The sequence below is a fragment of the Kitasatospora sp. NPDC101183 genome, from assembly GCF_044767945.1.
Taxonomy (GTDB): Bacteria; Actinomycetota; Actinomycetes; order Streptomycetales; family Streptomycetaceae; genus Kitasatospora.
In genome coordinates, this window is the sequence record NZ_JBIWOW010000034.1 from 1 (window position 1) to 55,441 (window position 55,441).

Annotated in this window: 55 protein-coding genes (1 of these 55 cut by a window edge); 20 read left to right on the top strand and 35 right to left on the bottom strand. The window is 73.3% G+C overall.

The window, feature by feature from the left end:
• Positions 1-79: 79 nt before the first annotated feature.
• Positions 80-307 (bottom strand): DUF3263 domain-containing protein, encoded by a 228-nt coding sequence (locus ACIRRS_RS33635; RefSeq protein ID WP_402979157.1) that lies wholly within the window; start codon positions 305-307, stop codon positions 80-82.
• A 100-nt stretch (positions 308-407) separates the two neighbouring features.
• Between ACIRRS_RS33635 and ACIRRS_RS33640 the strand changes: the two genes are divergently transcribed.
• Positions 408-797, top strand: a complete 390-nt coding sequence (locus ACIRRS_RS33640) for a cupin domain-containing protein (protein WP_402979160.1) — start codon at positions 408-410, stop codon at positions 795-797.
• Positions 798-861: 64 nt separating this feature from the next.
• Here the strand turns inward: ACIRRS_RS33640 and ACIRRS_RS33645 are convergent, their stop codons facing one another.
• Entirely contained in the window at positions 862-2,112 is a 1,251-nt protein-coding gene (locus ACIRRS_RS33645) for an extracellular solute-binding protein (protein ID WP_402979163.1), read from the bottom strand.
• A 354-nt stretch (positions 2,113-2,466) separates the two neighbouring features.
• Between ACIRRS_RS33645 and ACIRRS_RS33650 the strand changes: the two genes are divergently transcribed.
• Positions 2,467-3,414, top strand: a complete 948-nt coding sequence (locus ACIRRS_RS33650) for an ROK family protein (RefSeq protein WP_402979166.1) — start codon at positions 2,467-2,469, stop codon at positions 3,412-3,414.
• Entirely contained in the window at positions 3,411-4,592 is a 1,182-nt protein-coding gene (nagA, locus tag ACIRRS_RS33655) for an N-acetylglucosamine-6-phosphate deacetylase (RefSeq protein ID WP_402979168.1), read from the top strand. The genes ACIRRS_RS33650 and nagA overlap by 4 nt, the downstream gene beginning before the upstream one ends.
• A gap of 64 nt (positions 4,593-4,656) precedes the next feature.
• Here the strand turns inward: nagA and ACIRRS_RS33660 are convergent, their stop codons facing one another.
• Entirely contained in the window at positions 4,657-5,688 is a 1,032-nt protein-coding gene (locus ACIRRS_RS33660; protein WP_402979171.1) for a hypothetical protein, read from the bottom strand.
• A gap of 171 nt (positions 5,689-5,859) precedes the next feature.
• Positions 5,860-7,644 (bottom strand): diguanylate cyclase domain-containing protein, encoded by a 1,785-nt coding sequence (locus ACIRRS_RS33665; protein WP_402979173.1) that lies wholly within the window; start codon positions 7,642-7,644, stop codon positions 5,860-5,862.
• A gap of 382 nt (positions 7,645-8,026) precedes the next feature.
• On the opposite strand from ACIRRS_RS33665, the gene ACIRRS_RS33670 reads away from it, so the two are divergent.
• On the top strand, positions 8,027-8,554 hold the full coding sequence (locus ACIRRS_RS33670; protein ID WP_402979176.1) for a flavin reductase family protein: 528 nt from the start codon (positions 8,027-8,029) through the stop codon (positions 8,552-8,554).
• A 46-nt stretch (positions 8,555-8,600) separates the two neighbouring features.
• Here ACIRRS_RS33670 and arfB read toward each other — a convergent pair whose 3' ends face one another.
• Positions 8,601-9,032 (bottom strand): alternative ribosome rescue aminoacyl-tRNA hydrolase ArfB, encoded by a 432-nt coding sequence (gene arfB / locus ACIRRS_RS33675; protein WP_402979178.1) that lies wholly within the window; start codon positions 9,030-9,032, stop codon positions 8,601-8,603.
• 67 nt (positions 9,033-9,099) lie between these two features.
• Here arfB and ACIRRS_RS33680 point away from each other — a divergent pair, with 67 nt between their 5' ends.
• Together ACIRRS_RS33680 and ACIRRS_RS33685 are read left to right on the top strand one after the other, a co-directional pair.
• Positions 9,100-9,597 (top strand): hypothetical protein, encoded by a 498-nt coding sequence (locus tag ACIRRS_RS33680; RefSeq protein WP_402979179.1) that lies wholly within the window; start codon positions 9,100-9,102, stop codon positions 9,595-9,597.
• Between the two features lie 146 nt (positions 9,598-9,743).
• On the top strand, positions 9,744-10,319 hold the full coding sequence (locus ACIRRS_RS33685) for a TerD family protein (RefSeq protein WP_402979182.1): 576 nt from the start codon (positions 9,744-9,746) through the stop codon (positions 10,317-10,319).
• A gap of 68 nt (positions 10,320-10,387) precedes the next feature.
• On the opposite strand, the gene ACIRRS_RS33690 is transcribed toward ACIRRS_RS33685, so the two are convergent.
• From ACIRRS_RS33690 to ACIRRS_RS33720, 7 genes are all read right to left on the bottom strand, one after another.
• Positions 10,388-11,536 carry a hypothetical protein gene (locus ACIRRS_RS33690; protein ID WP_402979185.1) on the bottom strand — a complete coding sequence of 383 codons (1,149 nt, stop codon included), beginning with the start codon at positions 11,534-11,536 and terminating at the stop codon, positions 10,388-10,390.
• A 136-nt stretch (positions 11,537-11,672) separates the two neighbouring features.
• On the bottom strand, positions 11,673-12,161 hold the full coding sequence (locus tag ACIRRS_RS33695; protein ID WP_402979187.1) for a DUF3180 domain-containing protein: 489 nt from the start codon (positions 12,159-12,161) through the stop codon (positions 11,673-11,675).
• A gap of 154 nt (positions 12,162-12,315) precedes the next feature.
• Positions 12,316-12,912: a 2-amino-4-hydroxy-6-hydroxymethyldihydropteridine diphosphokinase gene (gene folK / locus ACIRRS_RS33700; protein ID WP_402979190.1), complete on the bottom strand. Its 597-nt coding sequence runs from the start codon at positions 12,910-12,912 to the stop codon at positions 12,316-12,318.
• 42 nt (positions 12,913-12,954) lie between these two features.
• Positions 12,955-13,314 carry a dihydroneopterin aldolase gene (gene folB, locus ACIRRS_RS33705; RefSeq protein WP_030059580.1) on the bottom strand — a complete coding sequence of 120 codons (360 nt, stop codon included), beginning with the start codon at positions 13,312-13,314 and terminating at the stop codon, positions 12,955-12,957.
• A gap of 258 nt (positions 13,315-13,572) precedes the next feature.
• Positions 13,573-14,052: a nuclear transport factor 2 family protein gene (locus ACIRRS_RS33710; RefSeq protein WP_402979192.1), complete on the bottom strand. Its 480-nt coding sequence runs from the start codon at positions 14,050-14,052 to the stop codon at positions 13,573-13,575.
• 28 nt (positions 14,053-14,080) lie between these two features.
• Positions 14,081-14,953, bottom strand: a complete 873-nt coding sequence (folP, locus tag ACIRRS_RS33715; protein ID WP_402979195.1) for a dihydropteroate synthase — start codon at positions 14,951-14,953, stop codon at positions 14,081-14,083.
• A 67-nt stretch (positions 14,954-15,020) separates the two neighbouring features.
• Entirely contained in the window at positions 15,021-16,865 is a 1,845-nt protein-coding gene (locus ACIRRS_RS33720) for a phosphatidylglycerol lysyltransferase domain-containing protein (protein ID WP_402979197.1), read from the bottom strand.
• A 375-nt stretch (positions 16,866-17,240) separates the two neighbouring features.
• On the opposite strand from ACIRRS_RS33720, the gene ACIRRS_RS33725 reads away from it, so the two are divergent.
• Positions 17,241-18,395: an alpha/beta hydrolase gene (locus ACIRRS_RS33725; protein WP_402979200.1), complete on the top strand. Its 1,155-nt coding sequence runs from the start codon at positions 17,241-17,243 to the stop codon at positions 18,393-18,395.
• 112 nt (positions 18,396-18,507) lie between these two features.
• Positions 18,508-19,296 carry a ferritin-like domain-containing protein gene (locus tag ACIRRS_RS33730; RefSeq protein ID WP_402979202.1) on the top strand — a complete coding sequence of 263 codons (789 nt, stop codon included), beginning with the start codon at positions 18,508-18,510 and terminating at the stop codon, positions 19,294-19,296.
• 6 nt (positions 19,297-19,302) lie between these two features.
• On the opposite strand, the gene folE is transcribed toward ACIRRS_RS33730, so the two are convergent.
• The 6 genes from folE to dacB form a co-directional block, all read right to left on the bottom strand.
• A complete protein-coding gene (gene folE, locus ACIRRS_RS33735; RefSeq protein WP_402979205.1) occupies positions 19,303-19,908 on the bottom strand; it encodes a GTP cyclohydrolase I FolE in 606 nt (201 codons plus the stop codon).
• 112 nt (positions 19,909-20,020) lie between these two features.
• A complete protein-coding gene (gene ftsH, locus ACIRRS_RS33740; RefSeq protein WP_402979208.1) occupies positions 20,021-22,075 on the bottom strand; it encodes an ATP-dependent zinc metalloprotease FtsH in 2,055 nt (684 codons plus the stop codon).
• Positions 22,076-22,299: 224 nt separating this feature from the next.
• Positions 22,300-22,854: a hypoxanthine phosphoribosyltransferase gene (gene hpt / locus ACIRRS_RS33745; protein WP_049654051.1), complete on the bottom strand. Its 555-nt coding sequence runs from the start codon at positions 22,852-22,854 to the stop codon at positions 22,300-22,302.
• Between the two features lie 71 nt (positions 22,855-22,925).
• Positions 22,926-24,053 carry a tRNA lysidine(34) synthetase TilS gene (gene tilS / locus ACIRRS_RS33750; RefSeq protein ID WP_402979211.1) on the bottom strand — a complete coding sequence of 376 codons (1,128 nt, stop codon included), beginning with the start codon at positions 24,051-24,053 and terminating at the stop codon, positions 22,926-22,928.
• A 271-nt stretch (positions 24,054-24,324) separates the two neighbouring features.
• Positions 24,325-25,512, bottom strand: a complete 1,188-nt coding sequence (locus ACIRRS_RS33755; protein WP_402979214.1) for a zinc-dependent metalloprotease — start codon at positions 25,510-25,512, stop codon at positions 24,325-24,327.
• 780 nt (positions 25,513-26,292) lie between these two features.
• On the bottom strand, positions 26,293-27,816 hold the full coding sequence (dacB, locus tag ACIRRS_RS33760) for a D-alanyl-D-alanine carboxypeptidase/D-alanyl-D-alanine-endopeptidase (protein WP_402979217.1): 1,524 nt from the start codon (positions 27,814-27,816) through the stop codon (positions 26,293-26,295).
• A 142-nt stretch (positions 27,817-27,958) separates the two neighbouring features.
• Here dacB and ACIRRS_RS33765 point away from each other — a divergent pair, with 142 nt between their 5' ends.
• Together ACIRRS_RS33765 and ACIRRS_RS33770 are read left to right on the top strand one after the other, a co-directional pair.
• Entirely contained in the window at positions 27,959-28,450 is a 492-nt protein-coding gene (locus ACIRRS_RS33765) for an inorganic diphosphatase (RefSeq protein WP_402979220.1), read from the top strand.
• A gap of 180 nt (positions 28,451-28,630) precedes the next feature.
• Positions 28,631-29,299 (top strand): heme oxygenase (biliverdin-producing), encoded by a 669-nt coding sequence (locus ACIRRS_RS33770; protein ID WP_402979223.1) that lies wholly within the window; start codon positions 28,631-28,633, stop codon positions 29,297-29,299.
• Positions 29,300-29,358: 59 nt separating this feature from the next.
• Here the strand turns inward: ACIRRS_RS33770 and ACIRRS_RS33775 are convergent, their stop codons facing one another.
• Together ACIRRS_RS33775 and ACIRRS_RS33780 are read right to left on the bottom strand one after the other, a co-directional pair.
• Positions 29,359-30,924: an HtaA domain-containing protein gene (locus ACIRRS_RS33775; RefSeq protein ID WP_402979225.1), complete on the bottom strand. Its 1,566-nt coding sequence runs from the start codon at positions 30,922-30,924 to the stop codon at positions 29,359-29,361.
• Between the two features lie 41 nt (positions 30,925-30,965).
• The gene (locus ACIRRS_RS33780; protein ID WP_402979228.1) at positions 30,966-32,456 is read right to left on the bottom strand and encodes an HtaA domain-containing protein; all 1,491 of its coding nucleotides are present in this window, start codon (positions 32,454-32,456) and stop codon (positions 30,966-30,968) included.
• 168 nt (positions 32,457-32,624) lie between these two features.
• On the opposite strand from ACIRRS_RS33780, the gene ACIRRS_RS33785 reads away from it, so the two are divergent.
• From ACIRRS_RS33785 to ACIRRS_RS33795, 3 genes are read left to right on the top strand one after another with little or no spacing between them, the layout of a single operon-like run.
• Complete coding sequence (locus tag ACIRRS_RS33785) at positions 32,625-33,644, top strand: hemin ABC transporter substrate-binding protein (protein WP_402979231.1); 1,020 nt, start codon at positions 32,625-32,627, stop codon at positions 33,642-33,644.
• Entirely contained in the window at positions 33,641-34,705 is a 1,065-nt protein-coding gene (locus ACIRRS_RS33790) for a FecCD family ABC transporter permease (protein ID WP_402979234.1), read from the top strand. Before ACIRRS_RS33785 ends, ACIRRS_RS33790 begins: the two co-directional genes overlap by 4 nt.
• Positions 34,702-35,517 (top strand): heme ABC transporter ATP-binding protein, encoded by an 816-nt coding sequence (locus ACIRRS_RS33795; protein WP_402979237.1) that lies wholly within the window; start codon positions 34,702-34,704, stop codon positions 35,515-35,517. The genes ACIRRS_RS33790 and ACIRRS_RS33795 overlap by 4 nt, the downstream gene beginning before the upstream one ends.
• A gap of 4 nt (positions 35,518-35,521) precedes the next feature.
• Here ACIRRS_RS33795 and ACIRRS_RS33800 read toward each other — a convergent pair whose 3' ends face one another.
• From ACIRRS_RS33800 to ACIRRS_RS33810, 3 genes are all read right to left on the bottom strand, one after another.
• Positions 35,522-35,731, bottom strand: a complete 210-nt coding sequence (locus tag ACIRRS_RS33800; RefSeq protein ID WP_402979240.1) for a dodecin — start codon at positions 35,729-35,731, stop codon at positions 35,522-35,524.
• 93 nt (positions 35,732-35,824) lie between these two features.
• Positions 35,825-36,784, bottom strand: coding sequence for an asparaginase (locus ACIRRS_RS33805; protein ID WP_402979243.1), 960 nt, complete (start codon positions 36,782-36,784; stop codon positions 35,825-35,827).
• A 73-nt stretch (positions 36,785-36,857) separates the two neighbouring features.
• Complete coding sequence (locus tag ACIRRS_RS33810) at positions 36,858-37,478, bottom strand: ABC transporter substrate-binding protein (protein ID WP_402979246.1); 621 nt, start codon at positions 37,476-37,478, stop codon at positions 36,858-36,860.
• Positions 37,479-37,955: 477 nt separating this feature from the next.
• Here ACIRRS_RS33810 and dtd point away from each other — a divergent pair, with 477 nt between their 5' ends.
• On the top strand, positions 37,956-38,396 hold the full coding sequence (gene dtd / locus ACIRRS_RS33815; protein ID WP_402979249.1) for a D-aminoacyl-tRNA deacylase: 441 nt from the start codon (positions 37,956-37,958) through the stop codon (positions 38,394-38,396).
• A 46-nt stretch (positions 38,397-38,442) separates the two neighbouring features.
• Here the strand turns inward: dtd and ACIRRS_RS33820 are convergent, their stop codons facing one another.
• From ACIRRS_RS33820 to ACIRRS_RS33830, 3 genes are all read right to left on the bottom strand, one after another.
• Positions 38,443-39,414, bottom strand: coding sequence for a YgfZ/GcvT domain-containing protein (locus tag ACIRRS_RS33820; protein ID WP_402979252.1), 972 nt, complete (start codon positions 39,412-39,414; stop codon positions 38,443-38,445).
• 10 nt (positions 39,415-39,424) lie between these two features.
• Entirely contained in the window at positions 39,425-39,889 is a 465-nt protein-coding gene (locus tag ACIRRS_RS33825) for a Fur family transcriptional regulator (protein ID WP_402979255.1), read from the bottom strand.
• Positions 39,890-40,045: 156 nt separating this feature from the next.
• Positions 40,046-40,648: an FABP family protein gene (locus ACIRRS_RS33830; protein ID WP_402979258.1), complete on the bottom strand. Its 603-nt coding sequence runs from the start codon at positions 40,646-40,648 to the stop codon at positions 40,046-40,048.
• Positions 40,649-40,994: 346 nt separating this feature from the next.
• Here ACIRRS_RS33830 and ACIRRS_RS33835 point away from each other — a divergent pair, with 346 nt between their 5' ends.
• The gene (locus tag ACIRRS_RS33835) at positions 40,995-41,357 is read left to right on the top strand and encodes a DsrE family protein (protein ID WP_402979261.1); all 363 of its coding nucleotides are present in this window, start codon (positions 40,995-40,997) and stop codon (positions 41,355-41,357) included.
• Here ACIRRS_RS33835 and ACIRRS_RS33840 read toward each other — a convergent pair.
• The 7 genes from ACIRRS_RS33840 to ACIRRS_RS33870 form a co-directional block, all read right to left on the bottom strand.
• Positions 41,351-41,623 carry a DUF3099 domain-containing protein gene (locus ACIRRS_RS33840; RefSeq protein ID WP_402979263.1) on the bottom strand — a complete coding sequence of 91 codons (273 nt, stop codon included), beginning with the start codon at positions 41,621-41,623 and terminating at the stop codon, positions 41,351-41,353. The genes ACIRRS_RS33835 and ACIRRS_RS33840 overlap by 7 nt on opposite strands.
• Positions 41,624-41,725: 102 nt before the next feature.
• Positions 41,726-42,016 (bottom strand): DUF1416 domain-containing protein, encoded by a 291-nt coding sequence (locus tag ACIRRS_RS33845; RefSeq protein WP_030288989.1) that lies wholly within the window; start codon positions 42,014-42,016, stop codon positions 41,726-41,728.
• Between the two features lie 37 nt (positions 42,017-42,053).
• Entirely contained in the window at positions 42,054-42,890 is an 837-nt protein-coding gene (locus tag ACIRRS_RS33850; RefSeq protein ID WP_402979266.1) for a sulfurtransferase, read from the bottom strand.
• Between the two features lie 233 nt (positions 42,891-43,123).
• The gene (locus tag ACIRRS_RS33855) at positions 43,124-43,204 is read right to left on the bottom strand and encodes an Ms5788A family Cys-rich leader peptide (protein WP_353652343.1); all 81 of its coding nucleotides are present in this window, start codon (positions 43,202-43,204) and stop codon (positions 43,124-43,126) included.
• Positions 43,205-43,451: 247 nt separating this feature from the next.
• Positions 43,452-44,171 (bottom strand): DUF2993 domain-containing protein, encoded by a 720-nt coding sequence (locus tag ACIRRS_RS33860; RefSeq protein WP_402979269.1) that lies wholly within the window; start codon positions 44,169-44,171, stop codon positions 43,452-43,454.
• Between the two features lie 143 nt (positions 44,172-44,314).
• Positions 44,315-45,559 (bottom strand): hypothetical protein, encoded by a 1,245-nt coding sequence (locus ACIRRS_RS33865; RefSeq protein WP_402979272.1) that lies wholly within the window; start codon positions 45,557-45,559, stop codon positions 44,315-44,317.
• A gap of 14 nt (positions 45,560-45,573) precedes the next feature.
• Positions 45,574-45,870, bottom strand: a complete 297-nt coding sequence (locus ACIRRS_RS33870; protein ID WP_402979275.1) for a MoaD/ThiS family protein — start codon at positions 45,868-45,870, stop codon at positions 45,574-45,576.
• A 683-nt stretch (positions 45,871-46,553) separates the two neighbouring features.
• Here ACIRRS_RS33870 and ACIRRS_RS33875 point away from each other — a divergent pair.
• From ACIRRS_RS33875 to ACIRRS_RS33895, 5 genes are all read left to right on the top strand, one after another.
• The gene (locus tag ACIRRS_RS33875; RefSeq protein WP_402979278.1) at positions 46,554-47,285 is read left to right on the top strand and encodes a response regulator transcription factor; all 732 of its coding nucleotides are present in this window, start codon (positions 46,554-46,556) and stop codon (positions 47,283-47,285) included.
• Between the two features lie 134 nt (positions 47,286-47,419).
• On the top strand, positions 47,420-48,466 hold the full coding sequence (locus ACIRRS_RS33880; protein ID WP_402979281.1) for a LacI family DNA-binding transcriptional regulator: 1,047 nt from the start codon (positions 47,420-47,422) through the stop codon (positions 48,464-48,466).
• A 115-nt stretch (positions 48,467-48,581) separates the two neighbouring features.
• A complete protein-coding gene (locus ACIRRS_RS33885; RefSeq protein WP_402979284.1) occupies positions 48,582-49,778 on the top strand; it encodes a S1C family serine protease in 1,197 nt (398 codons plus the stop codon).
• Positions 49,779-49,854: 76 nt separating this feature from the next.
• A complete protein-coding gene (locus ACIRRS_RS33890) occupies positions 49,855-50,631 on the top strand; it encodes a response regulator transcription factor (protein ID WP_402979287.1) in 777 nt (258 codons plus the stop codon).
• The gene (locus ACIRRS_RS33895; protein ID WP_402979290.1) at positions 50,628-52,121 is read left to right on the top strand and encodes a sensor histidine kinase; all 1,494 of its coding nucleotides are present in this window, start codon (positions 50,628-50,630) and stop codon (positions 52,119-52,121) included. Before ACIRRS_RS33890 ends, ACIRRS_RS33895 begins: the two co-directional genes overlap by 4 nt.
• A 67-nt stretch (positions 52,122-52,188) precedes the next feature.
• On the opposite strand, the gene ACIRRS_RS33900 is transcribed toward ACIRRS_RS33895, so the two are convergent.
• Positions 52,189-53,991 (bottom strand): bifunctional metallophosphatase/5'-nucleotidase, encoded by a 1,803-nt coding sequence (locus ACIRRS_RS33900; protein WP_402979293.1) that lies wholly within the window; start codon positions 53,989-53,991, stop codon positions 52,189-52,191.
• 200 nt (positions 53,992-54,191) lie between these two features.
• A protein-coding gene (locus ACIRRS_RS33905) for an ATP-binding protein (protein WP_402979296.1) crosses the window boundary here: on the bottom strand, positions 54,192-55,441 show its 3' portion. The gene runs 100 nt beyond the window's last position; 1,250 of the gene's 1,350 nt are visible here — the last part of the coding sequence; the start codon falls outside the window, past its right edge; it ends in the stop codon at positions 54,192-54,194.

Genomic DNA, 55,441 nt, shown 5'->3' on the forward strand with positions numbered 1-55,441 from the left:
ATAAAAAAACACCCCCCCCCCCGCGCCCCCCCCACCCCCGGAGCCGCCCCCGGCCCCCACCCTCCCGAGAGCCCACCCCTCAACGAGCCCCCCGCCGAGCCTCCCGCACCCGCCTCAACCGATTCACCAACACCGGAGCCACCACCAAAGCATCCTCCCGGTCCAACAACCCGTTCAGCACCTGGTAGTACCGCGTCGCCGAGAGCCCCAACTCCTCCCGGATCGCCCGCTCCTTCGCCCCCGCCGTCCGCCACTGCCGCCCCTCCAGCGCCAGCACCGCCCGCTCCCGCTCACTCAACCCGCTCACCGGCAACACCTCCTACGACCTACGGAGTGTCATTCTCCGGCCCGCCCCCGACACACGTTGCCGCCCACCCCGCCCACCTCACCCGGCTAGCGTCATCCCCATGACCACCCCGAGCACCCCGAGCACCCCGAGCACCCCGAGCTTCACCCTCCACGCGGCAACCGCCACCCTCACCCCCGACCCCCTCGACCCCGCCCAGATCCTCTCCGGCTCCCCCGAGGTCACCGGCAAGGTCCTCCACGAGTCCCCCGACGGCCGCCACCTCCACGGCATCTGGCAGATCACCCCGGGCGTGGTCACCGACGTCGAGGCCGACGAGGTGTTCACCGTCCTCACCGGCCGCGCCACCATCGAGATCGAGGGCGGCCCCACCCTCCACGTCGGCCCCGGCGACTGCGCGGTCCTGCGCGAGGGCGACCGCACCACCTGGACGGTCCACGAGACCCTCCGCAAGACCTACGCGATCACCCTCGCCGCCCCCACCACCTGACCGAACCACCCACCACCCGACCGAGCCGCCCACCACCCGACCGAGCCCCCACCCCCTGGGAGCCCTACTGCCGAACCCGCGCCGCCTCCTTCAGGGCGGCGTCCTGGATCCCCAGGAGCACCTGCTTCGGGTCCCCCGTGACCGCCTGCCCGATCCCCGCCTTGATCCGGTTGCTGACCTCACCCCAGGCCGGGTCCCCGAACGGGTAGAAGCTCGCGTTGGTCAGACCCGTCGCGAACTGCTTGAGGTCCTCGTGCTTCGGGTCCCCGGTCATCTGCGTGAACGCGTCCTGGGTGACGGGCAGCAGGTTGTACTGCTCGTCGAACCGCAGCTGGTTGTCCTTGCCGTACACGTAGCTGACGAACTTCTTGATCTCGTTCTTGTGCCCGTTGGCCTTGAACGCCATCAGCCAGTCGGCGACCCCGAGGCTCCCGGTCCTGCCGATCCCGTCCTTCTTGGGGATCGGCGCCGTCCCGAACTCGATCTTCCCGGCGGTGGCCATCCGCAGCAGTGTCGGGTGCCCGTTCAGCATCGCGACCTTCCCGGCCGCGAAGTCCTGGAACACCGGTGTGCGGTTCATCTTCCCGGGGTCGGAGTACGTCAGCCCCGGCCCGACGAGGTTGTTCTTGAGCCAGCTGAAGGTCGCCTGGTTCTGCGGGCTGTCGATCGTGTAGTTGCCGACGTCGTCCGAGAGGCTCCCGCCCCCGCTCAGCGTCCACAGCATCGATTCGGCCGGCGCCTCCTCGGGCCCCAGCGGCAGCCCGTACGGCGTCACGCCCGGCACCTTGGACTTGATCTTCTCCGCGTCCTGCCGCAGCTCGTTCCAGGTGGCCGGCGGCTGGGTGATCCCGGCCTGCCGGAAGACCGCCTTGTTGTAGAAGAGCACCCGCGAGGACGAGACGAACGGGATCCCGTACTGGGTGCCGAGCACCTGCCCGGCGTGCGCGAAGTTCTCCATGAACTTGGCCTGGGTGTCCATCGAGAGCACGTCCGCCGCCGGGTACAGCCGGTCGGCGGCGACCTGGTCGGCGAATCCGCCGGTCTGGAGCAGGTCGGGCGACTTCCCGGCCGCGACCATGTCCTCGACCTTCTTGCCGATGTCCGTCCAGCTGTCGACCTCGACGTCGATCTTGATCCCGGGGTTGGCCGCCTCGAAGCCCTTGGCGATCTCGTCCCAGTAGTGCTTGGAGCTGGTCTCGGGGCTCTCCCCGTAGTCCGCGGCGACCAGCTTGAGGGTCACCGGCCCGTCCCCCTGCCCGCCGCAGGCGCTGACCGTGGTGAGCGCCAGGGCTCCGGCCAGCGCGGTACCGAGCACACGGAGAGGCACACGGGAGGGGACGTGGGCGCGCCTGTTCAACGCGGGTACCGCCTTCGGAGGAAAAGAACGGCCGGAGGAGGGACTCCGGCGTGGGGAGGCGCCACACTGCCAAACGCGGCGCCCACTGGTCCACACCACTCGACCGAGCCCACCCAGTAGTTATCGAAGTGCGGAGGTCGTTGCACGATGCGCAACACCGGATGAACAAATCCCCTCGCGGGCGCCCCTTCCCGCCCCCTGCCCAAAGCCGCCCACATCCCCGGATCTGCGACAAAGCTCACCCAACCTGGACCAGACCAATCCGACAACTGGACTAGACCTCTTCGACCCGACCAAGGGAAACTGTCCTCCGTGAAGCACGTCATCGCACTCGATGTAGGCGGCACCGGCATGAAGGCCGCGCTGCTCGCCCAGGACGGCTCCGTGCTGTTCGAAGCACGCCGACCGACCGGGCGGGAGCACGGTACGGACGCCGTGGTCACCGCCATCCTCGACTTCGCCGCCGACCTCGCGGACGAGGGACGGGCCCGCTACGGCGTCGCCCCCCTCGCCGCCGGCGTCGCCGTCCCGGGGACGATCGACGAGAAGAACGGGATCGCGGTCTACTCGGCCAACCTCGGCTGGCGCGACCTCCCGCTGCGCAAGCTCCTCGGCGAGCGCCTCGCGGCTCCCGGCAGTCGACCGATCCCCGTGGCCCTCGGCCACGACGTGCGCTCCGGCGGCCTCGCCGAGGGCCGCCTCGGCGCCGGCCGCGGCGTCGACCGCTTCCTGTTCATCGCCCTCGGCACCGGCATCGCCGGCGCCATCGGCATCGACGGCCGGATCGAGGCCGGATCGCACGGCTACGGCGGCGAGATCGGCCACGTCGTGGTCCGCCCCGGCGGCCCCCTGTGCGGCTGCGGCGCCCGCGGCTGCCTGGAGACGCTGGCCTCCGCCTCCGCCGTGTCCCGCGCCTGGGCCGAGGCCAGCGGCGACCCCGACGCCGACGCGGCATCCTGCGCCGCCGCGGTGGATGCCGGGGACGACCGCGCCCTCGCCGTCTGGCAGGGCGCCGTCGACGCCCTGGCGGACGGCGTCGTCCTCGCCCAGAGCCTGCTCGACCCGTCCACGGTGATCGTCGGCGGGGGGCTGGCCGAGGCCGGCGACACGCTCTTCGCCCCCCTTCGCGCGGCGGTCACCGAGCGCCTGACCTTCCAGATGCCCCCGAAGGTCGTACCCGCCATGCTCAAAGACACCGCCGCATCCCTCGGCGCGGGCCTGCTCGCCTGGGATCTGCTCTCCTTGGAGGTGACCGCGTGACCACCGCGGACCGTGACCGTACCGCCCTCGCCGGCGCCCGCCTCGTCCTTCCCGGCGGCGTCGTCGACGGCGATCGCCTCGCCGTCGAGGGCGAGCGCATCGCAGGCTTCGGCGGCGAGGCCGAGGCCGGAGACCTGGACCTGACCGGGTACACCGTCGTACCCGGCTTCGTCGACCTGCACGTCCACGGCGGCGGCGGCGCCTCCTACGCCTCCGGCATCGCCGAGGAGGCCCTGCGGGCGGCCCGCACCCACCTGGAGCACGGCACCACCACGACGATCGCCTCCACCGTCACCGGTGAGATCGACGAGGTCGCCCGCCAGGCCGCCGTCCTCTCCGAGCTGGTCGAGGACGGCGTCCTCGCCGGTGTCCACTTCGAGGGCCCGTTCATCTCGCACAACCGCTGCGGCGCCCACCGCCCGGACCTGCTGCGCGACCCGGACCCGGCGCTGGTGCGCAAGCTGGTCGACGCGGCCCGCGGCCACGCCAAGATGGTCACCCTCGCCCCCGAGCTGCCCGGCGGCCTGGAGTCCGTGCGGATGCTCGCCGACCTCGGCGTGATCGCCGCCGTCGGCCACACCGACTCGGACTACACGACCACCCTCGAGGCCGTCGAGGCCGGCGCCACCGTCGCCACCCACCTGTTCAACGCCATGCCGGGCATCGCCCACCGCGCCCCCGGCCCGATCGTGGCGCTGCTGGAGGACGAGCGGGTCACCGTCGAGCTGATCAACGACGGCGTGCACCTGCACCCGTCCGTCCTCGACCTCGCGTACGGCACCGCCGGCGCGGCCCGCGTCGCCCTGATCACCGACGCCATGGGCGCCGCCGGCATGGGCGACGGCCTGTACCCGCTGGGCCCCCTCCAGGTGGAGGTCAAGGAGGGCGTCGCCCGGCTGGTCGAGGGCGGCGCGATCGCCGGCTCCACCCTCACCCTGGACGTGGCCTTCAAGCGCTCGGTGACGGTCAACAGGCTGAGCCTCAACCAGACCGTCGAGTCGCTCTCCACGACCCCGGCCCGGCTGCTCGGCCTCTCCGACTCGATCGGCTCGCTGGAGACCGGCAAGCTCGCCGACCTGGTCGTGGTGGACTCCGAGACCTTCGACCTGGTCGCCGTCATGCGCCGCGGCCGCTGGGTCCTCGGCGCGGACCGCTTCTCCCCGGTCGCACCGGCCTGATCACGCGCGAAGGCCCGCCCCACCCCGTCGTACGGGGTCGGGCGGGCCTTCGTGCGTCACGTCGTCAGCCGGTGCCCGGTTCGATGGTGATCTGGTCGATCAGCACCGGCCCCCCGGAGGGCACCGTGAAGGTCACCGTGTTCGACCCGGCCTGGAACTGCGGCAGTATCCAGGTGTTGAACCAGGCGGAGGCCTGGTCCTTGGGCGCCGCCCCGCCGTAGACCTTGTACGTGATCCCGCTCGGCCAGTCCTTGCCGTTCACCGAGACCGCGCCCTTGATGTCCGCGCCGGCGTAGTTGTAGTGCACGTTCAGCTTGTACGCCCCGGCCGTGGGGATGTCCCCCGTCCAGGACACCGAGCCGCCCGGCTGGAGCGTCAGGTAGCCGCCGTCCGCGGACTTGGCGCCCTTGACGGTGTTGCCCGACGGGGCGTTCTGCCCCTGGAGCTGCGAGGCGTCCACGGTGCCCGGGCCCGAGGTGGCGGAGGCGCTCGCCGAGGGCGTGCCGGTGCCGCTGCCCGTGGCCGGGGTGGTGGGGACGGGCGGGGCGACGGTCGAGGTGCCGCCCTTGGCGTTCTTGTCCGTGTCCGGGTCGCTGCCGGACAGCGCGATCCCCGCGCCGATGGCGATCGCCGCCACCACGGCGACGGCCCCGATCACCGCGCCCTTGCTGCGCCCGCTGCTGTGCTCACGGCCGGGCCGCTCCTCCCCCGGCTGCGGCCGGGAGTGCTCCGCGTAGCGGTTCTGCTGGGTCGGGGCGGCGCCGTGCTCGGCGCCCTGCTGCTGGCCGTACTCGCCCTGCTGGTGTCCGTACGGGGGCTGCTGCTGTCCGTACTGCGGCTGGCCGTACTGCTGCGGGTGGCCCTGCTGCTCGTACGGCGCCTGCGGCCCGCGCGGCCCCTGGCCGTACTGCGCGCGCCCGACCTCCATCGGCCGGTTGTACGACGTCCGGGGCACGCCCTGCTGCGGCTCGGCCGGCGAGGCCGGGGAGGCCGGGGAACCTTCGGCCGGGCGGTACAGGTAGCCGAACGGGTCGTCGTCCTGGGGGGCACCGCCCCCCTGGCCCTCGGGCACTCCGTTGCTGCCGGCGGTCGTCACGGTGGTCTACTCCCCCATCCGGTGGGCACCGCCTGGCTGCGGGCCCGCGGCACGGATCATGGACGCTGTCGTTCCACGGAACCCTACCTGCCGCACCCGACCACCGGGAAAGAACCCTTGACAACTCGCGGGTAACCTGAGCGCCCCCGACTCACCCCGAGCGCCGTCCGCTCACCCCGCCCGCCGGTGCGAGCGCTCCCCCCGCGCGCCGCGCACCGCGCCGCCCCGGGCCCGCTTCTCGTCGTACATCCGCTCGTCCGCGGTGTGGAGCACCTCCTCGATGCTCATCCCGCAGCCCGCCCAGCCGACGCCGAGGCTCACGCCCACGCGCATCGCCCGCCCGTCGATCCGCATCGGCGGGATGATCGCGTTGCGCAGCCGGTGGGCGAGGTCCTTGGCCTCCTCGCGCCCGATGCCGTCGGCCAGCACCACGAACTCGTCGCCGCCGAGCCGGGCGACCGTGTCGCCGTCCCGGACGGCCTGGCTCAGCCGCCGGGCGACCTCGACCAGCACCGAGTCGCCCGCGTTGTGCCCGAACCGGTCGTTGATCGACTTGAAGCCGTCCAGGTCGCAGAAGAGCACCGCGAGGCCCTTGTCCTGCGCGGCCGCCGGGCCGCCGCGGAACGACGCGGACCACGCCTCTCCGCCCGGCTGGTCCTCGGGGACGACGGCGTGCACGTGCTCGAAGCCCAGGTCGGCCGCCGGCCGGCCGTCCTCCGAGCCGTACCCGTGCACCGCGCCGTACGGGTCGGAGGCCTCCGAGGCGGCGTGCACCGCGTGCGCCGCGTAGGAGTCCGCCGCGTATCCGTACTCCGTCGGGTAGGCCGCCTCGACCGCCCCGCCGGTGGCGGCGACGGCGGCGCCGGTGGGCACCTCGGCGCAGAGCCGCCGCGCGAGGCGGGCCTTGAGCTCGGCGCCGTTGGGCAGGCCGGTGAGCGCGTCGTGGCTGGCCCGGTGGGCGAGCTGCAGCTCGTGCCGCTTGCGGTCCTCGATGTCCTCGACGTGGGTGAGCAGGAAGCTGGGGCCCTCGGCCGCGTCCGCCACGATCGAGTTGCGCAGGCAGACCCACTGGTAGCCGCCGTCCCGCCGGGACAGCCGCAGTTCCGCCCGGCCGCTCTCGGCGCTGGTGCGCTCCAGCAGGGCGCGGTCCTCCGGGTGGACGAGGTCGGCGAAGCTCTGCTGGCGCAGCACCGCGCGGGGGCGGCCGAGCAGTCGACAGAGCGCGTCGTTGACGCGGGTCAGCTGCCCGCGCCCGGCGCCGTGCAGCTCGGTGATGGCCATGCCGCTGGGCGCGTACTCGAAGGCCTGGCGGAAGCTCTCCTCGCTGGCCCGCAGCGCCTGCTGCTCCTTCTCCAGCCGGGCGAGCGCCCGCTGCATCTCCGCGCGTAGCCGGGCGTTGCCGATGGCGATGGACGCCTGGAGGGAGAACATCTCCAGGGCTTCGCGGGTCCAGGCGCCGGGCCGCTTGCCGCTGCGCGGGCGGTCCACCGAGAGGACGCCGAGCAGGTCTCCACCGGCGCTGTACATGGGGGCGAGCAGCCCGTCCGCGGGGTGCCAGTCGTTGGCGTAGACGGGCATCGGCCCGTCGCCGATCCAGCGCGGGATGTCGCTGGCGACGGCCCAGCCCCGGTCGTACGGGAGGAAGCGCAGGGTGCCCCAGTGGTCGCTGACGCCGAGCAGCCGGTCCCAGGACTCCCGCGAGCCGACCTGGCCGAGCAGCACGGACGGGCCGCCCATGGTGCTCTCCTCCAGCTCCCAGACGGCCGCCACCACGAGGTCGCCGTCCGGGCGGACGAGGCTGACCGCGGCGGCGTCGAAGCCGAGCCCGTGCACCGCGCCCTCGACGACGGCCTGCAGCGTCCCCGCCAGGCTGCGGGCAGCGTTGAGGTCCGCCACGACCCGGTGCAAGGTGCGGAGGGTCGCGAGACGGACGTACGGCTCCGACTCGGCTTCCATGCGGGGGCTCCCCGGCTGCTTCGGATGGTTCTTGATTGGTTATCGTCCGATTGCCAGAAGAACTGAATCACAGGGAGCACAGCGTTCGGCACGCTCGGTCAGCAATAGGCCACCTGTTGTGACTTAAATCACATAGAACTAATGCGCCCTTAATCAGTTCATCCGCCCATAGCGGGACGAAACCCGCTATCAGGACAATTCCCGTGGTCGACCGCCGGGGCCCCGCGCTGAAGACCGCTGCCGCCCGCCAGTCCCCTCGCTTCACCCCCAGGAGTGATCCGGGAGTGATCTCCGCCACGGCCCGTAACCCCCCGGCTGCGCCGGTGGTCCTACGACCAGGGCCCGATACCGCACCCCCTGCGCGACGACTACCGTGCGGTACGTGTACCCGTCCCCGCAGCCCGAAGCTGCCTCCCACGCCACGCCCGACGAGTTCCGGGCGGCCCTCTCCCAGCTCGCCGCCGGCGTGAGCCTGGTGACCGTCCACGACCCGGAGGACGGCGAGGACGTCGGCATGACCGCCACGTCCTTCCTCTCCGTGTCGCTGGAGCCGCCGCTGGTGCTGATCTCGGTGCGCGAGGACTCCCGGATGGACGAGGTGCTCTCCCGGGCCGAGACCTGGGCGGTCTCGGTGCTCACCGAGGGCCAGAAGGCGCTCGGCTCCCGCTTCGCCATGAAGGGCCGGCTCAGCGACCGGCTGCTGTTCGCGGACACCCCGCACCGCCGCGGCGCGCACACCGGCGCCCCGCTGATCGAGGGCGCGCTGGCCACCGTCGAGTGCCGCACCGAGCAGCGCATACCGGCCGGCGACCACACCCTGCTGATCGGCCGCGTCCTGGAGGCCGCCGTCCCCGACCCGGGCGGACGCCCCCTGCTCTACTTCCGCGGCGGCTACCGCCCCCTGGGCTGAAACCGCAGGAGAGGGCCCAGCAGGAGAGGCCCCAGCGGGAGAGGGCCTACTCGCCCTTCGGGGACCGGCGCCCCTGCTTGACCTCCGAGCGGTGCCGCTTGCTGAACAGCCGCCGCTCGACCATCCCCCGGCTCGGCTTCGTCGCCCGCCGGCTCTTCGGCGGCGGCGCGCAGGCCTCGCTCAGCAGCGCCGCCAGCCGCACCGACGCGGCCTCCCGGTTGCGCCACTGCGAGCGGAACTCCGAGGCCGTCACCACCAGCACCCGGCCGTCCACCAGCCGGTTGGCCAGCCGCTCCAGCGCACGCTCGCGCCACACCTCGGGCAGCGCCTTCGAGGCGGCCAGGTCGAAGCGCAACTCGGCCTTGGAGTCGGAGGTGTTGACGTGCTGGCCGCCGGGGCCGGAGGAACGCGAGAAGCGCCAGACGAGCTCGGCGTCGGGGACGACCACCGACCCCCGTACGCGGATGGGCTCAGTCATGCGCCCATCATCCCGCCCGCGCGGTGCCCGGTCACCCGGTTATCCGCGCGGGCCCGCAGCCCCGACAATGGCCTACGTGATCGAGCTCGGCTACTCCCTCTCCAACCGCTTCCCCGACCCCCCGCAGACGGACTACCGCACCGCCCCCGTGCGCTCCCTGCGGTACGACCTGTTCTGCGGCGACGTCTACCTGGACGCCGAGGGCGCCGAACTGTCCACCCGCTGGGCCTGGGTGCCCGTCCTGGACTTCGCCTGGGCCCTGTGCGACATCGCCGAGCAGCTGGACCGCGACCCGGACGGCTCCCGCGCCGCCCGGGTGCAGACCGCCGACCTCGACTTCACCCAGAACACCGAGCTGCTGCGCTTCGCCCGCCGCTTCAACTGGGTCGAGGTCACCGCCACCTGGCTGCCCGACGAGCCGCCCGCCGTCGTCCGCCACTCCGAACTGCGGCGCGAGGCCCGGGACTTCCTCCAGGACACCCTCGCCGACCTCTTCGACATGCACCCCGATCTGGCCGACAATCCGAACATCTGGACCCTCCAGGGCCGTTTCCCGAGGATCTGACCGACGCATTGCCCCGGCTTTGCCCGGCATTGACGCCCGCCGGGGGAAGCCGGGGGGAATCCGCGCAGAATTCCCGCACCGGGCGGAACCAAGCCCCCGAGAATCCGCGTTGTCCCGGGAAAAGCGATCGAAGGGACTGCACCGTCATGCCAGTGAGCCTCACCAAGGGTGGCAACGTCTCGCTGACCAAGGAGGCCCCCGGCCTGTCCGCGGTCAGCATCGGCCTGGGCTGGGACGTCCGGACCACCACCGGCACCGAATTCGACCTCGACGCCAGCGCGATCGTCCTGAACGCGGACGGCAAGGTGCTCACCAACGGGCACTTCGTCTTCTTCAACAACACCAGCTCACCGGACAACACCGTCGTGCACACCGGCGACAACCGCACCGGTGAGGGCGCGGGCGACGACGAGTCGATCAACGTCGACCTCGCGGGCCTGCCCGCCGAGGCCGTCAAGATCACCTTCCCGGTGACCATCTACGACGGCACCGCCCGCGGCCAGAACTTCGGCCAGGTCCGCAACGCCTACATCCGCGTGGTCAACGCCGCCGGCGGCGCCGAGATCGCCCGCTACGACCTCTCCGAGGACGCCGCCACCGAGACGGCGATGATCTTCGGCGAGCTGTACCGCAACGGCAGCGAGTGGAAGTTCCGCGCGGTCGGCCAGGGCTACGCCTCCGGCCTGGCGGGCATCGCCCAGGACTTCGGCGTCCAGATCTGACACCCGGGTACGCCGACGGCGCGGGAGGTCTCCACGACCTCCCGCGCCGTTCGCGTTCCCGCCCGGGCTCAGCGCGAGGCGCGCAGCTCCGGGAGCTCGATCAGCTCGGTCTCGTCCTCCGGCGTCAGGTCCACCACCTCGGGGGCCTGCGACACCTGCTCCTCCTGGGCCAGGGCGCCCGCCTCGGCCTTCGCCTTCGCGGCGACGGCCTCGTCGCCCACCACGTCTGCGAGGTCCGCGCGCTCGCCCAGCTCGGCGATGCTGCCCACCGACGGCGCCGGAGCGGCGGCCCTCACGGCCGCACCCGGCGTACGGCCGAAGAAGCTGAAGCCCGGCCCGCGCCCCTGACCGGACTGCCCCGGGCGCGGCCGCTGCCGCTCCGCCACGGCGGGCACCGCGGGCACCACGGGCGCCGAACCCGGCGTGCCGGGCGTGCCGCCGAGCTGGCCGACCGTCGCGGTCAGCGCCGGACGCACCGGCGTGGGCACCACCGTCGCGGGCCGCTGCGCGGTCTCGGCCACCGGCGCCTGCTCCGGCGTGGGCACCGAGGGCGCCACCGGGGCCGGCACGGCCACCGGAGCGGGCGCCGTGGCCGCCGGAGCGGCCGGAGCGGTGCGCGCCCTCAGCGCGACCACTGCGCCCGCCGTACGCGCCTGCTCCGCCTCGCGCCGCGCCGCCTCCTGGGCCGCCCGCCGCTCCATCTGCCGCAGCGCGGAGGCCGCGCGGACGTACGCCGCCGGGCTCGCCGGGTGCTTGGGACGGCTCGCGGCCAGCGCCCGCTGGGCCGCCTCGGCCTCCTTGAGCGCCTGCTCGGCCACCGCCACGGCCCGCTCGCGCAGCAGCCGGGCGATCTCCGTCTCGGCCTTCGCCAACCGCGACTTCTCCGCCGTCAGCCGCCGCCCGAAGCGGGTCGCCCGCTCCTCCGCGACCTCCGCCGCGTACTCGGCCTCGGCCAGCTGCTCCTCGAACCGCTCCTCGGCCCGCATCCGCTGCGCGACGGCCGTCTCGGCGGCCGCCCGGGCCGCCCGGTCCCGCTGACGCAGCAGCAGCGCGAAGCCGAGCGTCGCGATCACGGCCGCGACGCCCACCGAGCGCACCAGGACGGTGTCCTGACTGACGAGCAACGCGGCCAGGGCGGCCACGAGGAGCACGCCGGCGGCGGTGGGGGGGAAGATCCGGCCGAGGACGGAGGAATGACGGTGGCGTCCGCGAGACATGCCAAGAAACTAGCGTGCGAATTGGGGCCGTGTCAGCCCAGGGTCGACTTCGTCCCTTGACAGGGGGCGAGTTCCACCGCACGTGCTCGGCCGTTCACGCAAGATCACCGAAGATCCACGGCCCACGCGGCAGGCCTCAGCGGTGCGAGGCCGCCGGCCCGCCCGGGTCGTCGTGGTTCTCCGGCAGCTTGCACACGTGCTGGATCCACAGCGCCGCCGCGATCACCGCCGCGCCCGCCAGCACCGCGAGGCCGGCCGTGACGGCCTGGTCCTTGCGGGCCGACACGTCCAGCTCGCCGAGCAGGAAGATCCCGGCGCCCGCGTAGATCCCGGTGACCACCGAGGAGACCAGCGCGCTGGCCTGCCCCAGCACCACCGCACGGGCCGCCAGCAGCGGGTCCACGCCCTTCGCACCGGGCTGGCGCTCCCGCACCGCCTTGAGCCGGCCGCGCAGCGACAGCGCGGTCGCCAGCAGGATCACCGCCACCGCCGCCAGAACGACCGGCGCCGCCGCCGGCACCGCGGGCAGCGTGTCCAGCGAGGCCCACAGCTTGGAGCCGGCCCAGGACAGCGCCGTCGTGGCGGCGGTGATGCCGATCAGCAGACGGAGGCGAAGCAGCTTCACGCGGTGCAGGTCCTTCCCGGGGTGGCGGTGCCGCCGGCCGCCCCGGTGTCCCGGCGCGCAGGCGCCAGGCCACCGTACCGGGCCCGGCCGGGCGGACATCTACTCGTACGGCCGGGGCCCCCGGAGGAGTTCCCCGGCGGGCCCCGACGGCCGCCTACTCGGGCAGCGTCAGCCCGATGTCGTCACGCCGCTTGACGCCCTGCGCGTCCGGGCCGCCGAGCGCCGCCAACAGCGCGTCCACCCGCCCGTGGCCGGGCACCTCGGCCTCCGGCTGGGCGTCCAGCCAGGGCGCGAGCACGAACGCGCGCTCGTGCGAGCGCGGGTGCGGCAGCAGCAGCTCCGGGTCGTCGCTCAGCTCGCCCTCGTACGCCAGGATGTCGACGTCCAGGGTGCGCGCGCCCCAGCGGACGTCCCGCACCCGCCCGAAGGCGTCCTCGATCGCGTTGCCGCGCTCCAGGAGGTCCCGCGGGGGCAGCGAGGTGCGCAGCACCACGACGGCGTTGTAGTAGTTCGGCTGCTCCTCGGGGCCGCCGACAGCCTCGGTCTCGTACACGGCGGAGACGGCCTTGATCCGCAGCCCGGGGGTGTCCGCGAGGGCGTCGACGGCACCCTGGAGGGTGTCCAGCCGGTTGCCCAGGTTGCTGCCCAGCGCGACGACCGCGCAGCGCTGCCCGTGCAGCGTGGTGTCGGCGGAGTCCACCCGGCTCTCCAGGTCGAACGCGTTCGGCTCGGTGATCCGGTCACTGCTCATCGGGGAAGTCCTCTGCCTCGGGTACCGGGTGCGCGGAGGGGGTCATGCGCGGCCCCGGTGGATGGTCACGGTCACGTCGTCGAACGGCACGGTGATCGGGGCGTCCGGCTTGTGCACGGTGACCTCGACCTCCTCGACCGCCTCGTGCTTCAGGCACTGGTCGGCGATGCGCTGCGCCAGGGTCTCGATCAGGTCGACCGGCTCCCCGGCGATGATCGCGGTGACCTCCTCGGCCACGATGCCGTAGTGCGCCGTGCGGGTGAGGTCGTCGCCGGACGCGGCCGGGCGGGTGTCCAGGTACAGCACCAGATCGACCACGAAGGTCTGCCCCTCGACGCGCTCGCGCTCGAAGACTCCGTGGTGGCCCCGGGCACGCAGGCCCCGCAGGGTGACGCGGTCCAGCAAACGAATCACTGCTCCCAGTCGGACGGGCCCGCCCGGAAAACAGCGTGAACGGGCAGGGCGGAGGCGGGCGGCACGGCCCGCCACTCCGTTTCGAATCTACCCGCGGGCGCGGACAACGCCTGACCGTCCTACCCGGCACGAACCGTCGCCACGCGCACCGCAATGGCGATTGACGTGAACGTTCGGTGACCACTCGGGAATTCCCCGGCGACGGCGCCGCGGAGATTTCCCGCCGCCCCGGGAAACGCCCGGAAATCAGTCCTCGTCGTCCTCGTCGCCGCTGGTCAGGACGGGTGAACCGTGGTGCGACCAGAGCTTCCACCCCGCCGGCGTACGACGGAAGAGATTGGTCGACACGACCTTTCCGCCCACGAGCGGCCCGAGTTCCCCCTCCTCCTCCGACTCACCGCCGGAGAGGATGTTCTCGGTGCACGTGACAAGGGCCACATCACCGTGGACCTCGGCCTCGACATCGGTCAGGAAGAACTGGATGTACTCCGTGTTCATCATGATCAGCATGTACGAGCGGGTCACCTGCGCCCGCCCCCGCAGAACCGGCCAGCCGGGGTGCACGCACACCACCCCGCCCTTGTCGTCGGCGTCCGCCGCCCCCAGCCAGACGTCCTCGACCGCCTCGACGTCGCCGCGCTCCAGCGCCTCGTACAGCCCCCGGTTCGCCGCCAGCACCGCCTCGACGTCCGCCTCGCGGGCCTTCCCGGCCGTACCGCCGCTCACCCTGCCGTCACCTGCCACAGACCCTCCCTCACCCCAGCCGCGCCGCGCGCTGCCAGGCCGCGACCACGCGGACGGCGTCCGCCGTGCCGGACACGTCGTGCACCCGTACCGCCCAGGCGCCCGCCCGGGCCGAGAGCACCGAGACGGCGGCGGTCGCGTCGTCCCGCTCCCTCGCCGGGCGCAGCTCCCCGGTTTCCGGGTCGGCGAGCAGCGTACCCAGGAACCGCTTGCGCGAAGCCGCGACGAGGACGGGGCGCCCGAGCGCGGTGAGCGCGTCGAGGCGCCCGAGCAGCGCCCAGTTGTGCTCGGCGGTCTTGGCGAAGCCGAGCCCCGGGTCGAGGATCAGCTGCTCCTCCTTGACGCCGACCGCCACCAGGGCGTCCATCCGGGCCGTCAGCTCGCCGACGACGTCGCGCACCACGTCCTCGTAGACGGCCCCGGCGTACATGTCGGAGGACTGGCCGCGCCAGTGCATCACCACGAAGGGCGCGCCGGTCTCGGCGACCACCCGGGCCATCGCCGGGTCGGCGAGCCCGCCGGAGACGTCGTTGACGACCACCGCGCCCGCCTCGACCGCCTTCTCCGCCACGCGGGCGCGCATGGTGTCCACGGACACCGGCACCCCGGCCCCGGCCAGCTCCCGGACCACGGGCAGCACCCGGCGCAGCTCCTCCTCCTCGGTCACCCGCTGCGAGCCGGGCCGGGTGGACTCGCCGCCGACGTCCACCAGGTCCGCGCCGCGCGCCCGCAGCGCGAGCCCGTGCGCGATGGCCTTGGCGGGGTCGTGCCAGAGCCCGCCGTCCGAGAAGGAGTCGGGCGTGACGTTGACGACGCCCATCACGGCGCAGCGGTCGAGCCGCGGCAGCCCCGCCGGCAGGGTGTACGAGGGCGAGTTGTCCATGCCCCCATTATCGAACGGGGCCCCCGCCGAGGATTCTCGGCGGGGGCCCCGTTCACGAGGACGGCGCTCAGGCGGCCTCGGTGACCTCGCGGGCCGCCGGGACGGGCATCAGGCCCTCCCGCTGGCGCTTGCGGCCGAAGCGCGGCATGCCCAGGGTGATGAAGGCCTCGGCCTGCATCGCGGCGAAGCCGATGCGCGGCAGGTCCCGGGTGTTGGGGAACACCAGGAAGCGAGGCTCCCACTCGGGCTGGAACTTGGCGTTGAACTTGTACAGCGACTCGATCTGGAACCAGCGCGACAGGAAGACCAGCAGCCCGCGCCAGGCCCGCAGCACGGGGCCGGCGCCGATGCGCTCGCCGCGGGCCAGCGCCGAGCGGAACATCGCGAAGTTGAGCGACACCCGGCGGATGCCCATGGCGCCCACCTCCTGCAGGGCGGCGACGATCAGCAGCTCGTTCAGGCCCGGGTCGGCGGCGCGGTCGCGGCGCATCAGCTCCAGCGAGATGCCGTCCGTGCCCCAGGGCACGAAGTGCAGCACGGCCTTGAGGTCGTCGCCCTCCTCGCCCTCCTCGGGGGCCTTGTGGGCGGTGACGACCACGCACTCGTCGTCCAGCGGGTCGCCGAAGCGGCCCAGGGCCATCGAGAAGCCGCGCTCGGTGTCGGTGCCGCGCCAGCGGGCGGCGGCGTCGGCGATGCGGTACTTCTCCTCCGGGTCGAGGTCGGCGACCCTGCGGACCTTGCAGGAGTAGCCGTTGCGCTCGATCCGCTTGACCATCTGGCGCACGTTGCGCATGGCCCGGCCGGAGAGCGAGAAGGTGGCGGTGTCGACGATCGCCTCGTCGCCCAGCTCCAGCGCGTCCAGGCCCGCCTCGCGGGTCCAGACCTCGCCGCCGACCTCGCTGCAGCCCATCACGGCCGGCACCCAGGCGTGCTCGCGGGCCTCGGCCATGAACACCTTGATCGCGCCGGGCCAGGCCTCGACGTCCCCGACCGGGTCACCGGAGGCCATCATCACGCCGGAGACGACGCGGTAGGAGATCGCCGCCTTGCCGGTGGGCGAGAACAGCACGCTCTTGTCGCGGCGCAGCGCGAAGTAGCCGAGCGAGTCGCGGGCGCCGTGCCGCTTGAGCAGCTCGCGCACCTTCTCCTCGTCCTCGACGGTGAGCTCCGGCTTCGGCTTGCCCGGGCGCAGCGCCAGGTAGGCGGTGGTGAGGGCGGTGAGCAGGCCGAGCCCGCCGAGCAGGTAGGCGACCAGGTCGGACATCCGCTCGTTGGTGTAGCGGATCGGGCCCTCGAAGCCGAACAGCCCGTACCCGACGTGCTGGAGCCGCTCGGTGAAGCCCGGGTGCCCGTGCTCGTACTTCGTACGGGTCCAGACGATCAGCAGGCCCAGCAGCCCGCTGAGGACGCCCATCACGACGAGGTTGACCACCGCGCCCCAGCGGGTGCGCGGGTCGGCCTTGGCGTAGAACTCGCGCTGGTGCACGAGCATCACGGCGAGGACGATCAGCGAGACGACCGCCGGGCCCACCTGGTGCCAGCGCACGATGTGCAGGGCCGCGCTGACGGGCAGCAGCACGCACACGGCGCGCCAGGCCCGCCGCTTGCGCCGGCGCAGCGCGTGCGCCAGAGGCACCAGCAGGAGGCCGACCATCAGCGTGCCGACCGCGGCCAGGCTGGTGGTGCCGCCCGGAAGCTGCCCGGCGAAGGTGTGCATCTTGGTGTGCCGCAGCTTGGGGAACACCGCGCTGGCGATGTCGACCAGCCCGATCAGCAGGCAGGCGTAGCCGACCGCGCCGGGGAGCCAGGACCTCGGGACGGCAGCCGCCTGGTTGCGCAGCGTCTGCAGGCCGCGGCGACGGGGCGACGGCGGCTGCTCGGGGCTCGGCTCAACGGACACGGGAACGCTCATGGGTGCTCAGCGTAGAGGCTGCGGGCGGGCGTCCGGTCACCCCTGTGGGCGACGCGTGATGGACCTTCATGCCTATTCCTTCATCAGGCAATGCGCATACCAAGGATCCGGAAACGGTCGGTAAACCGGTGCCGTGGCGACGCTGCGGGTTGAGCCGGCGGTGGGAGCGGAGGCCCGCCGCCGCGTGGCGCGGCGAGGCCCCCCGGGGCGTTTACGTACGGTGGACGCCGCATTCTAGGGCGCCGGTTGCCTGCGTCTCCCCCCGGTCTCCCGGCCCGCCCGGGCATCCGGACAGCCTAGCTGCGGTGGCCGGGCCTGACGGGCCGCCAGACGATGAATCCCGCATCGACAGTGTCCCACCGGAAGGCCGACGGCATGGAACTGACCAGCGACCTGCTGGTGAACTCGCTGCTCGCGCTCGGCGCCGCGGCCCTCGTGACGACCCTGTGGCTCTGGCCCCGCCTGGCCCGGCAGCGCCCGCTGCCGGTGCTCGGCCGGATCGGCCTGCTGACGGTCACTCAGGCCGCCGTCCTGGCGGTGCTGGCGCTGTCGGTGAACAACTCCTTCGGGTTCTACACCTCCTGGGACGACCTGCTCAACCCCGGCGGCGCCAAGCTCGCGCTGACCAGCAACGAGAACCACAAGGGCGGCACCCCGGTCTCCGACGCGCTGGTCCAGCCGACCAACGAGGGCGGCCTGGAGACGGTGACGGACCTGCCCAAGGGCCCGCCGGAGGAGGCCGGCAAGGTCGAGTCCGTCCGGGTCACCGGCAAGGAGACCGGCCTGTCCGACCAGATGTTCGTCTACCTGCCGCCCGAGTACTTCGACCCGAAGTTCGCCCTGGTCCGCTTCCCGGTCCTGATGACCATCGCCGGCTTCCCCGGCACCACGCTCAACCTGATGAAGGAGCTGCCGGTCGTCCGGACGGCGGCGGAGCTCCAGAAGACCGGCAAGATGCCGCCCACCATCGTGGTGCTGGCCCGGCCGACCGTCGCCCCGCCCCGCAACACCGAGTGCGTGGACGTCCCCGGCGGCCCCCGCACCGAGTCCTGGTTCGTCAAGGACGTCCCCGAGGCGCTGCGCACCACCTACCGCACCGGCCGCACCGCCGGCTCCTGGGCCGTCTTCGGCTACTCCACCGGCGGCAGCTGCGCGATGCGCCTGGCGATGCGCTTCCCGAACGTCTACGGCAGCGCGGTGGGCCTGCACGGCGACTTCACCGTGCACGAGGACCAGTTCACGGGCGGCAGCCTCTTCAACGGCGACAAGGCCCTGGCCCAGCAGAGCGACCTGTCCTGGCGGCTGCAGAACCTCCCCGCCCCGCCGCTGTCGATGCTGGTGGTCTCCACCCGCAAGGAGTCGGACTACCCGCAGACCGTCCGCTTCGTCGAGCAGGCCCAGCAGGTGGCCGCAGCCAACCCCCAGTTCAGCGTGGAGTCGCTCTACCTGGACGACGGCGGCCACAACTTCGACAGCTGGGTCCGGGAGCTGCCGGCCTCCCTCGAATGGGTGGGCGCGCACCTCGGGTGACGCGTGCGAGTGACTACCCGCCGGTCACCGCGGTCGCCCGGCGGCCCGGGGGAACGAATCGCGGCCGCCCGCCCGACCGGCGCGGGCGCCGCCCGTCCGCGCAGGAGGCGCCGTGCTGAGTACCCGATCGCTGTTCGACGAGATCTACCGGAACGACCAGGCGTACCAGCTGTTCTGCAGCATCGCGGCCGGCGGCGAGGACCAGGGCGGCTGGGAGAACGAGCGGATCACCGCCCTCACCCGGGACGAGGTCCTCGCGCCGAAGGTCGCCCGGCACGGCGCGGACGAGCGCAAGCACGGCCGGATCTTCTCCCAGCTGCTGCACAAGCGCGGCCTGCCCAAGGTGCCCGTCCCGGACGACGCCGACTACTGCATGCTGCTGGAGCGCCAGGGCGTCGGCCTCGCGCACGAGCGGCTCAACAGCGACGTCCCGCTGACGGAGCGGGAGATCATCGTCTACCTGGCGCACAGCCGGGTCACCGAGCAGCGCGCCGCCGAGCAGATGCGCCAGCTGGTGAAGGCGTACGGCGACAACCCGGACCTCGGCCGGGCGATGCGGATGATCTCGGCCGACGAGGACGACCACCTCGCGTACTGCCACGAGGAGCTGCTGCGGCTGCGGGCGGCCGGCCACGGCCCGTACATCCGCCACGCGCTGGAGACCAGCGCCCGCGGCGAGATCCGCACCCACCGGGACGTCGGCCTGGCGGTGACGTCCCGGATGGCGAGGATCCTGCGCTGGCCGCGCTGGCAGCTGACCGTGGTCACCCTCGGGGTGCAGGCGCTCTACCTGTACGACCGGACGTTCGGCTGGCGGCGGATGGTCACCCTGCGGATGCCGGAGCACCGCAACGCCCTGGGCACCCCGGCCCCGCCGCACGCGGAGCGCGAGGTGCTCTGAACCCGATCAGCGACCGATGATGAGGCTCATCGCCTCGGCCCGGGTGGCCGGGTCGCGCAGCTGGCCGCGCACGCAGGAGGTGATGGTCTTGGCGCCGGGCTTGCGGATGCCGCGCATCGACATGCACATGTGCTCGCACTCGACCACGACGATCGCCCCGCGCGGCTCCAGGATGCGCATCAGCGCGTCGGCCACCTGGCTGGTCAACCGTTCCTGCACCTGGGGGCGGCGGGCGTAGACGTCCACCAGCCGGGCCAGCTTCGACAGGCCGGTGATCTTGCCCGAGGTCGACGGGATGTACCCGACGTGCGCGACCCCGCGGAAGGGCACCAGGTGGTGCTCGCAGACGGAGGTCAGCTCGATGTCCTTCACGAGCACCATCTCGTCGTGCCCGAGGTCGAAGGTGGTGGTGAGGACGTCCTCCGGCTCCTGCCAGAGCCCGGCGAATATCTCCTTGTACGCCCGCGCGACCCGGGCCGGGGTCTCCAGCAGCCCCTCGCGGTCCGGGTCCTCCCCGACGGCGAGGAGCAGCTCGCGCACGGCGTTCTCGGCCCGCTTCTGGTCGAAGGTGCCGACGGGAGACGAACCGTCGAGCGTCACCGGGTCGATCATGCGGGCCTCGCTTACGTGTGGGACGACTTGAGCTGAACAGCACGGATGCCGCGCCTCCAGGGTACAAACCCCGGTGACGCGGCATCCATTCCGTGCCCTGTACCGCCGGCGGTCAGCCGTCGGTCGGGTGCTCCGGCGCCTGGAGCGGCGGGAGCTTCACGACGTCCACCGGAGCGGTGTCGCCCACGGCGGCGCCGTTGGTGAGCGCCAGCTCCTTCGGCGACTGCACCGGCGGGCGGGTGGACGGCGTCCGGCGCGCGGAGCCCGTCCAGGCCGGACGGTGCGGGCGCTTGACGATCGGGGCGAAGATCTCGGCGATCTGCTCCTTGTTCAGGGTCTCCTTCTCGAGGAGCTCCAGAACGAGGTTGTCGAGCACGTCGCGGTTCTCGACCAGGATCTCCCAGGCCTCGTTGTGCGCGCTCTCGATGAGCTTCTTGACCTCTTCGTCGACCAGCCCGGCGACCTCTTCCGAGTAGTCGCGCTGGTGGCCCATCTCGCGGCCCAGGAACGGCTCCGAGTTGTCGTTGCCGAACTTGATCGCGCCGAGGCGCTCGGTCATGCCGTACTGGGTGACCATGGCCCGCGCCGTGGCGGTGGCCTTCTCGATGTCGTTCGAGGCGCCGGTGGTCGGGTCGTGGAAGACCAGCTCCTCCGCCGCGCGGCCGCCCAGCATGTACGCCAGCTGGTCGAGCATCTCGTTGCGGGTGGTGGAGTACTTGTCCTCGTCCGGCAGCACCATGGTGTAGCCGAGGGCCCGGCCGCGGGACAGGATCGTGATCTTGTGCACCGGGTCGCTGTACTGACAGGCCGCCGCGACCAGGGCGTGACCGCCCTCGTGGTACGCGGTGATCTTCTTCTCCTTGTCGGACATGATCCGCGTGCGCTTCTGCGGACCGGCCACGACGCGGTCGATCGCCTCGTCCAGGATGCCGTTGTCGATCAGCTTCTTGTCCGAACGGGCCGTCAGCAGGGCGGCCTCGTTGAGGACGTTCGACAGGTCGGCACCGGTGAAGCCGGGGGTGCGCTTGGCGACGGCCGAGAGGTCGACGTCCGGCGCGATCGGCTTGCCCTTCTGGTGCACCTTGAGGATGTCCAGACGGCCCTGGAGATCGGGGCGCTCCACCGCGATCTGGCGGTCGAAGCGGCCCGGGCGCAGCAGCGCCGGGTCCAGGATGTCGGGGCGGTTGGTGGCGGCGATCAGGATCACGCCGCCCTTGACGTCGAAGCCGTCCATCTCGACCAGCAGCTGGTTGAGGGTCTGCTCGCGCTCGTCGTGGCCGCCGCCGAGGCCCGCGCCGCGGTGCCGGCCGACGGCGTCGATCTCGTCGACGAAGACGATCGCCGGGGCGTTCGCCTTGGCCTGCTCGAAGAGGTCGCGGACGCGGCTGGCGCCGACACCGACGAACATCTCGACGAAGTCCGAGCCGGAGATGGAGTAGAACGGCACCCCGGCCTCACCGGCGACGGCGCGCGCGAGGAGGGTCTTGCCGGTCCCGGGCGGGCCGTACAGCAGCACGCCCTTGGGGATCTTGGCGCCGACGGCCTGGAACTTGGCCGGCTCCTGCAGGAACTCCTTGATCTCGTGGAGCTCCTCCACCGCCTCGTCCGCACCCGCGACGTCCGCGAAGGTGGTCTTGGGGGTGTCCTTGGTGAGCAGCTTGGCCTTGGACTTGCCGAACTGCATGACCCGGGAGCCGCCGCCCTGCATCTGGTTCATCAGGAACAGGAAGACCACGACGATGATGACGATCGGCAGCATCGACAGCATGAGGCTGACGAAGGTGCTCTGCTTCTCGGGGCTGATGGTGTAGCCCTCGGTCAGCGTGTTCGGGTCCTTGGCGTTCACCTGGACCTGGAGCTTCTCGGCGATGGCCACGCCCTGGTCCCCGATGTACGAGGCCTGGAACTTGTTGCCGGACGGGACCTTGCCCGTGCCGGCGGGGGACAGCTTGGCGCCGTCCTTCAACTGGATCTTGATCGTGTTCGAGTCACCGGTGGTGATCTGCGCCGACTTGACATCCTTGGCATCGATCGCGGCGACGACCTGCCCGGTGTCCACCGTCTTGTAGCCGTTCGAGTCCGAAACGACCTGCATCAGAACGATGACGGCGAGGACGGCCAGCACGATCCACATGATCGGCGCACGGAAGTATCGCTTGACGTCCATCCATGCGGGGCGTTGCCGCCCCGTCCCTCCTGCCACTCAACGGCGCCGGGTGGCTGTGGGCCGCGGCGCATATGGTCGGTGCTCATGTGAAGAGCGGTTTATTGGACCGTACCGCAGTCGGACCCGCCCATGGCGGGAGCACGGCGACACGGCTGTGGTTCTTTGTCCCCGGTCCAACGGGCGGGAACAGGCTCCTGTTCCCGTCCGTCGCCCGAACGGGGTCCTCAGCCGCCGTAGACGTGCGGGGCGAGGGTGCCGATGAAGGGGAGGTTGCGCAGCTTCTCGGCGTAGTCCAGGCCGTAGCCCACCACGAACTCGTTGGGGATGTCGAAGCCGACGTACTTCACGTCGATCTCGACCTTGGCCGCGTCGGGCTTGCGCAGCAGGGCGCAGACCTCCAGCGAGGCCGGGCCGCGCGAGCCGAGGTTGCCCAGCAGCCAGGACAGGGTCAGACCCGAGTCGATGATGTCCTCGACGATCAGGACGTCGCGGCCGGCGATGTCCGTGTCGAGGTCCTTGAGGATACGCACCACGCCGGAGGACTTGGTGCCCATCCCGTAGGAGGAGACGGCCATCCAGTCCATGGTGACCTGCGAGTGCAGGGTCCGGGCCAGATCGGCCATGACCATCACGGCCCCCTTGAGGACGCCGACGATCAGCAGGTCCTTGCCTGCGTAGTCCCGGTCGATGCGCTCGGCCAGCTCCAGGAGCTTCGCGTCGATCTCGTCCTTGCTGATGAGCACCTTCGCGAGGTCAGCGCCCATGTCGTTCTGGTCCACCGGGGATACGTCCTCAAACGTTCGGGGTCTGTGTGGCCGGCGGCCGGCCGCCCCCGGGCATGCCTCGCCCGTCAGTCGCCCTGCCGCCGAAAGACCAGCGTGCCACACCTGCGGGTGGCCTCGACTCCCCCGGGTAGGTGAAGCGGGCCCTGTCCGCGCCACCCGGTGACCAGCAGGTCGATCGTCTCCAAGTGCCGCGCGAACAGATCCCCGGCCGGGCAACCGGCCCGCAGCGCGGCCCGGCGCAGCACCCGGCGCCGTACGGCGGGGGGCAGTTCGGCCAGTTTCACGGCGTCCAGGGCGCCTTCGCCCGTACGGAGGTCGCGTTCGGCCAAGGAGGCCCACTGGTCGAGGGCGTCGGCGTCGTCGCGGAAGAGCCGGGCGGTGCGGGCCAGCGCCTCCACCACTCCGCCGCCCAGGTGCTTCTCCAGAACTGGGAGCACCTCGTGGCGGACGCGGGAGCGGGTGTAGGCGGGATCACAGTTGTGCGGGTCGTCCCAGACCGGGATCGACTGCGCCGAGCAGGCCTGCCGGGTGGCGGCGCGGTCCAGCTCCAGCAGCGGGCGGCGGTAGCGGCCCTTCTGGGCCGGCATCCCGGCCAGCGAGCGGGCGCCCGAGCCCCGGGCCAGGCCCAGCAGGACGGTCTCGGCCTGGTCGTCCCGGGTGTGGCCGAGCAGCACCGCGACCGCGCGGTGGCGCTCGGCGGCCTCGTCGAGCGCGGCGTAGCGGGCGTCCCGGGCGGCGGCCTCGGGGCCGCCCTCGCGGCCCACGCGCACCTGGACGGCCTCGACCGGGTCCAGCCCCAGCGAGCTCAGCCGCTCGGCGACCTGGGCGGCCCGTTCGCCGGAGCCGTTCTGGAGGCCGTGGTCGACGGTGACGGCGCCGACCCGCAGCCCGATCTTGGGGGCCTCGAAGGCGGCGGCGATGGCCAGGGCCATGGAGTCCGCGCCGCCGCTGACGGCGACGAGCACCAGCGGGGACCCGGGGGCGGCCGGGGTTCGGGGCAGGCCCGAGGGGTGGCGGGCGGCGTTGCCGATCAGCGTGGTGCCGAGGGCGGCACCCACCAGCGGGGAGCCGGCCGGACGCTCGCGGGGAGTGCGGGCGGGCGGCGTGAAGGTGGAGCCGGCTTCGGCGGCCAGCTCGGTGAGGGTACGGCGGACGGCCAGGCGTATCGCGGCGACAGCGGGGTGAGGGCCCACGGCGGACGACTCCTCGGCGGAGGTGGGGACAGGACGACGGCGAGCGCGGCAGAACCGCCAAGCCGTGTGAGCGCCGCGTTACCGGGCGCTCACAGATGGTGGCAGAAAGGAGGGACCCGCTACGCCACCCTCGCCACCAGTACGACCACCGTCCCACGTTCGGGTGAATGGAGAAACGTATCTTCACCCACGCCCGGCCGGAATGAACCACTCGTACGAGCGGGTTTGACCGGCGCACGGCGCTTTACGGCTGCGGGCGTCCGCGAATGGTTCAGCGGGCGACGCGGGCGACCCAGGCGGCCGGGTCGTGGATCTCCTCCTTGGTCGGCAGCGTGTTCGGGGAGGTCCACACCCGGTTGAACCCCTCCATCCCGACCCGCTCGACCACCCCGCGCACGAACACCGCGCCGTCCTGGTACTGGCGCAGCTTCGCGTCCATGCCCAGCAGGCGGCGCAGCAGCAGGTCCAGCCGGTTCGCGCCGCGGTCCCGGCGCTGCTGGAACTTCTCCCGGATCTCAGCGACCGACGGCACCACGGCCGGGCCCACGCCGTCCATCACCACGTCCGCGTGGCCCTCCAGCAGCGACATCACGGCCGTCAGCCGGCCGAGGATCTCGCGCTGCGCGGGCGACTGGACGATCTCCAGCAGGTTCGACGAGCCCCCGCCGGCCTCGCGCTCGCGGGCCGCGCCGCCCGGCAGCCCGCCGCCCAGCGAGCCGGCCGCGTCGCGCAGCCGCTCCAGCAGGGCGCCCGGGTCCACGTCCGTCTCGGCGAGGAAGGACTGCACCTCCGACTGGATGTGGTCCCGCAGCCAGGGGACCGCCGTGAACTGGGTGCGGTGCGTCTCCTCGTGGAGGCAGACCCAGAGCCGGAAGTCGGACGGGTCGACGTCCAGCTCCCGCTCCACGTGCACGATGTTCGGCGCCACCAGCAGCAGCCGGCCCGGCCCGGGGCCCTCCGGGCCCAGCCGGGGCTTGTCGAACAGCGCCGCCGGGCTGTCCGGCGCCTCCAGCGAGGGCTCCGCCGGGGCGAACGTCTCGTACTGGCCCAGCACCTTCGTCGACAGGAACGCCAGCAGCGCCCCGACCTCGATCCCGGTGGCCTTCTCCCCCACCGAACCGAACACCCCCGCCGCCGGCCCGCCGGCCGCCCGCCGCGCCCGCAGCTTCTCCACCAGCGGCTGCACGACCGTCCGGAAGCCCGCCACGTTCGCGCGCACCCACCCGGGGCGGTCCACCACCAGCACCGGCGTCGCGGCGGCCGCCGCCAGGCTGCTCGACCGCATCCCGGTGAACGCCCGGACGTGCTCCTCCGCCTCCAGTGCGTGCCGCCGCAGCTCGGCGACCACCGCCGCCGCCTCCGCCCGACTGACCTCCGGCCCCGGCCGCACCAACCTGGTCGCGGTTGCGACCGCGAGGTTCCAGTCGACCATGTCAGCCCCGCCACTCGCGCTCGTCATGCCCTCACCGTACGTGCTCCCCACCACCAGCGGCAGCCACCCGCCACGATCACCTTCCCACCCACCACCAGCGCCCGCCCCCGCCCCTCAGGGGCCGCCCGACCCCCGGCGCAGCCGCCCCGAACCGGGGTCGCCGGGGCCCCCGGGCGCCCGCGGCGGCGCCCGGGGCGGAGCACCGCTGCGGCCGGGTCACTGGCGAGCCGGGCCGCCCCTTCGGGAGGCGGCCTTGGCCATCAGGGCTGTCGCAAGCTCCGGCCCGCGCCGGAAACCGCCGAGCAGCCGGGGCAGCAGGAGTTGGATGCCGAGCGGCGGTCCGGCGGCGAACCGGAGGCGCTCCGGAACCGGCCCTGACCGTGAGATCTGCCGACGACTCCGGCTGACACCGAGAACCGCCTGGGGGCGGGGCCGAGGACGCCCCGCCGGAGGCACGGGCGGGGCGAGGAGGCCCGACAGGGCCGGTCAGGCGCGGGTGTCCTCAGGAGGCCGGGCCGCTCCGCCGAAAGCTGGAGCGGCCGGAGAAGCCGGGCGGGGCCGGGCTCGGCCGAGTCCGGCGGAGGTGGGGCGCCGCTGCGGCCCTCGGCCGGGGCCGAGGGCCGCAGGAGGTGTGGGTGGGCTGCGACTGCGGGGGTGCTGGTGGTGGGCGCTGTGCCGGAGGGCCGGAGCGCGCCTGTCATGAGACTCCCTGCCCGGCCGGAGCCGCCGGGTGAGGCGGAGGCCCGGGGCGCACCGTTCGTGAGGCTCCCTGCTCGCCCGTGGCCGAGGCGGGCTCTGCGGCCTGGGTCAGTGGCAGCCGCAGGTGGTGAGGTGGGCGGCTATGCGGTCCATGGCGGCGCGGGCGGTGTCGGCCGGGGCGGTGGTGCGGGTCATGACGGCGAAGGCGAGGAGGCGGCCGTCGGCGTCGACGACGGTGCCGGCGAGGGTGTTGACGCCGTTGAGGCTGCCGGTCTTGGCGCGGACGAGGCCGGCCGCGTCGGCGGAGCCGGAGCCCTGGCCGTAGCGCTTGGCGAGGGTGCCGGTGAAGCCGGCGACGGGCAGGCCGGTGAGGACGGGCCGCAGGGCGGGGTGCCGGCCGGAGGCGGCCAGGGCCAGGAGGCGGGTGAGGACGGCCGGCGGGACGGCGTTGCCGGTGTGCAGGCCGCTGCCGTCGTTGAGGGTGGTGCCGGTCATCGGCACGCCGAGCCTGGTCAGCTCCTGCGTGACGGCCGTGGCCGCGCCCTCGAAGCTGGCCGGCTGGTGCCCGGCGATCGCGGCCTGACGGGCGATCGCCTCGGCGAGCTGGTTGTCGGAGGTGGTGAGCAGCCGCTCGACCAGGCGGGCGACGGTCGGCGAGTCGACCCGGCCGAGGACGGGCGCGTCCGCCGCGGCCGGGGCGGCGGCGGGCTTGGCCTTCCCCTCGACGGTGACGCCCTGGGCCTTGAGCAGCCCGGCGAACGCCTCGGCGGCGGAGGCGGCCGGGTCGGCGACCCGCTTGGGCGCCTCCTCGCGGCTCTTCGCGTCGACCCGGCCCTCGTCGACCATCAGCGGGACGACGGGGGCGATGTTGGTGTCGTCGTCATGGAACTTGTGCAGCGGGGTGCCGCTGTACAGCGAGACGTCGTAGTCGAGCGTGACGGTGGTGGTGCCGGCGGCCTTGAGCGCGGCGGCGGTCTGCCGGGCCAGTTCGACGAGGGAGGCGGGGGCGGTGTCCGGGTCGACGGGCTGGCCGCCGATCTGCACCTGGTCGGCGGGCAGCGCGGTGAGCGTCGGGTCCCCGCCGCCGACGAGGGTGACGGCGCCCGGGGCGGCGCCCTTGACCGCCCGGGTGGTCAGCCGGGTGTCGCCGGGGATGAGGGACAGGGCGGCGATCGAGGTGGCGAGCTTGGTGGTGGAGGCGGGGGTGGCCGCGGTGTTCTCGCCCGAGCCGTACAGGAGTTGACCGTTCTCGGCGTCCGCGACGGCGATGGTGACGGTGCCGAGGCTCTTGTCGGCGAGCAGCGGGGCGAGCGCCTGCTGGAGGCCCTGGGCAGTGGGGGTGTCCGCGCCGGGCTCGGCGGCGGCGAGGAGGGCGCCCGCGGCGGGTGCCGGGCGCGCGGCGGCGGCGTCGCTCCCGCCGCCCGGGGTGGGGGCGGGCTGGTCCGCTCGGCGGGTCGGGCTCCTGCCCTTGTCCTTGCCGGGCGTGCCCTTCTTCCCGTCGCGCCCGCCCTGGCCCTCGTCCTGGTTGTCGCGGTCGTCGTTGCCGCCGCGCGAGGTGCTGTGGCCGCCGGGCGTGGGGGAGGGCTGCGCGTACGCACCGCCCGCGCCCAGGACCGTACCGGCGACGAGCACGGCCGCTCCGAAGAGTCCGGCGGCCGTCCCCCTGCGACGGCGTGCCGCCCCCACCCCTGATCCCACCGACCGGCCCCTTTCCCGAGCATCCACTCCCGTAGGAGACACTGGGATTCTGTCAGTACCTACCTTGGAGGAACCGTTGGAGTTCGACGTCCTTATCGAAATCCCGAAGGGCTCTCGTAACAAGTACGAGGTCGACCACGAGACCGGCCGCCTTCGGCTCGACCGGATGCTCTTCACCTCGACCCGCTACCCGGCCGACTACGGCTACGTCGAGGGCACCCTGGCGGACGACGGTGACCCGCTGGACGCCCTGGTCATCCTGGACGAGCCGACCTTCCCCGGTTGCCTGATCAAGTGCCGCGCCATCGGCATGTTCAAGATGACGGACGAGGCCGGCGGCGACGACAAGCTGCTCTGCGTCCCGGCGACGGACCCGCGCTGGGAGCACCTGCGCGACATCCACCACGTGTCGGAGTTCGACCGCCTGGAGATCCAGCACTTCTTCGAGGTCTACAAGGACCTGGAGCCGGGCAAGTCGGTCGAGGGCGCCGACTGGGTCGGCCGCGCCGAGGCCGAGGCCGAGGTCACCGCTTCGATCAAGCGTCTGGCGGACCAGGGCGGCCACTGAGCCGCCGTTCCGACCACCGGTCGGGACAGCACCACCCGGGGCCGGGGCTCCGCGGATTCGTCCGCGGTCCCCGGCCTCCGGCGTTCCCGGGGACGGTTTACCGACAGGCTGTCGGCATACGGAGACAGTTAGGTTAGGCTAACCAAAACTGTCGGGCCGATTCCGATTCCTGGAGGCCGCATGCCCACGCCCGAGTCCGTCCCGTTCTCCACCGTGCTGCGCACCGCGAGCAGCGAGGAGCACGAGGCCGCGGAGCAGTCCTCGTTCATGAGCCGCCTGCTCGGCGGCCGACTCGGGATCGATGCGTACGCCGACCTCACCGGCCAACTCTGGTACGTGTACCGGGCGCTGGAGAGCCGGGCCGGGCAGCTCGCCGAGGACCGGCTGGCGGGCCCCTTCATCGACCGGGCGCTGCTGCGCACCGCCGCCGTCGAGCGCGACCTCGCGCACCTGCGCGGGCCCGACTGGCGCGAGGGCCTGGCGCCGCTTCCGGCCACCGCCGCGTACGTGGCGCGGGTGGAGGAACTGGCCGCCGAATGGCCCGCCGGGTACATAGCGCACCACTACACCCGCTACCTGGGCGACCTGTCGGGCGGTCAGATCATCCGCGGGATCGCCGAGAAGACCTGGGGCTTCGAGCGCAAGGGCGACGGCGTGCGCTTCTACGTGTTCGAGGAGGTCGACAACCCGGCCGCCTTCAAGCGCGAGTACCGCGCCAAGCTGGACGCGGCGGGCGAGGCGATGGACGAGGTCGAGCGCCGCCGGGTGGTCGAGGAGTGCAAGCGGGCCTTCGTCCTCAACGGCGCGATCTTCCGCGACCTGGACGCGCGGTACCCGCTGAGCGCCTGAGCGCGCACGGAAAGGGGCCGGCCCTCGGCGAGGACCGGCCCCTTTCGCGTACCCGCGCGTCAGACGGTCGCGCGGGGACGGCGGTTGCGCACCAGGACGGTGGCGGCGCCGCCGGCCAGCACCAGGCCGGCGGCGGTGGCGAGCAGCGGGACGACCGGGGTGTCCGCGCCGGTGGCGGCGAGCGAGCCGCCGCCCGTGGTGCCGAGGTCGGTGGTCAGCGAGGGGCCGCCGCCCGAGGCCTGGCCGCCACCGGCGTTCGTCCCGACGTTCACACCCGTGCCGGTGTTCGTCCCGGCGGGCGGGTCGGTCGGGAGCTTGGCGTCCTTGTCGAAGGCCAGGCTGGCGGTGACCGGGTCGAGGGCCGTGCCCGCCGGGTAGTTGGAGAACACCGGGACGCCCTCGGCGGTGAGCGTGGCGGGGACCTTGGCGAGCGTCACCACACCGTTCACCGGCCTGAGCGCGGAGGCGGGGACGTCCAGCTTGGCGATCCGGGCGCCGGTCAGCTTGGTCGACTTGCCGTCCGGGGACCGGCCGTCGACGTCGGCGGTCAGGAAGGCGCCCTGGCTGTCGATGGTCAGGCCCAGCTTGGAGAGCTTGGTGTCGAGCGCCCAGCCGTCCTTGCCGGGGTGGCCGAGGAAGCGGACGGAGCCGTCGAATCCGGCCGTGAGCGAGTGCTCGGCGGTGTTGTACGCGCCGGTGGCGCCGCCGAAGCGGTAGTCGGCCGCGCCTCCGGCGAACTCGACCTTGCCGGCGGCCATCGGGGATTCGAGGTACTTGCGGAAGCTCTCCTTGACCGTCCAGTCCAGGGTGCCGTTCACGACGGGGAGCTTGGACGGTGCCGTGGTGGGGGCGGCGGTCGGCGTGGGCGTGGCCGTAGTCGTGGCGGTCGGTGTCGCGGTCGGCTGGGCGGTCGGCTCGGCGGTGGGCTGCGCCGTGGCGGTGGCGGTGGCGGACGGCGTGACGGTGGGCGTGGCCGAAGGCGTCGTGGACGGCGTGGCGGTGGGCGAGGGCGTGGCCGGGCTCTGCTTGAGCAGCAGCGACAGCGGGTCCATGTCCGACCCCGCCGGGTAGAAGCCCGCGAAGACCTTGGAGCCCTGCTCGGTCAGCTTGGCGGCGGTCGGCACCCCGGTGGTGGTGTCCCGCGCGACGGTGAACGTCACCAGCGGGACGTCCTCGCGCCGGGTCACCTCGGGGGCGGCCATCGACTCCTTCGAGGCGGTGTCGGCGGTGAGCGTGCCGGTCGTGCCCGAGGTGGTGACCTTCAGGTCGGTGACCGCGATGTCCAGCGCGCCGTGGTGGGCGGTGAAGTGGACCCCGCCGGTGAAGGAGGAGGTGAGGGCGTGCGAGCCCAGGTCGTACGAGGCCTTGGCCAGGCCGAAGTGGTAGGTGCCGTCCGGGTTGGTGGTCGCGCCGCCGGTGAGTTCGACGGCGCCGCCCTGGGAGCCCGGGCCGTTGAGGTAGCCGCGGAAGCTGGCCTTCACGCCCCAGTCCAGCGCACCGGTGTCGTACGTGACGCTGCCGGGGCCCCCGGCGGCGGTCGCGAGGGCGGGGGCGCCGAGGGCGGTCAGGCCGAGGCCGACGGTGGCGGCCGCGAGGGCGGCCAGCCGGGTGCGGTTGCGGGACATGGAGGGGGCTCCGTTTCGTGCGGGGGGATTGGGGGGTGGGGTCAGGCCGCTTCGTCGGTCTCGGGGACCGGGGCGGTGGCGGCCTTGCGGCGGCGGCGGACGAGCAGCCCGCCGGTCGCGGCGAGCGCGACGACCAGCACCGCGCCGCCGGCCAGGGCCGCCGTCGGAACGCCGTCCGGGGAGGAGGCCGCGACCGGCTCGGCGGCCGGGCTCGGCGGGGCGGGCGGGGTGGCCGGGGCGCTGCCGAGGTCGGGCAGCGGGGGCAGGGCGGCCGCCGGGTCGAGGGCGACGGCGAAGCTCAGCGGGTCCATGTCCGTCCCGGCCGGGTAGAGGCCGCCGAACGCCTTGGCGCCGGACTCGGAGAGCTTCAGCGGCAGTTCGACGGCCTTCAGCAGCCCGCCCTCGGGCTTGAGGCCGGCCGGGTCGAAGGCGGCCAGCTCGACGCCGGTGAGCTGCTGGGTGCCGCCGTCCGGGGTGCGGCCGGAGACGTCCGCGACCAGTCGGCCCCGGCCGTCGGCCACGGTGACGCCCGGGTTGGCCAGGGTGAGGTCCAGGCCGTAGGCGTCGCCGCTGCGCAGGCCGGTGAAGCGGACGGTGCCGGTGAAGGCGGCGGTGAGCGCGCCGGTCGCCGGGTCGTAGGAGCCCTTCGCCGGGGTCCAGCGGAAGAAGGCCCCGCCGTCCGCCGAGCCGCCGCCGAGCTCCCAGCGGCCCTGGGCGACGGAGCCGGTGACGTAGTCGCGGAAGGTGCGGCGCACGCCCCAGTCCAGGGCGCCGTGAGCGAACTCGGTACGGGCGGCGGCGCTCGGGCCCGCCGTCGGGCTCGCGGCCGGCTGGGGCTCGGCCGCGGTCGGCGCGGCGGTGGTGGCGCTCGGTGTGGGAGCCGCCGAACTCGGCGGCGCGGCGGGCAGGTTGACGGAGAGGCTGAGCGGGTCGAGGGCCGTCCCCGCCTGGTAGAACCCACCGAAGGCCTTCGCCCCGGCGTCGGTGAGGACGGCGGGCACGCCGGTGAGGCTCAGGGTGCCCGAGGCCCCGCGCAGGTCGACGCCGGCCAGTGAGAGGTCGGCCAGCTTGGCCTGGTTCGCGCTGCTGACCTGGCCGGTCTCCCGGGACTTGCTGCTGACGTCCGCGTACAGCCCGGCCGAACCGCCCTGCGCGGCGCGGAAGGTGAGCCGCCCGATGCTCAGGTCCAGCGCGTTGGCGCCGTTCTCCTGGTGCCCGGTGAAGCGGACCCCGCCGGTGAAGGCGGCGGTGAGCGCGCCGGTCGCCGGGTCGTAGGAGCCGTTGGCGGAGTGGAAGCGGAAGGTGCTGCCGCCGACCGTGGCCGCGCCGCCCGTGAGCGCCCAACTCCCCTTGGCGATGGGCCCGGTGACGTACGTCAGGAAGGACTGTTTGATCCCCCAGTCGAGCCGCCCGCCGGACACCTTGCCCTCGGCGGCCGAGGCCTGTCCCGGTGACAGGCCCACCGCCAGTAGCGCGGCGAGGACGGCCACCAGGACGGCGGCCCGGCGGCGGAGCCGACTGGACAGGGACACGACGGATCACTCCTCGAAGGGACGGGGGCACAGCGGCGCGGGGGTCGGGAACGGCACCGACCCCCCTTGCGGAAGTCAGGTAAGGCTAACCTAATATATGAGTCAAGAGTCCCGCCGCGCCCTCCCCCACCCAGGTACGGGCAGCGACAACTCCCGGCGAAGGGAAGCATGTTGAGCAGCAGCACGACCCACACCAGGCGGGCCCGCGGGCCCGCGCTCCTGCTGCTCGTCCTCGGCCTCCTGCTCGCCCTCACCGCCTGCGGCGGCACCAAGGACGCCACGACGGCTGCCGCCACCCGCACCCCCGACGCCGTCGAGCCGCTGCCCGACCGGCCCGCCCCGCAGCTGCCCGTCACCACCGCCTCCGCGGACGGCCGCCAGGTCACCGTCACCAGCGCCGAGCGGATCATCCCGCTCAACGGCAGCCTCGCCGAGCTGGTGTTCAGCCTCGGCCTCGGCCCCTCCGTCGTCGCCCGGGACGTCTCCACCACCTTCCAGCAGGCCTCCGCCCTGCCCGTGATCACCCAGGCGCACGAGGTCTCCGCCGAGGGCGTCCTCTCCCTGCACCCCACCGTCGTCCTCGCCGACCGCTCCACCGGCCCCGCCGAGGCGATCTCGCAGATCCGCGCCGCCGGGGTCCCGCTGATCGTCCTGGACGACGCCAAGAAGCTCGACGACGTCGGCCCGCGCATCGACACCGTCGCCACCGCCCTCGGAGTCCCGGACGCCGGGCGGCAGTTGAAGGAGCGCACCGCGCAGCGCACCGAGGCCGCCAGGGCCGCCGTCCCCGCCACCGGCGCCCACCCCAAGGTCGCCTTCCTCTACCTGCGCGGCAGCGCCTCCGTCTACCTGATCGGCGGCCCCGCCTCCGGCGCCGGCTCCCTCATCGAGGCGGTCGGCGGCCGGGACGCCGGCACCGACTCCGGCCTCAGCGGCGACTTCACCCCGCTCACCAGCGAGGCCCTGGTCAAGGCCGCCCCCGACGCGATCCTGGTGATGAGCAAGGGCCTCGACTCCGTCGGCGGCGTCGACGGCCTCCTCAAGCTCCCCGGCGTCGCCCAGACCCCCGCCGGGCTCGACCGCCGGATCGTCTCCGTCGAGGACGGCCAGCTCCTCAGCTACGGCCCCCGCACCCCGCAGGTGCTCACCGAGATCACCGCCCAGCTCTACCCGGCGGGCGCCAAGTGACCACCGCCGTACGGGAGAAGAGCCTCCCCACCCCGATCGGCCGGACGACCCTGATCACCGTCGGCCTGGCCGCCGCCCTCGTCCTCGCCGCCCTGCTCGCGGCCGGCGTCGGCGCCTACCGCATCCCGCTCGGCGACGTCCTCGCCTCCGCCGCCCACCGCCTCGGCCTCGGCGGCCACGCCCTGGACCGCGTCCCCGAGTCGGTGCTGTGGAACGTCCGCCTCCCCCGGGTGGTGCTCGCCCTGCTGGTCGGCGGCTCGCTCGGCTGCGCCGGGGCGCTGATGCAGGGCGTCTTCGGCAACCCGCTGGCCGAGCCCGCCGTCATCGGCGTCTCCTCCGGCGGCGCCGTCGGCGCGGTGGGCTGCATCGTGCTCGGCCTGGACGCCCTCGGCACCTGGACGATCACCGCCGCCGCCTTCGCCTGCGGCCTGCTCACCGTCTTCGCCGTCTACCTGATGGCCCGCTCGAACGGGCGCACCGAGGTCGTCACGCTGATCCTCACCGGCGTGGCCGTCAACGCCTTCTGCGGCGCCCTGATCGGCCTGTTCCTCTTCACCGCCGACTCCGCCGCGATCAGCCAGGTCACCTTCTGGCAGCTCGGCTCCCTCGCCCAGGCGACCTGGGGCAAGGTCCTCGCCGTCCTGCCCTTCGCGCTCGTGGGCCTGGCCGCCGCCCCGCCGTACGCCCGCAGGCTCGACCTGCTGGCACTGGGCGAGCGCCCGGCCCGCCACCTCGGGGTGGACGTCGAGCGGATGCGGCTGACGCTGATCACCGTCGTCGCCCTGCTGACCGCCGCGGCCGTCGCCGTCAGCGGCGTCATCGGCTTCGTCGGCCTGGTCGTCCCCCACCTGCTGCGGATGCTGGCCGGGCCCGGCCACCGCTTCCTGCTGCCCGCCTCGGCGCTCGGCGGCGCGCTGGTGCTGGTGCTCGCCGACCTCGCCGCCCGCACCCTCGCCGAGCCGGCCGAACTGCCGCTCGGCGTGCTCACCGCGCTCATCGGCAGCCCGTTCTTCTTCTGGCTGCTGCGCCGCACCAGGACGAAGCAGGGAGGCTGGGCGTGAGGCTGCGCCGACGTCAGGAGATCCCCGAACGGCCGCCGCCCGGCTCCGAGTTGCTCGCCGCCGAGGCCGTACGGCTGCGCCTGGGCGGGCGCGAGCTGCTGGCCGGCGCCACCGTACGGGTCGCCGCGGGCGAGGTGGTCGCCCTGCTCGGGCCCAACGGCGCGGGCAAGTCCACCCTGCTGTCCGTCCTGGCCGGGGACCTCGCCCCGGACGGCGGCGCCGTCACCCTGCGCGGGCGCCCGCTGGCCTCGTACGGGGCGGCCGAACTCGCCCGGCACCGGGCGCTGCTGCCGCAGGCCGCCGCGCTGTCCTTCCCCTTCACGGCCGAGGAGGTCGTCCGGATGGGCCGCGCCCCCTGGGCCGGCACGGCGGCCGCCGCCGAGGACGGGGCCGTGGTCGACGCCGCGATGGCCGCCACCGAGGCCGCCGCCTTCGCCGGGCGCCCGTTCACCGCGCTCTCCGGCGGCGAGCGGGCCCGGGTCGCGCTCGCCCGGGTGCTGGCCCAGCGCACCCCGCTGCTGCTCCTGGACGAGCCGACCGCCGCCCTGGACCTGCGCCACCAGGAGCTGGTGCTGCGGATCGCCCGCGAGCGCGCCGCCGCCGGGGACGGCGTGGTCGTGGTGCTGCACGACCTCTCCCTGGCGGCGGCCCACGCGGACCGGGTGGTGCTGCTGACCGGCGGCGCGACGGTCGCGGACGGGCCGGTGGCCGAGGTGCTGCGGGCGCCACTGCTCAGCGAGGTGTACGGGCACCCGGTCGAGGTGCTCGCGCACCCGCGCACCGGGGTGCCGCTGGTGCTGCCCGAACGTTAGGGGCTCAGTCCTCCAGGCGGAAGCCGACCTTCATGCACACCTGGTAGTGCTTGACCCGCCCGTCCTCCAGGTGGCCCCGGACCTGCGAGACCTCGAACCAGTCGAGGTTGCGCAGCGTCCGGGAGGCCCGCTCCACCCCGTTGCGGATCGCGGCGTCGACGCTCTCGGTCGAGGTCCCGACGATCTCGGTCACCCGGTACACGTGCTCGGACATGGCGGACTCCTCAGCTGTGCGACGGCCCCCGGTCCGTCCACCGTGCACCGCCGCCGGGCCGCCCGCACCCCGGCGGGGTGACGGGCCGCGCGGTCAGAACGCCGCGCGCACCAGCCCGACCGGCTGCCCGCCGCCAAGCAGCGGGGCCGCGCCGATCCGCTCCAGGGTCTCGTCGGCGCCGTCCACCCCGAGCCGGCGCAGGGCCGCCGCCAGGACGGGGCCGCGGGCCCGCTCGCCGCCGTCCTCGATCTTGAAGGCCAGCGCCCGCCCGTCCGACAGGGCGACGACCTGGACGGCCTCGGCGCCCATCTTGGACAGCGCGCCCGGCACGGCCCGCATCAGCCAGGTGTCGGCGCGGCGGGTGCCGGCCACGTACTCCGGGTGGGCGCGCATCGCGTCCGCCACCCGGCGCTGCTCGGTGCCCTCGGCGGCCAGCAGCAGGGCGCGGTAGCCGCGCGCCAGCCCGGTCAGCGAGACGGCGAGCAGGGGCGCGCCGCAGCCGTCCACGCCGAGGTGGCCCGGGGTCTCGCCGGTGGCCTCGGCCAGGGCGTCGTGGGCCAGGCGCTGGATGGGGTGGGCCGGGTCGAGGTAGGCCCCGGTGTCCCAGCCGTTGGCGACGCAGGCGGCCAGCCAGCCGGCGTGCTTGCCGGAGCAGTCCATCAGGATCGGGGCGCGCCGCCCGCCGGAGGCCAGCAGCAGCTCGGCCTCGGTCTCGTCCAGCGGGAGGTCCGCAGGGGTCCGCAGGGCGGTCTCGTCCAGCCCGGCGGAGCCGAGTATCGCCCGGACGCCGTCCAGGTGAAACGATTCCGCGGAGTGGCTGGAGGCCGCCAGCGCCAGCAGCTCGCCCCCGATCGCCAGCCCGGCCCGCAGCGTCGCCACGGCCTGGAACGGCTTGGCGGTGGAGCGGGGGAACACCGGGGCGTCCGGGTCACCGAGCGCGAACTCGACCGAGCCGTCCGCGGCGAGCAGCACCAGCGAGCCGTGGTGACGGCCCTCGGTGAAGCCCGAACGGACGACCTCGGCGAGGACGGGCGGGGCGGCGTGCTGGGGCATGGCGGGAGCCTTCCGGGGGCGAGGGTGGGCCGGGGGCGAGCCCGGGCCCGTCCGCGCGCGGGGCCTCACCTGGTCAGAGCGGGCCGCCCGCGAGCAGGTCGTCGACCCGTGCTTCCCCATCACGGTACCTGCGGGTGATCTCGGCGTTGCAACCGTCCGCCGTGCGCAGCAGCCGCTGGCGGCGGCCGGACACCTCGCGCTCGTACGCCCGCAGCCGCTCCAGGGCGGCCCGCAGCTCCTCGGCCGGGTGGGCGGCCAGGTCGGCGAGCTGGACGTCGCCCATCAGCTCGTCCGCCTCCAGCCGGGCGTCCAGGGTGCGCGGCGGGCCGAGGGTGACGTGCCGGGCCGAGCGGCGCACGGTGGAGGGGGCGTCGGTGAGGATGGCCGGCAGCCGGTCCAGCAGGTCCCCGCCCGCGTCCCACCCGGGCTCCTCGGCGGCCGGGGCCGGGCCGGCGCCCGGGTGGCGGCGGTCGAGTTCGGCGCGCAGGATGTCCATCCGGCCGTGCAGCAGCCTCCGCAGGTACGACAGGTCGGCCTCCTGCTCCAGGGTCTCGCGGCGCAGGACGCGCAACTCGTCCAGGCCGAGGCGCTCCAGGTCGGGACTCCGCTCCCCGTCCCCGCCGCCCCCGCCGCCCGCCCGCTGCTCCGGGCCCCGCGCCGACCGCTCCCGCGCCGCGCTGCTCGCGTCCATCATCCAGCCACCTGCCGTCGTCCGATCCCGCCCGCTCACGGCACCCCGTCCCTGCCGCCGGTCCGGCCCGCCCCCCGGTCGGGCTCGCGTCCCGTCCTTCGGCACGCCCGGGCGCCCCTGGAAGGTTGCGCCACCGGCCGGGAACCACCCGTCGGGGCGACCTCGTCGGAGCGCCTGACCCACCGGCTCGACCGCCCGGCCGAACCCCGGGGCCCGGTGCGGCGGACCATGAGGCGCCCCGGGCCCTTCGTATGGTCCACCAGCGTGCCACCCCGCCCGGCGCGCGCGCACCGCCCGTGCACCCGAACGGCCCCCTGGCGAACGGGGGTGGCTGATATGACAGAGCCTTTCCGCAGGAAGAGCGGCGCCCGCCACCGCGCAGGCGCGCAACACACGGCGTGCGCCACCCTTCCGCACGCCCCAGCAGTGCGCCCCGGGACCCGTCCGAACGGGCTACGGGGGTCCGGCACAATGGGCGGCATGCGAGCAGTGGTGCAGCGAGTGACCGAGGCCCGGGTGACCGTGGCCGGCGAGACCGTCGGGGCGATCGAGGGGCCCGGGCTCTGCGTCCTGGTCGGCGTCACCCACGAGGACACCCCGGCCAAGGCGGCCCAACTGGCCCGCAAGCTCTGGACGCTGCGGCTGCTGCCGGCGAACGGGGAGGGCGTGGAGGAGAGTTGCTCCGACATCGGCGCCCCGCTGCTGGTGATCTCGCAGTTCACCCTCTACGGGGACGCCCGCAAGGGCCGCCGCCCCACCTGGAACGCCGCCGCCCCCGGCCCGGTCGCCGAGCCGCTGGTGGACGAGGTGGTGGCGCAGCTGCGCGCGCTCGGCGCGAAGGTGGAGACGGGCCGGTTCGGCGCCGACATGCGGGTGGCGCTGGTGAACGACGGCCCGTTCACCGTCCTCGTCGAGGTCTGAGTCCCGGCGACAGAACCGGCGACAGAACCGGCGACAGACCCTGCGGCTACTGCGGGACGATCACGTCCTGGGTGCCCGGGACCGTCCCGGCCAGCAGCACCGCGTCCACGGGGACGTTGCGCTTGACGATCGCCAGCGCGATCGGCCCCAGCTCGTGGTGCCGCGCCGAGGAGGTGACGAAGCCGAGCGCCCGCCCGTCCGGGTCCGATGCGAGACGCACCTCGGTGCCGTGCGGGGGCAGGGTCTCCTCGGTGCCGTCCAGGTGCAGGAAGACCAGCCGGCGCGGCGGCCGGCCCAGGTTGTGCACCCGGGCGACGGTCTCCTGGCCCCGGTAGCAGCCCTTCTGCAGGTGGACGGCGGTGTGCAGCCAGTCCACCTCGTGCGGGATGGTGCGGTGGTCGGTCTCGAAGCCGAGCCGGGGCCGGTGGCCCTCGATCCGCAGCGCCTCGTACGCCCAGACCCCGGCGGCCGGGCCGTACCCGGCGGTGAGCTTCTCCAGCTCGGCGCGCGGCACGAACAGGTCGCGCCCGTACGGGAGTTCGCGGACGGCGGCGGCGCCCTCGGCGGAGGCGTCGGAGCCCGCGGGCAGATGGACGACGGCGTAGTCGGCGGTCGCGTCGGCGACCTCCACCCGGTAGAAGAACTTCATGCTCTCCAGGTACGCCACCAGCGCACCCTGGGTGCCGGGCTCGACGTGCGCCCAGGTGGTGGTGCCGTCGTCGACCAGGTAGAGGGCGTGCTCGACGTGCCCGTTCGGGGAGAGCACCAGCGCCTCCGCGGCCTGCTGCGGCGGCAGTTCACTGACGTGCTGGGTGACCAGCAGGTGCAGCCAGGCCAGCCGGTCCGCGCCGGTGACGGTGACGACCCCGCGGTGCGAGAGGTCGACGAAGCCGACGCCCTGCGACAGGCGGCGTTGTTCGCGGAAGATGTCGCCGTAGTGGGCGGCGACGCCCTCGTCGGCCCCCTCGGCGGGGACGGCTCCGGGCAGGGCAAGCAGCGGGCTCTTCGGACCGGTCATACCGGCCAGCTTACGACCGACCGCCGGAGAGCTTGGCGGTGCAGTCGGCGCAGCGGCCGAAGATGGCGAAGTGCTTGAGGTCGGTGTCGAATCCGTGCCGCTCGCGCAGGCTGTCGATCAGCGGCTGGGCGATCTCGGTGCCGGTCTCGGTGACCTGGTCGCAGTCCCGGCAGACCAGGTGGAGGTGGTGGTGGCGGCCGGCCAGGTGGTAGGTCGGGGCGCCGTGGCCGAGGTGGGCGTGGGAGACCAGGCCCAGCTCCTCCAGCAGCTCCAGCGTGCGGTAGACGGTGGAGATGTTGACGCCGCTGGCCGTGCGGCGCACGTGGCAGAGGATCTCGTCGGGGGTGGCGTGGTCGAGCACGTCGACGGCCTCCAGGACGAGCTGGCGCTGTGGGGTGAGCCGATAGCCGCGCTCGCGCAGGTCGGTCTTCCAGTCGCCGGAGAGCTGCCAGTCGGTGGTGCCGGTGTCCGCCACGGTCTGTCCCTGCCAAGGTCGGGGGTCCTGATGCCAGTGTAGGGACCGGCCGGGGGCCGGTCCCTATCCCTACCTCAGGCCTTGCGGGGGCCTCGCTCGAGCTGCGTTCCAGCCGAGCCGCGTCCTACTTGAGCTGCGTCCTACTTGAGCTGTGTCCTACTTGAAGAACGCGATCCCGTCGTCCGGCAGATCGTTGATGTCCTTGATCAGCTGGGCCGGGCTGAGCACCTTGCGCAGCTGGGCGGACATGTACGGCCGCAGGGGCACCTGGGGGGCGGCCTTCTCGCCGACCCAGAGCAGCTCCTCGTTGACGAAGCCGTACAGCCGCTTGCCGCCCGAGTACTCCGGGGAGCCCTCGATCCGCGCCACCGCGTCCGTGGAGACGTCGATCTGCGGCTTGCCGTCGGCCAGCTCGCCGTACCAGATCTCCACGGTGCCGTCGTCGCGGACGGAGGAGATCTCGATCCCGCGGGCACCGCTGGTGCCGTGCTGGTTGCTGGTGATGCGCCAGAACGCGTGCTCGTTCTCCAGCGGGCGGACCTTCTCGCCCTGCTCGTCCAGGACCCAGGTGCGGGACCGGAACTCCAGGAAGGGGCGGCCGTCGTGGCGGATCACGATCTCCTGGCCGAAGTTGCACTTCTCCGTGCCCGGGCCCCCCTCATTTGGCAGAGGGGCGTAGACGCCCGCGCCCTCCCACGTGCCGAGGAGGAAGGCGAGCGGGACGACGTCCTGGTGGAGGTCAGAGGGGATCTCGATCATGTTCCTGGTCGCTGTCGTCGGTGTGCGGATGCCTCAACCGTACGGCAGGCTCAGCGCTGGCCCTGGTACAGCTTCATCACCGAGAAGATGGCGAACCAGGTGATCAGCACGGCCATGAGGGCCAGCAGACCGTCGAAGAAGAGTTCCAGAGCGGACACGGGGGGCTCCCAGGCGACGACAGTGTGGTGGATCGTTCGCCGCTCACTCTATCCGCCGGGCTTTCGCCGGTCGTGGTGAGCCCCACCACCTGCGTGCGCGCGCCGGGGGCCATCCGCCGCCCAAGGTTTGCCCAAGGGATTCGAGGATGACGACGGGCGGCGGTCGCCGGAGCCCTAAGGTGTCGCCCATGGCGAAGAAACTGGTCATCAAGGTCACCGCCGGGGCGGATGCGCCGGAGCGGTGCTCGCAGGCGTTCACGGTGGCGGCGGTGGCCGTCGCCAGCGGGATCGAGGTCTCGCTCTGGCTGACCGGGGAGTCCTCCTGGTTCGCGCTTCCGGGGCGGGCGGCGGAGTTCGAGCTGCCGCACGCGGCGCCGCTGCCGGACCTCCTGGAGTCGATCCTGGCGGCCGGCTCGGTGACGCTGTGCACCCAGTGCGCGGTGCGGCGCGGGATCGAGCAGAAGGACACCGTCGAGGGCGTCCGGATCGCGGGCGCGCAGGTCTTCGTCAGCGAGATCATGTCGGACGGCGTGCAGGCGCTCGTCTACTGACCCTCGGGGTGGTCGGGGTGGTCCCGGTCGTGGCCGGGCTCGTCCCACTTCGGGTCGTCCCAGCGCGGGTCGTTCCACCAGTCGTCCTCGGAGTCGCGCTGGTTGGCGAACACCGCGGCGGCGGGCGGGATGACCATCGCGACCAGGCACAGGCCGATCGCCGCCCCGACCGAGAAGAACCGCACCACGCCCCAGGCCAGCACGAACAGGCCGAGGCAGACGCCCATCAGGACGTAGTACCAACGCCGCCGCCGTCTCGCCTGCACCTTTCCACGGTACGGCGAAGGGCCCCCGCTCGGCAGGGGCCCTTCGCGCGTATCAGCTGTCGATCAGACCGCTCGGACGGCGATCACGAGGACGGCGATCGCTCAGACGGCGATCGCGACCTCGACGGCGGTGCCCTGGGAGGCCACCACCTGACGGTCCACGGTCTGGCCCGGCACCAGCGCGCGCAGGGTCCACTTGCCCGGGCGGGCGAAGAACCGGAACTGCCCGGTCGCCGAGGTGGGGACCTCGGCCGTGAACTCGTTGTTCTCGTCCAGCAGCCGGACGTAGCCGTTGACCGGCTCACCGTCGCGGGTCACCGAACCCTGGATGATCGTCTCGTTCGCCACGTCTACTCCTGCCAGGTCCGGGCCGCCGGCCTTCGCACCGCACATGTCTCTGTATCCCTTCTGACTGACCGCGAGCCGGGGCTCAGTTGCTGCCGAGCTCGATCGGCACGCCGACGAGGCTGCCGTACTCGGTCCAGGAGCCGTCGTAGTTCTTGACGTTCTCCTGGCCGAGGAGCTCGTGCAGGACGAACCAGGTGAGCGCGGAGCGCTCGCCGATGCGGCAGTAGGCGATGGTGTCCTTCGCCAGGTCGACGCCCTCGGCCTCGTACAGGGCCTTGAGCTCGTCGTCGCTCTTGAAGGTGCCGTCGTCGTTGGCGTTCTTGGCCCACGGGATGTTGCGGGCGCTCGGCACGTGGCCGGGGCGCTGCGACTGCTCCTGCGGGAGGTGGGCCGGGGCGAGCAGCTTGCCGGAGAACTCGTCGGGCGAGCGGACGTCGACCAGGTTGAGGGTGCCGATCGCGGCGATCACGTCGTCGCGGAAGGCGCGGATGGAGGAGTCCACGGCCTGCGCCTTGTACTCGGTGGCCGGACGGGCCGGGACCTCGACGACCAGGTCGCGGGAGTCCAGCTCCCACTTCTTGCGGCCGCCGTCCAGCAGGCGGACGTCGCCGTGGCCGTACAGCTTGAAGTACCAGTAGGCGTACGAGGCGAACCAGTTGTTGTTGCCGCCGTACAGGACGACGGTGTCGTCGTTGGCGATGCCCTTGGCGCTGAGCAGCGCCTCGAAGCCGGCCTGGTCGATGAAGTCGCGGCGGACCGGGTCCTGGAGGTCCTGCTTCCAGTCGATCCGGACGGCGTTGCGGATGTGGTTCTTCTCGTAGGCGGAGGTGTCCTCGTCGACCTCGACGATGACGACCTTCGGGTCGTCCAGGTGGGCCTGGACCCAGTCGGCGTCGACCAGGACGTCGCTGCGGCTCATGGTGGTGTTCTCCATCCGAGGGCGGTGTGGCGGAAGGTGCTGCTCAGGGCTGCAGGGCTGCCCGGGCGGGGACCTCGTCCGAAAGCCCGTCCGAATACCGAGACGAGCGGGAGAGGGAGGTACGGCCGGGCCGGAGACTGCGGGGGTACGGCGAAGACCTGCGGCCTCAGCGGCCGGCGGAGGTCACCGGGAGGATCGGCGGCGGGCTGCAACTGCCCTGCCAGGATGCCGATTCAGCGCATTCGACACAGACAGGCGGACACGCGGCACAGGTCGACCGCCCGCCGCTTCGTGAGATCCGTCTGTCGCTTCATGCCGACGATGCTAGGGACACTCCAGGGCTGCTGTCATCAGCGTATCGAATACCGAGACCAGGAAGACCACATTCCGGGATTCACCCCTCCCGCACCCGCCCGTTCCCCGGCCGGTGGCCCTCCGGCGGCGCAGATCGGGCGGAAACGACACCGCTCCGCGGGGCGCGCTGGACAGCGCGTCTCGCGGAGCGGAACGGACGGAAGGAACGGGAGGGACGGGAGGGAGCGGAGGTGGAGGAGGGGGCGGTCAGCCGAGCAGCTGGACGCCCTTGGCGTCGAAGGCCAGCCGGAGCCCGTCCTCGACCGGCGTCGCGCCGTCCTTGTCGGCCAGGTTCAGCCCGGCGGGCAGCGAGTCCAGGGTGACGCTCAGCGGCGCCGGCTCCTGGCCGGACGCCCCGGCGAGCGCCCCGGCCAGGCCGCTCAGCCTGAAGCCGTCCACCGTGATGGTGTTCCCCTTGCTGTGCACCGTGCCCTCGCCGACCGGGAGCGACCCCAGCGAGGCCTTCACCTTGCCCGGCCCTCCGTAGGAGAGGCTGAACCGGGAGGAGCCGCCGATCGGGACCTTGCCGGACACCAACTGGTTGGCCGGCGGCAGCAGTTGGGAGAGGTCGGCATAGCTGATCACCCCGCTGCCGGTGCCCCTGTCCACGGTGGCGCTGTTCAGCCCGTCGCTCACCTTGACGCCCGACAGCTTCGCCTGGAACGCGTGCAGCGCCACCTGCTGCCGGCCGTCGCCGACCGTCAGGCCGTCCGAGGAGATCCGGACGTCGTCCAGCTCCTTGGACAGCGCCTGGGTGAGGAACGGGAAGCCCTCGATCGTCACGTCCGGCTTCTGGTTCATCCGGCCGCTCTTCGCGATCCGGTCGGCGGCCTCGTCCTCGGCCACGCCCACCGCGATCCGGTCGGCCCCCACCAGCAGGCCGCCGAGCACCGCCAGGCCGATCGTCGCCTTCAGCCATCCGCGCACCGCTGTCCCCCGTCCTCGCCGCTCGCCGTTTCCTGGTCACCGGTGGCCCCGCGGTGGGGCCGAACCCGCACGCCCGTACGACGAACCGCCCCGGAACTTGGTTCCGAGGCGGTTCGTCGTACGGGCGGTGCTCCCGGCGGGTGTCAGGCCAGCAGATCGGTGGCGATCCAGATCAGCGGCGCGGCCACCGCCAGCGGCAGCGCCACGCCCGCCGTCATGTGCACGAAGCGGGACGGGAAGTCGTACGCGGCGACCCGGCGCCCGACCAGGGCGCCCACCCCGGCCAGCGCCCCCAGGGCGAGCGGCGCGCCGACCAGCAGGCCCAGCAGCACCGCCGCGGCCAGCCCCAGCACCGGGCCCAGCCACTTCGGGCCGGGCAGCGGCGCGGCGGCCAGCAGCGTCGCCAGCGCGACGGCGCCGACGCCGGCCGGCACCCAGTCGGCCAGCAGCAGCATGGTGCACAGCGCCGTCACCACCGTCGCCGAGCCGAGCACCGTCAGGGCGTAGAACCGCTCCTTCGGGTCGGAGGGACGGAAGGTCTGGAGGACCATCACCAGCAGGAAGAACCCGCCGAGGGTGCCCACCACGGCCGCCGCCGAGCCGTCCGAGCCGGACAGCAGCACGGCCGCGTCCGCCGTGAAGCCGGCCAGCGCGGCCAGGGCGATGCCCTGGCGGGCCGGCCACATGCCGTTGAGCCGGAACCACCCGGCGGCCGTCAGCGCCTGGAGCAGCACCACCACCAGGGCCAGCGGCACCTGGCCGAGGGCCGCGCCGCCGGCCAGCAGGGCCGCCGTGCCGGCGGTGATCAGCGCGGGCTGCAGGCCGGGGTCGATGATCGGCGAGCCGGTGCGGCCGCGCTGCTCCTGCGCGGCGGGCGGCGGGAGCGGCTGCTGGAACTGCTGTGACGGGACGCCCGGGTACGGCGGCCCGGCGGGTGCGGCGGGCCGCTTGAGCGTCATCGTCGGCGGGTCGAAGCCGGGCGCGGGCTGCTGCACGGGCGGGGGCACGGGCGCTGGCGCGGCGGCGGCCGGGGCCGCGTGCCGCCCCTGGGCCCGGGGCTGCTGCGGCTGCGGCTGCGGCTGCGGCTGCGGCTGGTACGCCTGCGACTGCGCCTGCTGATAAGCCTGCTGGTACGGCTGCTGCTGCGGAGCCTGCGGCGGCATCCCGCCCGGCACCACCGGCGGCAGCAGCGTGGTCGCCGCGGCGTCCTCCAGGGCCGGCACCGGAGGCAGCAGCGTCGTCGCGGCCTCGTCCACCGCGGGGACGGGCGGCAGCAGCGTGGTCGCCTCCTGGTCCGCCGGGTAGCCGTACGGCGGCTGGTGGCCGGGGCCCTGCGGGTGGCCCTGCTGCGGCCAGTGCCCGTAGCCGCCCTGATGCGGGTTGTTCATGTCCGTCACGTCCCTCAGCCTCCCGCGAACGGCGGAAGGACCTCGACCGTCCCGCCCTCGGTCAGGGCGACCAGACCGTGGTCGCGGCCGCCCACCTGCGCACCGTCGACCAGGTACGAGCAGTGCCCGAGCAGGCGCAGCAACGCCGGCCGGTCCGCGTGCCGCTCCCGGACGCCCGCCAGCGCCTGCGCCAGCGTCGCCGCCTCGTACGGCTCCTCGGCGAGCCCGGCCTCGGACTTCGCGGCCGCCCAGTAGCGGATCGTCCCGCGCACCCGGGCGCCGCCGTCGGCGGGCTCGGTGGTCGCGCCCATCGGGCCACCCCTTCTCGTCGTCCTCGCCCGGCCCGGGTGCCCCGGTCCGGATCGCCCCGGCGGCGGCCTCCGAAACCACCCGAAAGATGGACCCGGGCCGAGCCGCCGGTGCGCGTCCCATGATGGCGTGTCGGCCGCCACGAGCGGCAACCGCCCTGGCCGGGAGGGCCCCGATCGGCCCGCGAAGCCGTGACCAGGCTCACCCGCCGGGTGCCCGGATTGGGCGATGCGCCGGGTTCGGCACCTCCCGGGGCGGGCGGGGGTCGGCTATCCTCGACCACCAAGAGGGACCCGGGCAGAGTCGCCCCCGGGTCCTTTCGTGCTTACAGGACGCCAGTACGGACGTCCTTGCGATTCGTCGGCCCACCCCCGGCGCGCCGCAGGGACCGCCCGCCGCTCGCGGCACGACGACGTGCCCCGTCCGGCCGGGCGTCGCCACCGGGCGCCGGGCCGCCGCCCGGCACCGGACCAGACCGGAGGTTCGCGGGAATGAGCGGGGCAGAAACGGTGCGCCAGGGGTCGCGGCCCCCGGGGCGCGCACGCCACCGCGCCCCCGCCCCCGTCCGCGCCCCCGGTACGACTCGGCCGCCCGTCGTCCTCACCCTCACCCCAGCACGTGCGCCATCCGGCTGTGGCGGCAGCCCGACAGCGACCGCGACGACCCGGAAAGGGGACCACCGGGTATGAGTTCTCTGCTCCTCCTCACCAACGCCCTGCAACCCTCCGCCGAGGTGCTGCCCGCCCTCGGCCTGCTGCTCCACAACGTCCGGGTCGCCCCCGCCGAGGGCTCCGCCCTGGTGGACACCCCCAGCGCGGACGTCATCCTCGTCGACGGCCGACGCGACCTGCCGCAGATCCGCAGCCTGTGCCAGCTGCTGCGCTCCACCGGCATCGCCTGTCCGCTGATCCTCGTGGTCACCGAGGGCGGCCTGGCCGCCGTCACCGCCGAGTGGGGCATCGACGACGTCCTGCTGGACACCGCTGGCCCGGCCGAGGTCGAGGCCCGGCTGCGGCTCGCGCTCGGCCGCCTCCAGGTCGCCGTCGACGAGAGCCCGATGGAGATCCGCAACGGCGACCTCTCCGTGGACGAGGCCACCTACTCGGCCAAGCTCAAGGGCCGCGTGCTCGACCTCACCTTCAAGGAGTTCGAGCTCCTCAAGTACCTCGCCCAGCACCCCGGCCGGGTCTTCACCCGGGCGCAGCTGCTCCAGGAGGTCTGGGGCTACGACTACTTCGGCGGCACCCGGACGGTGGACGTCCACGTCCGACGGCTGCGCGCCAAGCTCGGCGTCGAGAACGAGCAGCTGATCGGCACGGTGCGCAACGTCGGCTACCGCTTCGTCGTCCCGGAGAAGCCCGACAAGGGCGAGCGCCCGGAGCCGGCCCAGCGCCGGACGGCGCCGCTGGAGGCCTGAACGGGCGGGGGAGAACCGTTCCCCCGCCCGGCTTGTCCGGTTCGTCCGCCACCCGCCCGGCCCCGCCCGGCCCCCGCCCCGGGAGGCGCAAGGGCCCCCTGCCCAGGCCGGGGCCACACGCGTAGACTCCCCCCGTGGCCAAAGTGACGCGCGACGACGTAGCCCGACTGGCTGGGACCTCGACCGCGGTCGTCAGCTACGTCATCAACAACGGGCCGCGCCCGGTCGCGCCCGCCACCCGGGAGAAGGTCCTCGCGGCCATCGACCAGCTCGGCTACCGGCCGAACAGCGTCGCCCAGGCGATGGCCTCCCGCCGCACCAACCTCATCGGCATGGTCGTCCCCGACGCCCGCCAGCCCTTCTTCGCCGAGATGGCTCACGCCGTGGAACGGGCCGCCTCCGAGCGCGGCAAGCTCGTGCTGATCGGCAACTCCGACTACGTGGACGACCGCGAGGTCCACTACGTCCGCGCCTTCCTCGGGATGCGCGTCTCCGGCCTGATCCTCGTCAGCCAGGGCCCCTCCCAGCGCGCCGCCGAGGAGTTCGCGGCGATGGAGGGCGCCAAGGTCGTCCTGCTGCACCGCCGCCCCGAGGCCATCGACGACGTCGCGGTGGTCACCGACGACGTGGCCGGTGCCGAAACGATCGTCCGGCACCTGCTGGAGGTGCACGGGCACCCGTACGTGGCCTGCTTCGGCGGCCCCGTCGAGTCCCCCGCCCCCGGGGACCCGGTCATCGACCACGTCGAGGGCTGGCAGCGCGCCATGGACGCGCACGGCGTCCCCACCGAGCCGCACCTGATCGACGCGCCCTTCCACCGCTACGGCGCCTACGACGTGGCCCTCGGCGTGCTGCGCTCCCCGGACCGGCCGCGGGCGATCTTCTGCTCCACCGACGACCAGGCCATCGGCGTCCTGCGCGCCGCCCGCGAGGTCGGTCTGCGGGTGCCCGAGGACCTCGCGGTGGCCGGCTTCGACGACGTGCCCGAGGCCGCCCTCGCCGACCCGCCGCTGACCACCGTCGCCTCCGACCGGGACGCGATGGCCCGCGCCGCCGTCGACCTCGTGCTGGACGACTCGCTGATGGTGCCCGGCTCGGACACCGAGCGGGTCCGCACCTTCCCGTCCCGCCTGGTCGTGCGACGTTCCTGCGGCTGCAACGGCCCCACCGGGGCGGAATAGCGGATTCCGCCCGAACGGCCGTCTGACCAGGCTTTATGAGAACCCAACGGGCTTCTCGGACCGTTCTGAGCCGCTTCTCATCCGCTCCTCATGCACCGGGCGGAGCTTGGTCGTCATGAGCGAACAGCAGCAGCCCGGCCACGAGCAGTCCGCACCGCAGCAGCCGTACGGGGAGCGCCCGCCGTACGACCCGTACGCGGCCCCGAACCCGTACGGCGGCCACGACCCCCGGGTCATCGAGGGCACCGTCCTCCACGGCGGCGCCGGCACCGACGGATTCGACGCCCCTCCCCCGCCGCCCGTACCGCCCGAGCCGCCGACCATCCTCGGCTACGGCCCCGAAGGCCCCCAGGGTCCGCAGGGCCCGTACGGCACGCAGAGCGGCCAGCCCGCCCACGGCGGCCGGGCCCGGCGCGGACTGCTGCGCGGCCGGCTCGCCCTGGTCACCGCCGTCGCCGCCGTCGCGGCCGTCCTCGGCGGCGTCACCGGCGGGCTCGTCACCGCCGACCGGCAGTCCCAGGACACCCGGGTGGGCACCGTCGCCAGCCCCGTCTCCGTCCGCTCGGACGGCACCGCCAACGTGCCCGCCATCGCCTCGGCCGTCTCGCCCAGCGTCGTCGAGATCACCGTCAAGAACTCCGCCGGCACCGCCACCGGCACCGGCGTGGTGCTCGACGGGAGCGGCCGCATCCTCACCAACTACCACGTGATCGCCACCGCCTCCGCCGGCGGCCGGATCACCGTCACCTTCCACGACGGCTCCACCGCCCAGGCCACCGTCACCGGCACCGACAAGTCCCTCGACGTCGCAGTGATCACCGCCACCGGCGCGAGCAACCTCGTCCCCGCCGTCCTCGGCGACTCCTCCGGCGTGGCCGTCGGCGACCCGGTCGTGGCCATCGGCAATCCGGACGGCCTCACCGGCACCGTCACCTCCGGCATCATCAGCGCCGAGAACCGCGACGTCACCGTCCAGCTCGACGAGGGCAGCACCAGCGGCAACGGCGGCTTCGGCCTCCCCTACCTGCCCGGCATCCCCGGCCTGCGCGGCAACACCCAGCAGCCCACCGGCGGCGACACCACCACCTACAAGGCCTTCCAGACCGACGCCGCCCTCAACCCCGGCAACTCCGGCGGCCCGCTGATCAACGCCAACGGCCAGGTCATCGCGATCAACTCGGCGATGTACGCGCCCGGCGGCTCCGGCTCCTCCGGCTCCAGCTCCGCCGGCAGCGTCGGCCTCGGCTTCGCCATCCCGATCGACGCCGTCAAGCAGGTCCTGCCGAAGATTCAGGCCGGCCAGAACCTGTGACCCGCCGTCCCCAGGACGGACAATTGCTCCCAGCAGGCTCCACCCGACGCGTACCGACGAGAAAGAGCAGCCGCCCATGACCCCGTCCGCCGACGACCGCACCCCCATCGAGCCCGGCCACCCCGGCGCCCGGCTCCTCGTGGTCGACGACGAACCCGCCCTCCGGGACGCCCTCGAGAGCAGCCTCGCCTTCGAGGGCTACGAGGTCGCCACCGCCACCGACGGCTACGAGGCGCTGGAGTCCGTCGAACGCGACCGGCCCGACCTCGTCCTGCTGGACATCATGATGCCCCGGATGGACGGCCTCACCGCCGTCCGCCGGATGCGCTCGCGCGGGGACACCGTCCCCGTCCTGATGCTCACCGCCCGCGACGCCGTGGGCGACCGCGTCACCGGCCTCGACGTCGGCGCCGACGACTACCTGGCCAAGCCCTTCGAGCTCGACGAACTCCTCGCCCGCGTCCGCGCCCTGCTGCGCCGCAACGCCCTGGCCACCGAGGCGGCCGCCCGCGCCGCCGCCGAGGAGGACAGCGAGGTGCTCGCCTTCGCCGACCTGAAGATGAACACCGCCACCCGCGAGGTCACCCGGGGCGGCAAGCCGGTCGAGCTCACCCGCACCGAGTTCATGCTGCTGGAGATGTTCCTCTCCCACCCCCGCCAGGTCCTCACCCGCGAGCAGATCCTCAAGGCGGTCTGGGGCTTCGACTTCGAGCCCTCCTCCAACTCCCTGGACGTGTACGTGATGTACCTGCGCCGCAAGACGGAGCAGGGCGGCATGAGCCGGCTCATCCAGACCGTGCGCGGCGTCGGCTACGCCCTGCGCCCGGTCACCACCGGCGGCACGACGACGTGAGCAAGGTCCCTCCCCCGCCACTCGCCCCGCCGCTCGTCGCACCGGGCCGCCGTGAGCGCACCCTGCACTGGCTGCGCTCCCGCTCCCTGCGCGGCCGGCTCACCTTCCTGAGCGCGGCGGCGGTGGCGGTGGCGATCGCACTGTCGGCGCTGGCGTGCTGGTTCATCGTCGAGAAGCAGCTGTACAACCAGGTCCGCGCGGACCTGGCGGACACACCGCTGGTCCCCAGGCTGCCGCCCCAGTCGACGGTCTGCGACGCCACCCCCGAGGGCGCTCTGACACGCGAGGGGAAGTCCCCGTCCGATGTCAGCGGGTCCGCCCTGCGGGATGTCCAGTTCGTCACGGCCAGGACGCACGAGGTCTGCCTGCCCGGGCACCCCAGGAGAGCGATCGTCGTCAACCCGGGCGACTCCCAGGCGTACCACCTCCCGCACGGCCGTGCGATCATCCGCGACGGCCACTACACCAACGGCGATCCGGCGGTCGTGCGCATCTCCGTCTACGGTGACCCCACGTTCGGCCCCGGGCTGATGATGGTCGCCACCCCCACCAAGTCCGTCGAGGACTCCCTCCAGGGCCTCGCCGTCCTCCTCGGCGCCGTCTCCGTCGGCGGCATCCTCCTCGCCGCCGTCGCCGGCCGCCTGGTGGCGCGCTCCTCGCTCAAGCCCGTCGACCAGCTCACCGACGCCGTCGAGCACATCGCCCGCACCGAGGAGGTCGGCACCACCATCCCGGTGCTCGGGGACGACGAGATCGCCCGGCTGTCCGACTCCTTCAACTCCATGAGCACCGCCCTCGCCAACTCCCGCGAGCGCCAGACCCGGCTGATCGCCGACGCCGGGCACGAACTGCGCACCCCGCTCACCTCGTTGCGCACCAACGTCGACCTGCTGATCCGCAGCGACGAGACCGGCCGCCCGCTGCCCCCGGCGACCAAGACCAAGCTGCTGGGCAACATGAAGGCCCAGATGCAGGAGCTCACCGTCCTGATCGGCGACCTGCTCCAGCTCTCCCGCCCCGACACCCCCAAGCCCGTGCGCCAGCACACCGTCGTCGCCCTGCACGAGATCACCGGGCGGGCGCTGGAGCGGGCCAAGCTGCGCGGGCCCGGGCTGGCCTTCGACACGGAGACCGAGCCCTGGTACGTCCGGGGCGACGCCGCCGCGCTGGAGCGGGCGGTGATCAACCTGCTGGACAACGCCGTCAAGTACAGCCCGCCCGGCGGCACCGTCGACGTCCGGCTGCACCAGGGCGTGCTGACCGTCCGCGACCACGGCCCCGGCATCCCGGCGGACGAACTCCCGTACGTCTTCGACCGGTTCTGGCGCTCGCCCTCCTCCCGGCAGCTGCCCGGATCGGGCCTGGGCCTGTCGATCGTGGCGCAGAGCGTCAAGGAGGCCGGCGGCGAGGTCGCCCTCGGCCCGGCCCCGGACGGCGGCCCCGGCACCCTCGCCACCCTCCGCCTGCCCGGCGGGCCCGCCCCCGAGTAGGGCACGGAAAAAGAAGGACGGGCGGGGCGCCCCGACAGCGCCCCGCCCGTCCCCCGCCGGCTCACGGTCAGTCGATGTCGCTGCCCGGGCCGATGACCTTGATCCGGTCCTGCGCCGGGGCCTTCAGCGGCGAGGCCGCCGAGGAGTGCGCGGACAGGTACGCGGTGAACACGTCCAGGTCCGAGGCGCCCACGAGCTTGTCGGTGCCCGCCGCGAAGGCCGGGAAGCCGTCGCCGCCGGCGGCCAGGAACTCGTTGGCCGCGACCCGGTACTTGGCGGCCGGGTCGATCGCCGCGCCGTTCAGGCGGACGGAGTCCACGAGCACCCGGTCGGCGCCGGTCTTGCGCATGTCCAGGGTGTAGTGGAGGTTCGAGGACACCTGGAGGATCTTCGGCGCCGCCGTGTTGGAGCCGCTCACCTGCTGCTGGAGCAGCTGGACGAGCTGGGCGCCGGTCAGCGTCTTGATCTGCATCATGTTGGTGAACGGCTGCACGGTGAACGCCTTGCCGTACGTCACCACCCCGTCGCCCTCGCTCCCGGCGGCCTTGTAGACCAGGTCCGCGCGGATGCCCCCGGGGTTCATGAACGCGACCTGCGCCCCGCCCTTGTCGGCCGCCGACAGCTGGTCCTGCTGCGCGTCGGCGATCACGTCGCCGAGCGGCTTCTCCAGGTCCGAGTTGCCGCGCCCGTTGATGTCCGAGGCGATGTACCCGACCGGGCGGTTGGCCAGCGGCGCCGCCAGCTTCTGGTAGTGGTCCACCAGCTGCGTCAGGTCCGGGGCCTTCTCGCCCGTGCGGCGCACCACGTGGTTCTCGGCCTTGACCGAGGGGCGCACGATCTCGCCCGTGGTCTTGTCCAGCTTCATGTTGATCTCGGTGAACAGCCGGCCGAACGAGGCGGCGCTGGTCACCGAACGCGGCACGCCGTTCGGGTCGGGGATCGTGCACGCGTACGCGTTGTGGGTGTGGCCGGTGACGATCGCGCCGACCGACGGGTCGATCTTCTTCGCGATGTCGACGATCGGGCCGGAGATGCCCTGACCGGCCGGGCCGCAGTCGTAGTTGTACGTGCTGCTGGCCGGGTACCCGCCCTCGTGGATCAGCGCGACGATCGAGTTGACGCCCTTGGAGCGGAGCTCGGCGGCGTACTTGTTGATCGTGCTGACCTCGTTGGCGAACTTCAGGCCCTTGACGCCCTCGGCGGTCACGATGTTCGGCGTGCCCTCCAGGGTGACGCCGATGAAGCCGACCTTCACGCCCTGGGACTTGGTCACCCAGTACGGGGGCAGCAGGGTCTTGCCGGACTTCTCGTCGGTCACGTTGGCCGACAGGTAGTTGAAGTTGGCGCCCTTGAAGGTGCGGCCGTCCTCGTAGCAGCCGTCCTTCGGGTGGCAGCCGCCGTCCTGCTTGCGCAGCAGCTCCGCCGAACCCTGGTCGAACTCGTGGTTGCCCACGGAGGAGACGTCCAGGCCGAGCATGTCCATCGCCTCGATGGTCGGCTCGTCGTGGAACAGCGCGGAGGTCAGCGGGCTGGCACCGACCAGGTCGCCGGCCGCGACGGTGATCGAGTCGTCGGCCGGGATGCGGGCCTCGCGCAGCGCCGAGGCCAGGTACTCCACGCCGCCGGCCGGGGTCGAGACGACCTGGCCGGTGGCCGGGTCGACCTCCTTGATCGTGCCGGACGAACCGGCCGGGGGCTCCAGGTTGCCGTGGAAGTCGTTGATCGCCAGCAGCTGGAGGTTGACGGTCTTGTGGGGGCGCTTGGCACCGGCGTCGGCGGCCTGCGCGGCCGTCGGCACGACCACCGTGCCGAACAGACCTGCGGCGGCGACGACGGCGAGCGCCGCGCGTCGGGATCTGACGGAGAGCATGAAGGGTCCTCTGCACCTCGGAGGAGCACCGGCCGTACGGACCGGGCCGGGCTCTCAAGCGATGTGTTGCGTCCGTGCAGCCTAGGGTCAACGCGCGTAGCTGTCAGGAGGTCGAACACGACGAAAAGATGTCCCGCTGACGAACCGTCGTCGTCGCCCGGGTGCGCGACCGGTGTGCGACCGGTACGAACGGCCCCGGATCAGACCCCCGGTTCGGCCGCCAACTGCCGCTCCGCACGCGTCCTTTCGGCCACCGCGTCCTCGGTCATCGCCCGGTCCGTGTACACCAGCGGCCGCTCGGTCTCGGTGATGATGTGTTTCACCACCTGCACGTTGCCGTTCACGTCCCACACCGCGATGCCCGGCGACAGGGTCGGGATGATCTCCACCGCCCAGCGCGGCAGGCCCAGCACCCGGCCGGTGGCTCTCGCCTCCTCGGCCTTCTGCATGTAGATCGTCCGGGTCGAGGCCATCTTGAGGATCGCCGAGGCCTCCCTGGCCGCCGCGCCGTCCACCACGTCCGACAGGTGGTGGACCACCGCCACGAAGGACAGGCCCAGCCGCCGCCCGAACTTCAGCAGGCGCTGGAACAGCTGCGCCACGAACGGGCTGTTGATGATGTGCCAGGCCTCCTCCACCAGGAAGATGCGCTTCTTGCGGTCCGGCCTGATCCAGGTGTGCTCCAGCCACACCCCGACGATCGCCATCAGGATCGGCATCGCGATCGAGTTGCGGTCGATGTGCGACAGGTCGAAGACGATCAGCGGCGCGTCCAGGTCGATGCCGTCGGTGGTCGGCCCGTCGAACATGCCCCGGAGGTCGCCGTCCACCAGCCGGTCCAGCACCAGCGCCACGTCCAGGCCCCAGGACTGCACCTCGTCCACCGCCACGCCCAGCGACTCCACCGAGGACAGGTCGGGGCTGCGCAGCGTGTCGATGATGTCGTCCAGCACCGGCTGGCGGTCCGTCACCGAGGCCGCCACGTGCGCGTGCGCGGCCTTCAGCGCGAAGCCCGCCCGCTCCTCCAGCCCGCGCCCCATCGCCACCTCGACGATGGTGCGCAGCAGCGACAGCTGGCCGGTCTGGGTGATCGCCGGATCCAGCGGGTTCAGCTTCACCCCGCCGTCCCGGGCCGCCATCGGGTCCAGCCGGATCGACTTTATGCCCAGCGCGTTGGCGATCAGGTTCCACTCGCCCACGCCGTCCTCGCCCTGCGCGTCCAGCACCACGACCTGCCGGTCGCGGAACCTCAACTGCCGCAGCACGTACGTCTTCTCCAGCGCGGACTTGCCGTTGCCGGACTCCCCCAGCACCAGCCAGTGCGGCGCCGGGAGCTGCTGCCCGTACAGCTGGAACGGGTCGTAGACGTACCCCTTCCCGCTGTACACCTCACGACCGATGATCACCCCGGAGTCGCCCAGCCCCGGTGCGGCGGTGGGCAGGTAGACCG

Coding starts and splice junctions, on each gene's coding strand:
- ACIRRS_RS33640 (WP_402979160.1), top strand. CDS start 408: ATGACCACCCCGAGCACCCCGAGCACCCCGAGCACCCCGAGCTTCACC.
- ACIRRS_RS33665 (WP_402979173.1), bottom strand. CDS start 7,644: ATGGAAGCCGAGTCGGAGCCGTACGTCCGTCTCGCGACCCTCCGCACC.
- arfB (WP_402979178.1), bottom strand. CDS start 9,032: ATGACTGAGCCCATCCGCGTACGGGGGTCGGTGGTCGTCCCCGACGCC.
- ACIRRS_RS33680 (WP_402979179.1), top strand. CDS start 9,100: ATGGCCTACGTGATCGAGCTCGGCTACTCCCTCTCCAACCGCTTCCCC.
- ACIRRS_RS33685 (WP_402979182.1), top strand. CDS start 9,744: ATGCCAGTGAGCCTCACCAAGGGTGGCAACGTCTCGCTGACCAAGGAG.
- ACIRRS_RS33690 (WP_402979185.1), bottom strand. CDS start 11,536: ATGTCTCGCGGACGCCACCGTCATTCCTCCGTCCTCGGCCGGATCTTC.
- folK (WP_402979190.1), bottom strand. CDS start 12,912: ATGAGCAGTGACCGGATCACCGAGCCGAACGCGTTCGACCTGGAGAGC.
- folP (WP_402979195.1), bottom strand. CDS start 14,953: ATGGACAACTCGCCCTCGTACACCCTGCCGGCGGGGCTGCCGCGGCTC.
- ACIRRS_RS33720 (WP_402979197.1), bottom strand. CDS start 16,865: ATGAGCGTTCCCGTGTCCGTTGAGCCGAGCCCCGAGCAGCCGCCGTCG.
- ACIRRS_RS33725 (WP_402979200.1), top strand. CDS start 17,241: ATGGAACTGACCAGCGACCTGCTGGTGAACTCGCTGCTCGCGCTCGGC.
- folE (WP_402979205.1), bottom strand. CDS start 19,908: ATGATCGACCCGGTGACGCTCGACGGTTCGTCTCCCGTCGGCACCTTC.
- ftsH (WP_402979208.1), bottom strand. CDS start 22,075: ATGGACGTCAAGCGATACTTCCGTGCGCCGATCATGTGGATCGTGCTG.
- ACIRRS_RS33755 (WP_402979214.1), bottom strand. CDS start 25,512: ATGACGAGCGCGAGTGGCGGGGCTGACATGGTCGACTGGAACCTCGCG.
- ACIRRS_RS33770 (WP_402979223.1), top strand. CDS start 28,631: ATGCCCACGCCCGAGTCCGTCCCGTTCTCCACCGTGCTGCGCACCGCG.
- ACIRRS_RS33775 (WP_402979225.1), bottom strand. CDS start 30,924: ATGTCCCGCAACCGCACCCGGCTGGCCGCCCTCGCGGCCGCCACCGTC.
- ACIRRS_RS33785 (WP_402979231.1), top strand. CDS start 32,625: ATGTTGAGCAGCAGCACGACCCACACCAGGCGGGCCCGCGGGCCCGCG.
- ACIRRS_RS33800 (WP_402979240.1), bottom strand. CDS start 35,731: ATGTCCGAGCACGTGTACCGGGTGACCGAGATCGTCGGGACCTCGACC.
- ACIRRS_RS33805 (WP_402979243.1), bottom strand. CDS start 36,784: ATGCCCCAGCACGCCGCCCCGCCCGTCCTCGCCGAGGTCGTCCGTTCG.
- ACIRRS_RS33810 (WP_402979246.1), bottom strand. CDS start 37,478: ATGATGGACGCGAGCAGCGCGGCGCGGGAGCGGTCGGCGCGGGGCCCG.
- dtd (WP_402979249.1), top strand. CDS start 37,956: ATGCGAGCAGTGGTGCAGCGAGTGACCGAGGCCCGGGTGACCGTGGCC.
- ACIRRS_RS33820 (WP_402979252.1), bottom strand. CDS start 39,414: ATGACCGGTCCGAAGAGCCCGCTGCTTGCCCTGCCCGGAGCCGTCCCC.
- ACIRRS_RS33830 (WP_402979258.1), bottom strand. CDS start 40,648: ATGATCGAGATCCCCTCTGACCTCCACCAGGACGTCGTCCCGCTCGCC.
- ACIRRS_RS33835 (WP_402979261.1), top strand. CDS start 40,995: ATGGCGAAGAAACTGGTCATCAAGGTCACCGCCGGGGCGGATGCGCCG.
- ACIRRS_RS33845 (WP_030288989.1), bottom strand. CDS start 42,016: ATGTGCGGTGCGAAGGCCGGCGGCCCGGACCTGGCAGGAGTAGACGTG.
- ACIRRS_RS33850 (WP_402979266.1), bottom strand. CDS start 42,890: ATGAGCCGCAGCGACGTCCTGGTCGACGCCGACTGGGTCCAGGCCCAC.
- ACIRRS_RS33855 (WP_353652343.1), bottom strand. CDS start 43,204: ATGAAGCGACAGACGGATCTCACGAAGCGGCGGGCGGTCGACCTGTGC.
- ACIRRS_RS33865 (WP_402979272.1), bottom strand. CDS start 45,559: ATGAACAACCCGCATCAGGGCGGCTACGGGCACTGGCCGCAGCAGGGC.
- ACIRRS_RS33870 (WP_402979275.1), bottom strand. CDS start 45,870: ATGGGCGCGACCACCGAGCCCGCCGACGGCGGCGCCCGGGTGCGCGGG.
- ACIRRS_RS33875 (WP_402979278.1), top strand. CDS start 46,554: ATGAGTTCTCTGCTCCTCCTCACCAACGCCCTGCAACCCTCCGCCGAG.
- ACIRRS_RS33885 (WP_402979284.1), top strand. CDS start 48,582: ATGAGCGAACAGCAGCAGCCCGGCCACGAGCAGTCCGCACCGCAGCAG.
- ACIRRS_RS33890 (WP_402979287.1), top strand. CDS start 49,855: ATGACCCCGTCCGCCGACGACCGCACCCCCATCGAGCCCGGCCACCCC.
- ACIRRS_RS33900 (WP_402979293.1), bottom strand. CDS start 53,991: ATGCTCTCCGTCAGATCCCGACGCGCGGCGCTCGCCGTCGTCGCCGCC.